Origin of the sequence: Streptomyces flavusporus, assembly GCF_046267975.1 — a bacterium.
GTDB classification, from domain to species: Bacteria; Actinomycetota; Actinomycetes; order Streptomycetales; family Streptomycetaceae; genus Streptomyces; species Streptomyces flavusporus.
In genome coordinates this window covers 1,176,955-1,232,102 of sequence record NZ_CP176503.1, presented here as the reverse complement: position 1 = coordinate 1,232,102, position 55,148 = coordinate 1,176,955, and the positions used below count along the sequence as shown (strand labels likewise).

Sequence of the window (55,148 nt, the reverse complement as noted above, 5' to 3'; positions counted from 1 at the left end):
TGCTGATCGCCCCCGTCACGCTGCTGGTCTGCGAACGCCTGGCGCTGCCCGCCGCGCCCTTCCTGATGGCGGAGGTCTTCGCGTCCGACATCGGCGGCACCGCCACCCTGGTCGGCGACCCGCCCAACATCATCATCGCCAGCCGGGCCGGGCTGACCTTCAACGACTTCATCATCCACCTCGCCCCCGCGTCGGCGGTGCTGATCGTCGTGCTGTTGCTGCTGTGCCGGGTGATGTTCCGCAGGAGCTTCGTGTACGACGAGGAACGCGCCGCCGAGATCATGGCGCTGGAGGAGCGGGAGGCCATCCGGGACCCGCGTCTGCTGGTGCAGGGGCTGGTGGTGCTGGCGCTGGTCGTGGCCGGCTTCGTCCTCCACCCCGTGCTGCACTACGAGCCCGGCATCGTGGCCCTCCTTGGGGCCGGTCTGCTCGTCGCGATCTCCACGGCCGAGGCCGGCGAGGTGCTCGGCGAGGTCGAGTGGCCGACGCTCGCCTTCTTCGCCGGGCTGTTCATCATGATCGGCGGGCTGATCGACACCGGTGTCGTCGACGAGGTGTCCGGGGCCCTGGCCGACGCGATCGGGACCAACGAACTCGGCGGCTCCATGATCATGCTGAGCGCGTCCGCGGCCTTGTCGGGCGTCGTCGACAACATCCCGTACGTCGCCACGATGGCCCCGATCACCGCCGAGCTGGTGGAAAACATGGGCGGTGCCCCGGACCACGTCATGTGGTGGGCTCTGGCGCTCGGCGCCGACCTCGGCGGCAACGCCACCGCGATCGGTGCCTCGGCGAACGTCGTCGTCCTGGGCATCGCCGAACGCAACCGCCAGCCCATCTCCTTCTGGCAGTTCACCCGGTACGGCCTGGTCGTCACCGCGGTCACGGTGGCCCTGTCTCTCGGTTATGTGTGGCTGCGGTACTTCGCCCTGTCCTGACCCGCGGCTGCGCAGCCATGCGTCCCGCTCCGCTGAGCGAAATAGTCCATGACGAATCGTCAGATTTGCCCGCTTCCTGAGAAGTTGGGCGACCAAGTCCCGGCCCGGTGTCGCCGGGCGTTCGGTTGGGCATGGTGACTGGTGCTCCATCGGCCGCTCGGGCCGTGGTACGTCGTTGAGGGGGAGCCATGTCGTCGCCGGTTCCGTCGGCCGATGGCCGGCCGCAGCCGCTGCTCGGCCCGTTGACCAGCGCCGCGGTCTTCCTGGTCGTCACCGTCGAACCAGGCGGGGAGACCGTGGCGCGGGAGCTGCTGGCGGGGCTCGCCGGACAGAAGCGGGCCTTTGGCTTCCTGCATCCCGACGGCGGGCTCTCCTGCGTCGCCGGGGTGGGGGCCCGGGCCTGGGACCGGCTGTTCGGCGCTCCCCGGCCCGCCGCGCTCGAGCCGTTCCGCGAGCTGGCCGGGCCACGGCACCACGCGGTGTCCACGCCGGGAGACCTGCTGTTCCACATCAGGGCGAACCGGCCGGACCTGTGCTTCGCGCTGACCGCCGAGATCATGAAGGGGTTGCGCGGGTCGGCCACGGTCCAGGACGAGGTCCATGCCTTCGCCTACTACGACGCGCGCAACCTCCTCGGCTTCGTCGACGGCACCGAGAACCCGGTCGGGCACGAGGCCGCCGACGCGGCGCTGGTCGGCGACGAGGACCCGGACTTTCGCGGCGGCTCCTACGCGGTCGTGCAGAAGTACCTGCACGACGTGGACGCCTGGGAGCGGCTGCCGGTCGAGACCCAGGAGAAGGTGATCGGCCGCACCAAGGCGACCAACGTCGAACTCGACGCGCCTGGTTCCCACAAGGACGTCAACACCGTCATCGGCCCGGACGGGACCGAGCAGCACATCCTGCGCGCCGCGATGCCGTTCGGCCGGCCGGGACACGGCGAGTTCGGCACGTACTTCATCGCCTACGCCCGTGATCCCCGGGTGACGAACACGATGCTGGAGCGGATGTTCCTCGGCACCCCGATCTCGGGGCCCGATCCGCTGCTGGACTACTCCCGGGCGGTCACCGGAACCCGGTTCTTCGTCCCGTCGGCCGACTTCCTGCGCGCCATACCGGGGGACGGGGGTCAGCCGTCCTCCTCCTTCTTCTCGTCGTCGGAGTGAGGCCTGCGCTCCTTTTTGTCCTTCGTGGCGTCCTGCCGTTCGTCGCCGCCGGTCTCCTCGGGCGTGGGCGTGGGCGTGGGCGTCGGCGTCGGCGAGGTCGGCGAGGGCTGCACGGCCACGGCGGGGGAGGGTGTGGCCTCCGTGGGGGTGGGAGCGGTGGTGCCGGTGACGTCCGTGCCGGAACGCTCCGCCGAACTGTTGTCGGGTGAGAACCACACCATGCCCACCAGCATCGCCGCCACGAAAAGCGCCACTGCGCCGGCGATCGCTGTCACCCGGGGCCGCCGCGTGAGCGTTGCGCGGACGCCCGGCCGGCTCCGGCGTCCTGTCGGGTGGGCCCGGGGCGTGTGCCGGGAGGAGGACGGCAGCATGTACGTCGTCGCCGGGCCGGTCTCCGTGCTCGGGGGCTGCCCCGCGCGCGCCGGTGCCGGCGTGGCCGCGGGCAGCGGCTCGGGACGGCCCTGCCAGGCGCCCGAGGCGAACCAGTCGGCGACTTGCGCCGCACCCGGCCGCTGCTCGGGCTGCTTGGCCAGCAGGCCCAGCAGATAGCTCTCGAAGGCGGGCGGGAGGTCGGCGCCGAGCTGCCGCGGCGGTGTCGGAGTGGCGTCGAGGTGCTGGTGCAGGATGGCGATCGCGGTGTCGGCCTGGAACGGCGGGCGCCCGGTGAGCAGCTGGTAGAGCACACAGCCCAGGGAGTACACGTCACTCGTCGGACCCGCCGGCTGCCCCAGCGCGCGTTCCGGCGCGAGGTAGAGGCTGGTGCCGACGATCTGTCCCGTGGCGGTGAGCGCGGCCGCCGGGTCGTCGAGGAAGCGGGCGATGCCGAAGTCGCCGATCTTCAGGGTGCCGTCGGCGTCGAGGAGCAGATTGGCCGGTTTGATGTCCCGGTGGACGATGCCCTGTTGGTGGGCGGCGTCGAGCCCGGCGGCCGCCTGCGCGGCGATGCGGGCCACCCGGTCGGCGGGCTGCGGCCCGGCGTCGGCGAGCACCCGGGCCAGGCTGTCGCCGTCGACCAGCTCCATCACGAGGAACAGCCGGTCGTCGTGCGCGCCGAAGTCCAGAACGCCCACCACGTACGGGTGATGGAGCCGTCCGGCGGTCTGCGCCTCCAGTCGGAAGCGGGATGCGGCGGTGGGGTCGGAGTCCTGGGGCAGCAGCAGCTTGACGGCGACCGGTCTGCCGAGCGTCTCGTCGTACGCACGCCAGACCTCTCCCATCGCGCCCCGCCCGATCGGATCGTGCAGCTGGTACCGGCCCGCTATGAGCACCTGTGTTTCATCCTCATGCTGTGTGACGTCTCGACGCCGCAGGCCGCAATTCGCCGCTCTGTCGCGGTTGATGGTGGGGGGATGCCGCAGCTGCCACAGCGTACCGGTCGCGGACCGTGCCGATGATCACCCGGTCGGTCAGGACTCCGTGGTTGACGGCCGCGCCTCACGACCGGGTCTGCGCGTGCCCGTGCTGCCAGGCCCGGGCCGCGATCTCGACCCTGTTCCGGGCGGCCAGCTTGAGCTGGACGCTGGACAGGTGCGTTTGACCGTGGACAGGGAGACGTAGAGCTCGGCTGCGATCTCGGCGTTGGTGCGGCCCAGGGCGACCAGGCGGACGACGTCGAGCTCTCGTTCGGTGAGGGGATCGGGCAGCGGTGTGGGGCGCGCGGCCCCGGGAGGCTGCTGCGGGGCCGCCGTCAGGTGCTTGAGCGGGCGGACCGTGACCGAGGGCGAGACCAGCGAGTCGCCGGCCGCGGCGGCCCGGACGGCCTCGGCGAGCAGCGTCGGCCCGGAGTCCTTGAGCAGGAATCCGCAGGCGCCGCCGCGCAGCGCCCCGTACACGTACTCGTCGAGGTCGAACGTCGTCACCACGACCACCCGTAGCGGGTCGGGGACGTCCGGCCCGGCCAGCAGCCGCGTGGCCTGAAGCCCGTCCAGCTTCGGCATCCGGATGTCCAGCAGGCAGACGTCCGGCCGCTCCTGTCGGGCCAGGGCCACGGCCTGCTCGCCGTCGTCGGCCTCCGCGACCACGGTGATGTCGGGCTGGGCGCCGAGGAAGAAGCGGAAGCCGGTGCGGACCATGTCCTGGTCGTCGGCGATCAGCACGCGGATGGGCGGGCCGGGCTGGGCGGGCGTGGTCATGGCTCGATCATGCCTCAAGGGTTCGTCCAGGGGGCCGGCCCGCGTGGACGGCCCCCTTCAGCTGGGGCGGACCGTCAGTCCGCCGACTGCGCCGGGTCCGTCGTGACCGCAGCAGCGGGCGGCTTCCGGCGATCGCGGCGAACATCGCCAGCGTGCCCACGGCCAGGCAGACGGCCAGCTGCAGGGCGCCGGAAGTGCTGATCGTGCTCTCGGCGGCCTTGTTGAACTGGTAAGCGGCGTACACGCCCGTCATCGTCGTGCCGCCCGCGAGGACGACCAGGGGCAGGGCGGTTTCCCGCACCCTGGCCCGGTCCAGCATCCGCAGCGGGGTTCCGGACAGCCGCAGCAGGCCGTACACCCGCCGCCGGTCCTGGACGTTCGCGGCGGCGGTGAGACCGGCGGAGGCGGTGGCGACCAGGAGGCCGGCGCCCAGCGTGGCCGTGCCGAGGTCGGCGAGGAGCCCGCCGGCGGTGATGTCCTGGGCGCCTGCGTAGTCCCCGGTGTACGGGAGCCTGCCGGCGCCCAGGGGCTGCAGGGCGGTCAGGGCGGCGTCGGTCTGCCCCGGGCCGCCGGGGACGCGGACGATCACACCGTCGGCGCCGCCCAGCAGGAAGTCGTCGTCGCCCGCGCTCACCGTGGCGGTGACCCCCGCCTTCCTCGGCAGGGTGCGGGCCTCCGTGACGGCGGTCGCGCCCTTCGCCGCCGGTACGGCCACCCGGTCCCCGAAGTCGATGCCGCCGACGGCGAGATGCCCGACCGTGAAGAACCCGGCCACGAAACCCGCCAGCACCAGACCGCTGACGGTGCGCCAGGCGCCGCGCGGGTCGTCGCTGAGCCGGCGTGCCGCCAGCAGGGTCGCCGGGCGGCGGGCGAAGCGGCCCGCGATCCGGCCCAGTCGGTCCACGACCCACGGCCCGAACAGCCAGAAGGCGCCGTAGAACAGCACCACGTAGCCGACCGTTTGACCAGTGGTGAGGTCCGAGCCGTGCGCGGACTGGCGGATGTAGACGAGGACCACGGCGAAGAGCAGCAGCCGGATCAGGCGGGTGCGGCGGGGACTGGCCTGCTGGGCGACGCCCAGCGGCGTGGCCGCCACCTGGCGCAGCATCGACACCGCGCTCACCGCGCTCACCGCGATCAGCCCGGCCACACCCGCCACGACCGCGGCGAGCCAGGGCAGCCCCACCCACAGCTCACCGGCGTACCAGGTGCCGATGCCGTACGGGATCCGCGTCAGGGCGGGCAGCAGCGCGCAGTACGCCAGCGCGCCCGCCAGCGCGCCGGTCGCGCCGACGGCCGCAGCCTCGGCGGCGGTCATCGCCAGGATCTGCCGCGGGGTCGCTCCGGCCAGCCGCAGCGCGGCGAGCCGCTGCTCGCGCCGGGCCGCACCCAGCCGCCCGGCCGCCGCCGCGAGGACGACGACGGGAACGGCCGGCAGACCCACGCCCAGGAGCACCATCTGCTGGTCGCCGGCGGTGAACACACTGCGCTCGCCGCCCGAGAACCCGGACACCACAGCCCGCGCGGTCAGCCCCTCGTCCCACAGCCCGAACTGGACCCCGTCCTCGCGGGCATCGAGCGCGCCGCGACGGAGGCGCTCGCGTCCATGCGCCGCACCGTCGGCGTGCTGCGTGACTCCGGGGTGGAGGCGGCGGACCGCCGGCCGGTCGGTGACCTGGCCGCGATCGCCGATCTCACGGGCCGCTTCGCGAGTCCCGGCGCCCAGCGTGTCACCCTGCACCGCGATCCCGCCGTGACCGACGACCTCCCGCACGAGGTGCAGGCGGCGGCCTTCCGGGTCGTACAGGAGGCGCTCACCAACGTACGGCGGCACGTGGGCGACGCCACCGAGATCACGGTGCGGCTGCGGCGCGAGGGCGACCGGCTCGTGGTGTCGGTCGCGGACGACGGCCGGGGCGGCAGCCGGCTCCCGGACGCGGCGCGTGGCGGCGGTTTCGGCCTGAAGGAGCGGGTCACCGCGCTGGGCGGCGACATGCATGCGGGACCGCGCGGGTGACGGCTGGGAGGTCCGGGCGGTGTTCCCGGTGGCGATGTCTTAGTGGGTGCCGCCGAACAGTGCCGGGAGCAGCCGCTCCTCCTCGCGGGCGAAGTGGGCCTCCAGGTCCGCTGTCAGGGAGGCGAGCTCGGCCCTCAGCTTGTGTACGTCCCTGTCGGTGCGCGGCGTCGTCAGTTCGGCGACGAGGGTCTCGATGCTCGTGACCGTGCGGGCGACGGTCGCGTGCTCGCGGCGCAACTGCGCGAGGGCCGGGGCGAGTTCGGGAAACTGCCGCTCGAAGTCGGTGAAGGCGCCGTCCTCGTTGGTGTGGTGCCCGTGCAGGGCGGTGCAGAAGGTGAGGCAGTGGGTGGCCAGCCGTGGTCCCAGGGTCGGCGCGGCGACTCCTGGGGCCGCCGGATGGTCGTCGACGTCATCGAGGAGCGTGGCCAGGCCCTCACGCAGTTCGCCGTGGACGCGCAGCAGGAACTCGCCGATCGCGCGGGTGCGGGCCGGATCGGTCAGATCGGTACGGCGTAAGGCGACGACCGGGATGATCCGTGTGGTGGCGGCCTGATAGGCGGTGAACGCCCGGGCGCGCTCGCACTGCTCCTGGTACAGGCGGTCGCGCTCGGTGCCGTGGAGCGACTCGGCCGTGACGACGTACCGCTCGACCCGGCCGTCGTCGGTGCCGACCTCGACTGTGAGCCGGGGGTCGGCCAGCATGTTGTGATACCAGTCGGGGTGCTTCGGGCCGCCCGCGTTGGACGCGAAGACGAGTATCCGGTCGCCGTCGCGCGCGTACACCGCCGGGTCGGTGCGGAGGCGGCCGGTGCGGGCGCCGGTGGTGGTCAGCAGGACGAGGGACACGCCCTCGAACATGCCGCCGACCCGGCCGCCGTTCGCCCGGAATTCGTCGATGACCTGCCGGTTGAACTCGGCCGGTGAGGGGTTCTGTTCGGACATGGCTCAGGACTCTCCGATAGCATCGGGACAGGGACCTGTTTGCTTTGAAAGCAAATAGTCTTTGTGCTCAAAAGTATTGAAGGGTGTGGTCGCCGATGTCAACGGACCCAGACGTCGACGAGTCGGTCCGGGCGCTGCTGTTGCTGATGCCGCGCATGGTCGGTCGCGTGAAACGGATCCCGGTCCCGGAGGCGTTCCAGTCGCTCGCGCTCGCGCCCCGCCACCTGTCGCTGCTCGCCTACCTGCTGTTCGACGGCCCGATGAGCGTCAACGAACTGGCTGCCCGGCTGGAAGTGGCGCCGACGACAGTGAGCCTGATGATCGGCGAGCTCAACCGGAAGGGCATCCTGGAGCGACGCGAGGACGAGACCGACCGCCGCCGCAAGATCGTCAGCATCGCCGACACCCACCGCGACACCATCAACGGCTGGCTCGGGCAGGGCGCCGGAGCCTGGCGCAAGGCCCTCGCGCCGTTGACGGCCGAGCAGCGGAAGATGTTCATCGACACGCTGGCCGCCTACGAGGCGGCCCTCGCGGAGGAGTGAACGCGCCGGGCGCGGCACAGGATGACTGGCGCGGGTCGCAACCGCCCTGCGCGCGCCGGTCCGTGGGTGCGCCGATGTCCGAGGAGAGGGAAGCAGCATGAGCGAACCGACCGCCGTGGTCCGTCTCACCCGGGACATCACCGTCGGGCTGAAATCCGACGACCTGGCCGACTTCTACCGGGACCTGCACCGTCACCCCGAGCTGTCCTTCCAGGAGCACCGGACCGCCGCCAAGCTCGCCGGGCGGCTGCGTGCGGCGGGATTCGAGGTGACCGAAGGGGTCGGCCGTACCGGCGTGGTGGGGGTGCTGGCCAACGGGGACGGGCCGGTCGTGTGGCTGCGCGGCGACATGGACGCGCTGCCGGTGCGGGAGGCGACCGGGCTCGACCACGCCTCCCGCGTCGACGGTGTGATGCACGCCTGCGGACACGACCTGCATGTCACCTGGCTGGTCGGCGCCGCCGAGGCGCTGGCGGCCGGGCGGGAGAGCTGGTCGGGCACGCTCGTGGTGATCGGGCAGCCCGCGGAGGAATCGGGCGGGGGAGCGGCGGCGATGATCGCGGACGGGGTGCACGAGCGTTTCCCGCGGCCCGACGTGCTGTTGGGCCAGCACGCGTCGCCCGGGCTCGCCGGGTTCTATCCGCACACCCCGGGCCTGATCCTGTCGGCCTCCGACGACATCGACGTCGTCGTGCACGGCCGCGGCGGCCACGGCTCGCGCCCCGAGACGACCGTCGACCCGGTGGTGACCGGCGCGTACATCGTCACGCGGCTGCAGACGGTGGTCTCCCGCGAGGTCGCTGCGGCGGAGTCGGCGGTGCTGACGGTGGGGCAGTTCCACGCCGGTACGAAGGCCAACATCATCCCCGCCGAGGCCCGGCTCGCGTTGAACCTGCGGACCCAGGACACCCACGTGCGCGAGCGCATCCTCGCCGCCGTCCGCCGCACCGTGGCCGGCGAGTGCGAGGCCGCCGGCTGTCCGGTGCCGCCCGAGGTCACGGTCAGACGCGGCTATCCCAACACGGTCAACGACGCGGCCCTGGACGCGGAGATCGCGGCCGTGCACCGCGAACTGTTCGGTGCGCACACGGTGCTCGACTTCGGCCCGGCGATGGGCAGCGAGGACTTCTCCCTGCTCGCGCCCGAGGGAGTGCCGTACGACTACTGGTACGTCACCACCACTTCCGCGGACGTCTGGGATGCTGCGCCGGGCGAGCGACTGATGGACAAGCTCGACAACGTGCCGAGCAACCACAGCCCGCTGTTCTCCCCCGACCTCTCGGTGCTCGCGCCGGGAACGCGAACCCTGGTGTCGGCGGCGCTGAGCCGGCTCAGCGGGTGAGGTGACTGAGCCGGCTCGGTGTCCCATGGGGGCCCAGCGGAGTCGGGCAGGGTCATCCGGCGCGTCGGAGACTGTCCTCGGCCACCTCCTTGTCCAGCGACGCCCGCACCAACGCGGCGGCCAGTACGGCCGGTTCGGTGTCGCCGGCGAGCTTCAGCAGACGCTCCGGATCCTTCGGCAGGCCCAGTCGCTCTGCGCCGTCCATGGCCTTGCGGTCCAGGTAGGGCGCGACCTCGGGCCACACGCGCTGCGCCTCGCGCAGGAAGATGTCGGCACCGGCCGGCCCCAGGCCGGGGATCTCCTGGAGCAGCCGGCGCAGTTCGGGGACCTTGCCGTCCGCCTCTTCCCGCAGGCGGCGCAGATCGCCGCCCCACCGCTGGGTCAACAGCTCCGCGCCGTCGCCGAGCTGGGTCGCCGTGCGCTCGTCGTAGCGCCGGTAGCCGCCCCGGCCCAGCGCGTCCACCCGCTGCTGCCAGTCGGCCTCGGCCATACGCCGGGGATCGCGCAGCCCCGCCTCGTGCAGTTCGCGCGCCGCCGCGACGGCGACCGAGGCGCGGATACGGGCGCTGAGCAGCACGGCCAGCACCAGCAGCCGGTACAGCGGCTGCGGGGTGTCCTTCAGCCGGATGCCCGCCTCCTCGGCGTACGTGCGCCCGTGCGCGCCGACGAGTTCTCGTACGACCCGCCGCTCGTCGCTCATGGCTTCAGCGGGTCGTGGCCCAGCGTCATCAACTGGTGGCGCCGGCGCGTCTGTTCGGGTTCGGGCTCGTTCTCGAGGTCCACCTGCTCACTGACCGTCTCCACCACGTCGTGCATCACCTGGATGTCGTCGTCGGTGAGGTCGGTGCGGCGCTTCTGCAGGATCGCGAGCACATGCTGCCCGGTGGGTGTGCCGGCCTGCTCCGGCAGCGGTTCCGTGTCCTCGTCGGCGTCGCGGACCCGCAGCCAGGCGGCCAGCTCCTGCGAGGTCATGTTCACCACGCGGTGGAAGTCCTCCCACAGCGCGTCGAGTTCGAGGGCGTCGGTCATCGGCATCGACCGTCCCTTCCGTGGGTAGCGTGCGGCGGGGAGTCAGTCGCGCGGGAAGTTCTCCGCCTCGAACATCCACCGCTGCTTCTCCAGCTCGGCGGTGATGCCGAGGAACAGGTCCTGCGTCACCGGATCCGGCTTCTCGGTCGCCTCGATGCGCTGACGCAGCCGGCCGATCGCCGCCTCCAGCGCCTCCACCATCGTCTGGACGACCTCCGTGTCGCGCAGCCAGCCGTCCTTGGGGCTGGGCAGCGCGAAGGCCGCGGCGATGGTCTCGGGGCGGCCGTCCGGCGGGACGCCGAGCGCCGCGGCGCGCTCCGCCACCGTGTCGGCGAAACCGCGCGCGGCCGAGACCACCTCGTCGAGCTGGAAGTGGATCGAGCGGAACCGTGGCCCCACGATGTTCCAGTGGGCCTGCTTCCCGGTCAGTGACAGCCCGAGCAGGTCGACCAAGGTCTCCTGAAGCGCGTCGCAGGCGATCCGGCGCGCGTCGTCGGGCAGTGTGCTCTTGACGACGGTCATGGTGCGTCTCTCCCTCCCATGTCGTCTCTGGCTGTCCTGGGTGCACGGAGCAGCGCGGCGCGTTCGTGCTCGCCGGTCCCGCCCCACACGCCGGAGGTCTGCCCGGTGCTCAGTGCGTAGCGCAGACACTGGCTGATCACCGCGCAGCGGGCGCAGACGCGTTTGGCGGCCGCGATGTCCCGGAGCGCGGGGCCCGTCGTGCCCACGGGGAAGAACAGTTCGGGGTCCTCACCCGCGCAGGCCGCTCGCCGCAACCACTCCATGCGGCGGCGGGTGCCCATGGCGAACCGGTGCAAACGCGGCGTGTCTCAGTCTGCGAGCACCCGGTCCACGAAGCGGGTCACCTCGGCGAACGCCTCGGCCCGGTCGGTCTCGTGGAAGACCTCGTGGCGCGCGCCCGGAAAGATCCGCTCGGTCAGCGCGCCGCCGCTCAGCCGCTCGACACCGACGCGGCTCCCAGCGAGCGGGACCAGCCGGTCCTCCGTGCCGTGCAGCCACAGCAGCGGCAGCCCGCCGACGTCGCCGCCCTCGGCGACGTCCTCCAAGGTCCGGGCGAACGCCTCCAGCGTCGGCCGCTTCATCGGCCCGTGCCAGACCAGCGGATCGGCGGCGTAGGCCGCGCCGACGGCCGGATCGCGGGACAGGGCCGCCGGGTTGATCGGGATCTCGGGGATCTCGTCGTGGGCGAGCAGCCGGCCCGGCGTGTCCCAGATGCCGATCACCGGTCCGGACAGGACGAGCGCGGCGAGCTCCGTGCCATGGCGCTGTGCGTAGCGGGCGGCGATCAGGCCGCCCATGGAGTGGCCGATCAGAACGACCGGCGCCACGGGGTGTGTGGACCCGGCCAGCTCGGCCACCGCGTGCAGATCGGTGACGACGTCCTCGAAATCCTCGATCACCACGCGCTCACCCGCCGACTTCCCGTGCCCGATGTGATCGGGCCCGAACACGGCCGCCCGGTGCCGCACCAGGACGCCGGCCAGCTCCTCGTACCGGCCGATGTGCTCGCCGTAGCCGTGCGCCACCAGGGCCACGTACCGCGGCTCCGGGTGGGGCCACTCGCGGACGGTGATCTCGTCGCGGGTTCCGGTGAGGACGTGCTCGCGGGCGTCGGCCATGTCTCCTCCGGGTCTCCTCCGGCTGGGTCGGCGCGGTCCCCGGAGATCTTCCCAGGGTGGCGGTCGGCGGTCTATAGTCAAAAACTAGCAGCGCTAATTAATGTGGGGTCGGTCATCCGGCCGGCTCACCCAGCGAGGTCGGTCAGGAGTCCTCTCGTGCGTCCCGTCCACTTCGCGGCCGCCCGCCGCACCCCCATCGGCAAGCTGCGCGGAGCCCTCTCCTCGGTACGGCCCGACGACCTCGCCGCGACCGTGATCCGCGCACTCGTCGCCGACCTGCCCGCCCTCGACCCGGCCCGCATCGACGACGTCTACTGGGGCGCCGCCAACCAGGCGGGCGAGGACAACCGCAACGTCGCCCGCATGGCCGCACTGCTCGCCGGCCTCCCCGAGTCCGTCCCCGGCGCCACCGTGAATCGGCTGTGCGCCTCCGGCCTCGAGGCCGTCACCGCCGCCGCCCGCACCATCGCCGCCGGCGAGGCCGACATCGTGCTCGCGGGCGGCTCCGAGTCGATGAGCCGCGCCCCCTTCGTCCTGCCCCGCCCCGACGAGGCCCTGCCGCACCGCATCGAGACCGCCGACACCCGGCTCGGCTGGCGCCTGGTCAACCCGGCGATGAAGGACCTGCACGGCCTGCTGTCCATGGGGGAGACCGCGGAGGAGGTCGCCGAGCGGTACGGGATCTCGCGCGAGCGCCAGGACGAGTTCGCGCTCCGCAGTCACCGACTTGCCGCCCTGGCCCGCAAGAACGGCCACTTCGACGACGAACTCCTGCCGGTGGAGCGGCCGGACGGCGTGGTGGTGGACGGCGACGAGTGCATCCGTGAGGACACCTCGTACGAGAAACTCTCCCGTCTGAAGCCGGTCTTCCGCGAGGGCGGCACCGTCACGGCGGGCAACGCGTCCCCGATGAACGACGGTGCCGCCGGACTGCTCCTGGTCGGCGAGGAGGCCCTCGACGAGCTGGGACTGGAGTCGCTGGGCCGCTATGTCGCCGGCGCCTCGGCCGGTGTCCATCCGGACGTGATGGGCATCGGACCGGTCCCTGCCACGCAGAAGGCGCTGGCCCGCGCCCACTGGAGCGTCGCGGACATCGAGGAGGCCGAGTTCAACGAGGCGTTCGCGGCCCAGGCCCTCGCCTGCGTCGACCGGCTGGGCATCGACGCCGACCTGGTCAACCCGAGCGGCGGTGCGATCGCCCTCGGCCACCCGCTGGGCTGCTCGGGCGCACGCATTCTCACGACGCTGCTGCACCGGATGCGGCGCACGGGCGCGGCTCGGGGGCTGGCGACGATGTGCGTCGGGGTGGGGCAGGGGAGCGCGGTGCTCGTCGAACGGGCGTAGCCAGGGCCGGGCCGGCGGCGCCCAGTTCAGCGTCGGGTGCCAAAAGGCGAGACGCTCCTTACGGGCACCGGTTAGTTGCACATAGCATCGGTGTCCGCATGAACACGATGACGTTGTGGCACATCACCGGCTGGGAATTCGCCGCGCTCGCCTTTGCGGCGCTTCTCGTCGGCTTCTCCAAGACCGCCGTGAGCGGGGCCAACACGGTCAGCCTCGCCGTCTTCGCGGCGGTCCTGCCCGCCCGCGCCTCCACCGGAGTGCTCCTGCCGGTCCTCATCGCCGGGGACGTGCTTGCGGTGCTCACCTACCGGCGGCACGCCCACTGGCCCACGCTGTGGCGGCTGTTCCCGGCGGTCGCGGCCGGCGTGGTCGTCGGCACGCTGTTCCTGGTGTGGGCCGACGACGAGATCGTACGGACCTCGATCGGTGCGATCCTGCTGATGATGGCGGGCGTGACGGTGTGGCGTCGGCGTACGGCTCGGGCAGCGGAGGAGGAGCCGGAGTCGGTGACCAGCCGGGCGGGCCGGATCAAGGCCCGTTCGTACGGGGTCCTCGGCGGCTTCACCACCATGGTCGCCAACGCGGGCGGCCCGGTGATGTCCATGTACCTGCTGTCGGCGGGCTTCCGGAAGCTGGGCTTCCTGGGGACGTCGGCGTTCTTCTTCCTGATCGTCAACGTGTCCAAGGTGCCCTTCAGCGCAGGCCTCGGCCTGATCGACGGCCGCTCGCTGCTGCTGGACGCCGCGCTCGTGGTGTTCGTCGTGCCCGGGGCGTTGATCGGCAGATGGGCCGTGAACCGGATCAACCAGCGGCTGTTCGAGCAGCTGGTGATCGCGGCAACGGTGGTCGGTGGCGTGCAGCTGCTACTGCGTTAGACCCAGCAGCGCGGGCAGATCCGCGAAGGAGTCGAGCACATGGTCGGGCCTGCCGCTCGCGGCCTCATGGGTCTCCGGCAGGTACTTGCCCGTCCGTACCAGCACCCCGGTGATCCCGGCCCGCTGGGCCGCGAGGACGTCGGACTCGATGTCGTCCCCCACCAACACCGCCTCCTCCGCCCCGGCCCCCAGGTGTGCCAGAGCCGCCTCGAAGAAGGCGCGCGACGGTTTTCCGGTCACCTCGGCCTCGGTACGGGCCGCCGCCTCCAGCCCCGTGAGAAACGCCCCGGAATCCAGTTGCAGTCCTTCGTCCGTACGCCAGTACAGGTTGCGGTGCATGGCCACCAACCGTGCCCCGCGTTGCAGATGCCCGAAGGCCCGGTTCAGTGCCTCGTACCCGAACTCGGGTCCGGCGCCGCCGACGATGACGACGTCCGGGACGGTGCCGGGGTCGGCGAAGTCGACGACGGTCACCCCGGTGAGGTCCTCCTCGATGTCACCGTGATTCAGCAGCGCACAGCGGGCGCCGGGCAGGTGTTCGGCGAGGTGCGCGGCGGTCACGGCGGGGGCGGTGAGGATGTCCTCGGCGGCCACCGGGAACCCCGCGTCCGCCAGTGTCCCGGCGATCGAGGCGCGGGTACGGGACGTCGTGTTGGTCACCAGGGCGACGGCGAGCCCGGCGTCCCGGATCTCCCGGAGCGCCTCGACCGCACCCGGCAGCGGCTGCCAGGAGACGGTGAGGACGCCGTCGATGTCGATGAGGACGGCATGCACTGAGTCCATGTCCGGACGATAGCCACTCGGGACGGTCCTGCGCGTAGCGGGCGGCGACCTGCCCCGTACGCTCGACGCATGTCCCGTCACGTCCTGGTCCTCGGCGGCACCACCGAGGCCCGCGAACTGGCCGCCGAGCTGGCGGCACGCCCGGGCGTGCGGGTCACGACCTCGCTGGCGGGGCGGGTGACCCGGCCGGGCGCGGTCGCGGGAGAGGTCCGGGTCGGGGGATTCGGCGGCGCGCAGGGGCTGGCCGACTGGCTGCGGGCCCATGACGTGGCCGCCGTCGTCGACGCCACCCACCCCTTCGCCGAGACGATCACGGCGAACACGGCACGGGCCGCGGCCCTGACCGGAGTGCCCGCCGTGGTGCTGCGCCGACCGGGCTGGCGGCCCGGGCCGGGCGACGACTGGCATCCGGCCGCCGCACTGCGCGATGCCGCCGATCTGCTGCCACGGCTCGGCCACCGGGTCTTCCTCACCACCGGACGTCTGGGGCTCGCCGCCTTCGCTCACCTGACGGAGCTGCACTTCGTCGTACGGAGCGTGGAACCGCCCGAGCCGCCGATGCCGCCGGACGTGGAACTGGTGCTGGCCCGCGGCCCGTTCACGCCGGCCGGCGAGTCGGCGTTGCTGCGTGAGCACCGGATCGACGTGCTGGTCACGAAGGACAGCGGAGGAGCGGCCACGGCGGCCAAGCTCACGGCGGCCCGTGAACTCGGCCTGCCCGTGGTGGTCGTACGACGCCCGCCACTGCCGGACGGCGTGACCGTCGTACCCGACGCCCCCGAGGCCATCGCGGCGCTCGGACTCGACTGACCTCGGGTCACAACCCCTTGCGGTGGACCAGGGCGGAGAGCACCAGCGCCCCCGGCAGCAGCGGCACCCACACCGTCACCACGCGGTAGCCGATGATCGTCGCCGTGGCCAGGCCCACAGGCGCGCCGAACGCGGCCATGGTGAACACCAGCGCCGCGTCCACGGGGCCGATCCCGCCGGGCGCCGGTACGGCCCCGACCGCGGTACTCGCGATGAGCAGCGCGAAGACCACCTGCGTCCAGGACAACGGCAGCCCGAGCGAGAACCCCACCGTGGCGATCACGCTCCCCTGCAGCAGCGGAGTGGCGGCCGCCCCGCCCCAGAGGGCGAGGACGCGGCTGGGCCGGGTGTGCAGGATCCGTGCGTCGGTCAGGGCGGTGCGCAGGAAGCCGAGGGCAGGTGTGCGCAGCATGCGTACGGCCGCCAGCAGCGTGGCGGCCACGGCGAGCGCGACCGCCACGCCGAGGGCGACCAGGAGCAGCGTGCGGTCGTCCGGGACCAGCGCGCCGAGATGCAGCATGTCCGGGAAGGCCACCAGGAAGACGAGCAGCACCACCGTCTTCGCGACCGGCTTGACCAGCGAGTACAGGGCGAGCGACGCGGTGCCCCGGGCGAGGGATATCCCCTGGCTCTGCAGGAAACGCAGGGTGACGGCGTGGGCGCCGATGCTGGCGGGGAGAACGTGGTTGGCGGCGCCGGCGGCGAACTGCGAGGCCAGCAGCAGTCCCGGCGGGAGGCGTTCGGGGATGGCGCCTTGCCGGACCAGCGCGGCGGCCACCCAGCCCATACAGGTGAAGAACAGGGCGGCGAGCAGCCATCCGGGGTCGGCGGATGCCAGGCGGGCGGCGCCGTCGCGTACGGTGCGCCAGTCCACCACCGCCCACGCCCCGATCAGCAGGAGCGGGAGCAGGACGAGCGCATGGCGGGCGAGGCGCGAGAGGCGTTCGGCGGCGGGGGAGCGGACGGGGGCGGCGGGGAGCGGCGTGGGGAGCGCGGCCGCGGGCCGGAGCAGGGACACGGCGTACGTCGTCCTTTCGCATCGCGGCCCGTGGGTGCGGGGCGGACGGATGCAGGCGAGGCAGGTGGGGACGGCTGAAACGTGCCCGCCCGGTATGACGCTCCGGTGTCCGGCAACCGACGCGACGCCAGCGGGCAGCGCAAGAAAGACGCCGCGACATCGGCGGGCGCGGTCCGCCGAGGTGCAGACCGCAGGCCCTAGCGGCCCTTCGGGTTGCGCCGCAACAGGTACGTGTCCATGATCCAGCCCTTGCGCTCCCGTGCCTCGGCCCGCAACCGCTCGATGCGCGGTGCCGCCTCGGCGATCGGTCCGGAGGCGAGGATCTCGTCCGGTGTGCCGAGGTACGCGCCCCAGTAGATGTCGATGTCCTGGTCGGCGTACTGCCGGAAGGTCTGCCGGGCGTCCAGCATGACCACCACGTCGTCCACGCCCTCCGGGAAGCCCTCGGCGAGCCGCCGGCCCGTGGTGATCTGCACCGGCCGGGCGACCCGGTTGAGGCCCGTGCGATGACGGGCGACCAGGGCCGAGACACTGCTGATGCCCGGCACGACGTCGTACTCGAAGGCCACCGTGCCGCGCAGGAGGACCTCCTCCAGGATGCCCAGCGTGCTGTCGTACAGCGCGGGATCGCCCCACACCAGGAACGCGCCGCTCTCCTCCTCGCCCAGCTCCTCGACGATGAGCCGCTCGTAGATGTCGGCGCGGGCACTGCGCCAGTCGTCGACGGCCGGTGAGTACGCCGCGCCGCCCGCGCTGCGGTCCCGCTCCGGGTCGCGCGCCTCCACCAGGCGGTACGTCCGCTCCGGTATGTGCGTGTCGAGCATGTCCCGGCGCAGTTGTGTGAGGTCCGACTTCACCTCGCCCTTGTCGAGGAGGAAGAACACGTCCGTGCTCCGCAGCGCCCGGACCGCCTGCAGGGTCAGCTGGTCGGGGTCGCCCGCGCCGATACCGATGACATGAATCTTTCGCACACCCAGAGTCTGCCGCACGCCACTGACAGTGGGTGCACCGCCCGGACGATCACGATCCCCGCAGACGCGGCGCCCGCTCCCCGGCATCCACCGCGGCCCCGCCCTCGACGGCCCCGGCCAGCTCCCGCGCCCAGCCGGCCAGCCCCGCCACATCCATGCCGTACGGCCGCTGCCGCCCGGCCCGCGCCGCCCACTCCTCGACCGCGCCCGCCCCGCGCCGCAGCAGCCGTGCACCGCCCGTCGCGTTGCCCCGGGCCGAGTGGGTGAGCCCCACGGCGAGCTGAGCGAGCCCGCGCCACAGTGTGCGCTCCTGCTCGGGCCCCGACTTCCAGGCGTCCTCGAACACCTCGTGTGCGTGGAACGGCTTCCCCTCGTCCAGCAGCGCCTGCGCCTCGGCGACGGTCTCCTCCGGCGTCCGTACGACCCCCTCCGGCTGCCGTGCCACGCCGTCGGCGCCGTACGGCAACGGGCGCCCGAGCCCGTCCCGCGGCCGCGCGTTGCGCGCCCGGCCCTCGCTGTCCCGGTCCCGTGCCGCGACCGGTCGGCTGCCTTCCGATGTGCTGCCCATACGACGATTGTCCAGCCTCCGGTGCCCCTTCGGCGCGCCCGGGTACGTGAGGTAAAGTACTTCCCGCGCGATCACGCGGTTCACCGCAACGGAGCGCATCGGGACGTGGCGCAGCTTGGTAGCGCACTTGACTGGGGGTCAAGGGGTCGCAGGTTCAAATCCTGTCGTCCCGACGGTGCGAAGGGTCTTCGCAGGCGGGAGCCTGCGGGGGCCCTTTTTCGCGTGGGTCGCATTCGGGCTTCGAGGTTGAGCATGCCGTCATCGGCACGATCTCGTGGCGGCGGGGTGTGGCGGTTTACGCGTAGTGGCGGGACGGGCTGCGCGTCGGGTCTTCCTGTCGGCCTGGCCGGGAGCATGCTGAGTGCGTGGGCGCACATGAGGTGAACCGGGTTCGGGCAAGGTCATCGCATGCACCGCTCGACCACTGTCGCGACCCGTTCGGTGGCCGGTGAGTTCCGGCCTGCTCGGCGTGCGAGTCCCAGTTGGACGGTTTCGGTTTCGGTGAGCGGGGCGTAGGTGACACCGTCGAGGCGGAGGCTCTGGACCGACTCCGGGACCAGGGCGACCCCGTGTCCGGCCGCGACGAAGACGACCAGGGTCGAGGTCTCGCCGACCTCGATCAGGGGTGCGGGCTCGAACCCGGCGCGAGCGCACGCGTCGAGCACCCGGTCGTGCATGGAGGAACGGCTCCGGGACGGGTGGACGACGAACGGTTCGCCGGCGAGTGCCGCCAGGGGGACCGTGCGGCGGCCGGCCAGCGGATGGCCGGTGGGCAGGACGGCAACCAGTCGTTCGGACCGGAGCGCGGTGACCTCGAAGTCGGCGCCCACCGGAGCGTCGGTCCGCAGCAACGCGAGGTCGTAGGTGCCGTCGAGCAGGCCTTCGACGAGTTCGGGGTTCAGCAGCTCACCGTGCAGTTCCAGCGCGATGTCCGGGAGCTGCGCCCGTACCGTACGGGCGATCCGCGGCAGGACGTCATACGTGGCGGTTCCGACGAACCCGATGGACACGCGGCCGGCCTGGCCGGTGGCGAGCAGGGACATCTGATCTTCCGCTCGTGTCACCTCGGCCAGGATCGACCGCGCGTACGTGACCAGGTGCCGGCCGGCCTCGGTGAGTTCGACGCGCCTGGTCGACCGCGTGAACAGCGTCGTCCCGAGCTCCTTCTCCAACTGCTTGATCTGTTGGGAGAGGGCCGACTGCACCACGTGCAGGCGCTCGGCGGCGCGGCTGAAGTGGCGTTCCTCGGCGAGCGCGAGGAAGTAACGGACATGCCGGAGCTCCATGACCGCATCTTATCTGGCTCACTGATTAATTGAGCAGAACTGGGCATTGGACGAGATCAGTCCCGGAATCTACGTTGAGTCCCATGGTTGCCAGCTTCGTTTACGCCGCAGTGCGAACGCCCTTCGGACGGTTCGGCGGTGCCCTCGCCGACGTCCGGCCCGATGACCTTGCCGCCATCGCTGTCTCAGGAGTCCTGGCCAAGACTCCGTCACTCGACCCCGCCCTGATCTCAGACGTGGTCTGGGGCAACGCCAACGGCGCGGGCGAGGACAACCGCAACGTCGGCCGGATGGCCGTCCTCCTGGCGGGGCTGCCGACCTCGGTGCCGGCCACGACCGTCAACCGGCTCTGCGGCTCCTCCCTCGACGCGGCGATCATCGGCTCCCGTGCCGTCGAGACCGGCGACGCCGACATCGTCCTCACCGGTGGTGTGGAGTCGATGACTCGCGCCCCGTGGGTGCTGCCCAAGCCGTCACGCGCTTTCCCCGCCGGCCATGTGACCGCCGTGTCGACCACCCTGGGGTGGCGGCTGGTCAACGATCGCATGCCGAAGGAGTGGACGGTCTCGCTGGGGGAGGCGAACGAGCAGCTGGCCGAGAGGTTCGCCATCCCCCGGGAACGGCAGGACGAGTTCGCGGCCCGCTCGCACAACCTCGCGGACGACGCCTGGAACTCCGGGTTCTACGACGAGCTCGTCGTGCCGGTCGTGGTGGACGGCGAGATCCGGCTCGCTCGTGACGAGGGGATCCGGCCCGGATCCACGCCGCAGAAGCTGGCAGGCCTCAAACCGTCGTTCCGCCCCGACGGCGTCATCACGGCCGGGAACGCCTCTCCGCTGAACGACGGTGCGTCCGCCGTGCTGATCGGCTCCGAGGACGCGGCCTCGCACATCGGCCACGCGCCACTGGCGCGGATCGCCGGCCGCGGGGTGTCGGCGCTGGAGCCGCAGATGTTCGGGTTCGCGCCGGTCGAGGCGGCCGAGCGTGCACTGAGCCGGGCGGGGATCTCCTGGTCGGACGTGTCGGCGGTCGAACTCAACGAGGCCTTCGCCGTGCAGTCGCTGGCCTGCGTGGATGCCTGGAAGATCGATCCGGCGATCGTGAACACGAAGGGCGGTGCGATCGCGATCGGCCACCCGCTCGGCGCCTCCGGCGGCCGCATCCTCGGCACGCTGGCCGCGCGACTGCGTGAGTCGGGGGAGCGGTGGGGTGTCGCCGCGGTCTGCATCGGTGTCGGGCAGGCGCTGGCCGTGGTCCTGGAGAGTGTGGCATGAGCGTTGAGCTGTACGCGCATGCCGATGACGCCGTCGCCGGGATCGAGGACGGGTCGACCGTGCTGGTCGGCGGGTTCGGCATGGCCGGTATGCCGGTCGAACTGATCGACGCGCTCATCCGGCAGGGCGCGACCGATCTGACCGTGGTGTCGAACAACGCCGGCAACGGCGACACGGGGCTGGCGGCGCTGCTGGCCAAGGGACGAGTGCGCAGGATCGTGTGCTCCTTCCCCCGCCAGTCCGACTCGTGGGTCTTCGACCGGCTCTACCGCGAGGGACGGATCGAGTTGGAAGTGGTTCCTCAGGGCACCCTCGCCGAGCGGCTGCGCGCGGCCGGGGCCGGCATCGGCGCGTTCTACTCGCCCACGGGCGTCGGCACGCCGCTCGCCGAAGGCAAGGAGACCCGCGAGATAGCGGGCCGTACCTACCTCCTGGAGTACCCCATCAAGGGCGATGTCGCGCTGATCGGCGCCCACCGGGCCGACCGGATGGGCAACCTCGTCTACCGCAAGACCGCTCGGAACTTCGGGCCGGTCATGGCCACCGCCGCGACCACGGTCGTGGCACAGGTGCGCGAGATCGTCGAGACCGGTGACCTCGATCCGGAGGCAGTCGTCACGCCGGGCATCTACGTCGACCGCGTCGTACAGGTGGTGCCGGCCGCATGAACCCGACGAACGCCTTCGTGGAGAACCTCGACCGGGGGCCACTGACCAAGCACGAGATGGCCGCCCGGGTGGCGCGCGACATCCCGCACGGTTCCTACGTCAACCTGGGCATAGGCCAGCCGACGCTGGTCGCCGACCACCTGCCTGCGGGGTCGGGCGTGGTGCTGCACACCGAGAACGGCATGCTCAACATGGGCCCGGCAGCCCAGGAGGGGCAGGTCGACCCCGATCTCACCAACGCGGGGAAGATTCCGGTCACCGAACTCCCCGGGGCCGCCTACTTCCACCACGCCGACTCCTTCGCGATGATGCGCGGCGGACATCTCGACGTCTGCGTACTCGGCGCCTTCCAGGTGTCCGCGGCCGGCGACCTGGCCAACTGGCACACCGGCGCGGCCGACGCCATCCCGGCCGTCGGAGGCGCGATGGACCTCGCCATCGGCGCCAAGAGGGTGTTCGTGATGATGACGCTCTTCGCCAAGGACGGCACACCGAAGCTGGTGCCTCGGTGCACCTACCCGCTCACCGGACTCGGGTGCGTCGACACCGTCTACACCGAGTTCGCGACGTTCCGCGTCGGTCCCCGGGGCGTGACCGTGCTCGAGACCTTCGGCATCACGTACGACGACCTCGCGCAGCGCCTCGACGTCCCCCTGTCGCTGCCGGACGGCAGCTGACTGTTCCTCGTCGCCGTCGTCGCCCACGACTGAAGCACTCGGTCAGAGGCTCGCCGCGTGATCGGGGACGTAGGTCTGCAGATCGCGCGGCGGGCGCTCGTAGCCGGTCGACGCAGGCCGCTCCGGCAGCTCCAGCACCGGCGGCGGCACCTCGTGGTACGGCACGGAGTCCAGCAGGTGGGCGATCATGTTCAGCCGGGCCCGGCGCTTGTCGTCGCTCTCGACGACGTGCCAGGGTGCCTCGGCGATGTCGGTGTGCACCATCATCTCGTCCTTGGCCCGGGAGTACGCCTCCCAGCGGGTGATCGACTCCAGGTCCATCGGGGACAGCTTCCAGCGCCGCAGGGGATCCTCCAGCCGGCGCCGGAAGCGCTCCTGCTGCTCGGTGTCGCTCACCGAGAACCAGTACTTGCGCAGCAGGATCCCGTCCTCCACCAGCATCCGCTCGAAGATCGGGCATTGCCGCAGGAAGAGCTGGTGCTCCTCCTTCGTACAGAAGCCCATCACGTGCTCGACGCCGGCCCGGTTGTACCAGGACCGGTCGAACAGCACGATCTCCCCGGCGGCCGGCAGATGCACGACGTAGCGCTGGAAGTACCACTGGCTGCGCTCGCGCTCGGTCGGCTTGGGCAGCGCCGCGATGCGCGCGACACGCGGGTTGAGGTGTTCGGCGACCCGCTTGATGGTGCCGCCCTTGCCGGCCGCGTCCCTGCCCTCGAAGATCACGACCAGCCGGGCGCCCTCGACACGCACCCACTCCTGTAGTTTCACCAGCTCCGTCTGCAGGCGCAGCAATTCCTGTTCGTATGCCTTGCGCGGCACCTTCTCCACCTTCTTGCCGGCCATGCCGCCTCCATCGCCCGATGACCCACGTCGATGACTTCAACGTAGTCGCCAGCCTGTCCGCCCGGTCATCATCCCGCGACGGCAGGTACGGAGACGGCCTGCAGCGTACGGACCAGGGCCGCACGCAGGGTGGGGTGCAGCTCGAAGACACCCGACAGGCGGACGATGCGAAGGATCCGCCGGAAGCGCATGCTGTCGGTGACCAGCCGCAACCGGCCGTCCCGGGCCCCGACTCGGTTCCGTGCCCGGCACAGGACTCCAGTTCTCTGGAGGTCGCCGAACCTGAGGCGGACTCTCCAAGAAGTCCTCGCAGCTCAGTGGCTATGAGGCGGCAAGGTACCGAGCGCAACACCTGTGGCGCAAGACGACAGGCCAGAGGTACGTCGCAAGAGATCAGGCACCCGCCAAGCCGATGGGTGCGGCTCCTTTGGAAGGACCTGGCGGGTGCCGCGTCACTCCCTGGCATGATCTCGCCTGTGGGTGTGATGTATGACTACTTCTCCGCGGCATCGGACGAGTCGGCCGCCACGACCATTGACTTGCCCGGCGGGCCGGATGGTGCGGGGGCGAAGCTGCCAATGCCCGTCCCGGAGATCGTGCGGCGTTACGGGCGCGACGGCCTTCGCGAGTTCCTCAGGCCGCAGCTTCGGCTGGCCGAGACGGGGTTCCACGTCGTGGCCACCAAGGGGTTCGACTCGACGACCGATCTCGGAGCGATCGAGAGGATCTTGACCGGGGTCGACTTCGACGAGTTCCTGGCACGGCCTCGGACCTCGCACGCCGTCGCCGAACGCGACGGAGGCGAGCGTCTGGTGCTCACCATCAGCGATGAGCTGCAAGGCGTCCTTGCGAGGGTGGAGGCCGCTGAATTGACTGCGGCGGCGCGGCGTTGGGTCGAAGAGCAGGGGTCTGGTGACACCGACGTCCTCGGCGGCCTACTGCACCAGTTGGCGGAACTCGCCCGCGGGGCTCAGCGGCGCGGGGAACGGCTGTACTGCTGGATCTGTGTCTGATCTGCCCGAGTTCCGCACCACCCCAGGCGACGGACGCGTCGGCATGCTGGTGGGACTGTCTCTCCAAAGGAGCTACCCCCCCAGCCGATAGCAGCCCCATCACCAGGCGCGGTCCCGCCACTCCTCAGTGGGGATGCGGCCTTCGGTGACATCACAGCAGCGCTCGGCCCAGGTGGAGGTGACCAACACCGGCCTGCTCAGGACAACGTCTCCGGCGCGCTGGGCGCGGAGGACGACTCCGAGGGTCTCGGAACCTGGGTCCGCATGCTGGGAGTACCGCAGATCGTGGCCGTTCGTAGACGTGTACTCGGCGAAGGCGTCTTCCAGCTCGGACGGGACGCGGGCGACGAGCCGCAGCCCGTCCAAGGTGACTTGTGGACCGCGAAGTGCGCTGACGGCTACGCAAGCCAGGCGGCCGGCGTCGTAGTAGGCCGTCACAGCCGGCCCGCTTGATGCTCCGATGAGAAAGAACTCCGAACTCGCCACAGGGCTGCCATAGCCGCCACGAGTGGAGAGAGGGCTCAATACGTCTGCGACTGCTGCGGCCGTTTCGTCATGCGACATCCCGAAGCGCAGCGGCCCAACGCACTCACCAGGGAGCATCTCCCACTGAACTCGGTCAGCCTCGTCGACAACCGCCCAGACACCCACCTTCCGCACCGCCTCACCTTGATCACTCAGCCGCCTACAAGGCTGCACAGGTTATCGACCGAAAACACTCTCTTCAGGAGCTTCTCGGCCAGCTCTTCAACACCACCGCCATGACCATCAGCCGTGCAGTGAAAGACATCCGCCCGCTCCTGGAAGCCCACGCCGTCTACATCCCCGCCTCAACAGCCCGTTTCCGCACGCCGGAAGACATCGCCAGATTCCTCGACCCGGACGAAACCAAGATCAAACCAACGTGTTGATTCCCGGCAAGCCCTAAGAACTCCTAACGCAATGCCCCCGTATAGGCCGAGTGTTGATGCGCGTGCATCATGACGGCAGTCGATGCAAGCGTGGGGAGCGGGGATGGCCGAGGGCACCACTGTGGATCTCATCCGCCTGGGCGAGGGGGAGAGCAGTCTTGGGGTTCGGGTTCTGGGCCGCACCATGCCCGGGGTGTTGCCCTGGCACGACTTCCTGGATGCGGAGATTGTCGTCACGAGTGGGTTCGCCCAGGGACGTCTGGAAGTGTGTCTGGCCCCGGATGACTTGGATGGCTGGGCTCAGGCCCTGGGCGCGCTGGCCGCCGGGCGGGATGTCGTCTGGATGGACGACGGGCGCAACCCCGAGATCCGATTCGAACCGTCTGGCCAGAGTGGGGTTGCCTTGGTTGTGGTGACGGACGCAGTGGGATCGGGGACATCGGTGCGGGGCCCGCTGCGCCTGGCCGATGGATGGGCTGATGATCACTATGAACGGCTGCAGCGTGTCCGGGTTTCCTGGCCCCAGAAGGTTGTGGAGACCTCCCCGGCGCCTACGAGTGGCGGCGCTGAACTGTTGTCAGCCGTCGCCAGCAGATGATGCTGCACGCCAGGCTGAGGAACGCTTCGTGGATGTCGTCGCGGATCTCCCAGCGGGTACGCAGGCGGCGGAACCAGTGCAGCAGCGCGAAGCTCTGCTCGACCACCCACCGGTGCACGCCCAGTCCTGACCCGTGTTCGGTGCCGCGGCGGGCGATGACGGGGGTGATTCCCACTGCCCGGACCTGCTTGCGGTACTTGTCATGGTCGTAGCCTCGGTCGGCGTAGAGCGCGTCGGGGCGTCGGCGGGGCCGTCCGCGCCGGCCGCGCACCGGCGGGACGGCCTCGATCAGCGGCATGAGCTGGGTGACGTCGTTGCGGTTGCCGCCGGTCAGCGACGCGGCCAGCGGGATGCCGTGCGCTTCGGTGATCAGATGGTGCTTGGAGCCTGTTCGGGCACGGTCGACCGGGCTCGGTCCGGTTTTGGGCCGCCTTTCATGGCCCCTACGTGGGAGCCGTCGATCACCGCCCTCGACCAGTCCGGAGCGCCGGCGGCGTGCAGTTCGGCCAGCAGCGACTCGTGCAACCGCTGCCAGACTCCGGCCTCGTTCCAGTCACGTAGGCGCCGCCAGCAGGTCATGCCGGAGCCGAAGCCCAGTTCCTGCGGCAGGAACTCCCATGGAATGCCGGTGTAGAGCACGAACAGGATGCCCGACAGCACCTTGCGGTCGTCCAGACGTCTGCGCCCCGGGTCTCGTTGCCTTCGTCGATCGGGGTCGCCGTGCGCCGCCAGTGGGCTTCGTCGAAGTCCTCGACACGTCGGCGAAGCTCACGGAGCCGACACTTGTGTGCCTCGCAGTAGGGCGAGGTCTTCCCCGGCCTCTGCCGAACGCACGCCGCGATCTGGCACAGGCCGTACGACGGCAGAGCCTTCACGTCGGGGTGGAGGAGGAATTCCTCCATCGTCAGCTTCAGCGTGACCGTCCGCTGGTACTCGTGTGCCGAGCACAATCGGATCTGCGCCGTCTTCCACGGCCTCGGACAGTCGGAGATCACACACCGCGCGATGCCCAGATACCGACCGGCCCGGGCCGCCGGCGACACGGTGAACTCCTCGGGGCTGAGGTGCTGCCATTGCCGCTTCCAGCGGCTTCGGCAGCCGGAGCACAGCCCGCAGGCGTAGGTGCTGGCGCGGTAGCAGTCAGGGACGATGCAGGCCTTCACGCCCAGGTAGGGGTGGTCGTGCGGAAAGTGCAGCAGCCGCATCTGGGGGTCCCAGCCCAGCAACGCCAGGAAGTCCGGATCGACAGCCGCCTGCAGATCCGCGGCGATCGTGTCGGACTCGGCGGTCTCGGGGGCCATCGGCGTCGGCAGGCTGATCGTCATCGGCGCACCTCGTCGACCAGCTCGCGCGGCGTGGGCACCCGCTCGATCGCGGCGCGCAAGCGCCCGGGGGAGGGGTGCAGATACGGCTGGGCCGATGCCGGCTGCGACTGCCCCAGCAGATTCTGGATCTCATCGAGTGTGCCCTCGGCGTCCGCGACGTTACTGGCGAAGCCGTGGCGCATTCGGTGCGGCGCCACATGCTCATCCACGCCGGCCCGCCGGGCCAGGGCCTCGATCAGGTCTCCGATCGCATCGGGCGTGACCGGCGACCCCAGCGGCGGGCGGAAGAGGTTGACCAGCAGGAAGTCGCTGCCACCGGCGCCCAGGCGCTCGTGGCGTTCGGCGGCGTACTGGTCGAAGGCTTGGACGACCAGGAAGTCCACCGGCATCACCCAGGAGCGGCGGGACTTCGACCACGCCCCGTTGGGGTTCTGCCGCCGCACCACGTGAAGGTGGGGGCCTTCCACGTCACAGCCCAGCGCGCGGGAATCCATCAGCAGGTGGCAGTCCTCGCGGCGCAGCCCCGCCACCTGGCCCTGGCGCAGCCCGACCGGGCCAGAAGCAGCACGATCAGCCGGTCCCGGGCGTTGCGGCACGCTCGGAACATCGCCACGACCGCTTCATCGCTGGTCCGGTCCACCTGCGACTCCGGCTCCTGCAGCCGGTGACGCGCCTTGAGGCGGTACTCCAGCCCGGCGCCCTCGATGTGGGCCTCCTGCGGCAGATCCCGGGTGTCAGCCAGCTCGTAGATCTGACCGAGCACCCACGGCGGCACCTCGTCCATCCGGATTGCATGGGCCAGCAAGCCGCGCACCCCGGTCAGGACGCGGTTGATCCGCCGTTCGCCACGTACAGGCACCGCTCCGGGCCCAGACACCACGGTGCCCACCGACCCGTCGGCCTGTACCGGCGTGTACTTCAACCACACCATGAACAGGCCAAGGTCCCGGGCCGCCACCCGCCAATCCCGGCTGGTCCGCTTGCACCAGCTCAGGTACAGCGCGACGTCGCCGGCGTACGCCTTCGTGGTCAGCTCCGCGCGGTGCTGCCCGAAGCGAAGGTGACGCAGCCAGTGATCCGCTGGCCGCACCAAATCCATCCCGTCATCGAGGACCGTCCAATATCGCGTTCCGGAGGGCATCCGGACTGGGAAAGCCCGCACTTCTCACCTCTTGCTCTGGGACCTGTGCAACGACCGGCCACAGAGCCGCACCCCCTGAGAACCGGCCTGCGGCTCCCAACGAGGCGGTCTCCCGCAACGTCACGCCACAGGTTCAGCAACCCCGGAGAACCCGAGACCGGTGCAGTCGATGATGGCCATGGAGCGCAGGTCCAGGACCAGATCGGGGTGCTGGTCGGCGGTGAGCGCCTCCAGCCGGGCCGCGAGGGGTGGCGAGTGAGGATGTCGATCTCGCCGCGCAGCTCCACGACGGTGGTTGCACCGACGGTGCGTTCCGTGTGGTGCGGCGCGGACATGGTCTGAGAAAACAGGGCAAGGTGAGGCACGGGTAGGGCGGGTCACTCGTCGGCGGACGCACGCTCCACGGGGTGGACCTCACCGCTTGAACGTGGCATGGGGGTGTGCGGGGCTGAGGAAGTGCACGGTGGTCTTTTCGGCGTGCGGGACGAGCAGACCCTGCAGTTCATCCGCTGCCGTCTTGAGGCGGTGGCCGTCGCGGGTGGCGTGGAGGGTTTCGAGGACGAAGGCGACGTGGGTGGAGTCTTCGGTGACGCGGGTGCGGTGGGCGTCGCGGTGGTTCCAGTGGCGGGTCAGGACGCCGGTGGTGTCCGCGTAGATGATCTCGCCGGGCTTGGGGTTCTCGGTGGTGTCGGGTTCGCCGAGCGGGGTGAACTCCTCGCTGCCGTCCGCATGGCGGATGTCGACGTCGCCGGTGACGTGGTCCAGGTCGAAGGCGCCGGCGGGCAGTCCGTTGCGGACGGAGACGGCGTTGTAGGAGTCGACGGCCGGGTTGATGCGCGGCAGCGTTCCCTTCTTCGCGAAGCGGCGGCCGAGCGCGTCGACGCTGGGGCGGATGCGGCGGGGGTTGGTGCCGAAGGACCGGTAGGCGGTGTGCCACGCCTCGATCCGGGGATCGGTCTCGTCGGCGGGCTGCCAGGTGCCGTCGGCGAGCTGCTGCTCCAGGTCCTCCAGGGCGACGGTGGTCTCGGGCCAGGGTTCTCGGCCGCGCAGGCCGGTGGCGGTGACCAGGGCGATGAGGGTGGCGGGGAAGGCGTCGGCGACGGCGGGGGCGATACGGAGGGCGGTCATGGGCGGGGGCTCCGTTCCTTGGTGCGTGCGGGTGGATTGCGCGCGGTGGATTGTGTGCAGTGGACGGGGTCAGGGCTTCCAGGGGCCGATGCGCTCCGGTCGGCGAAGCTGCCGGCGCATGCTGCTCCTTGTGCGGTCGGTGCTGCGGCGGGTGGCGGCGGGCCGGCGTCAGGTGAGGGCGAGGAGGCTGACGGCGACGGCGGCGGTGCCCAGGCCGACGAGCTGGCCGCGGTGGATGCGTTCGGCGAGCACGCTGCGGGCGAGCAGGACGGTGCCGGCCGGGTAGAGGGCGGTGATGACGGCGACCACGGCGAGGTCGCCGCTGCGGGCGGCGAGCAGGAACAGCAGGTTCGCCACCGAGTCCAGCACACCGGCGGTGGCTGACATCGCGTAGGCGGGCCGCTCGGGGCCGAGCTTGCGGTGCAGCAGTCCGGCTGCGGTCAGGGTGACGGCGGAGGAGACGGCCCGGCCGATGATCAGCGGGCCGACGCCGCTGTCGGACGGCGCCTGGTGCAGGAAGATCAGCTGGAGGGCGATCGCGGCGCCGGCGCCGAAGGCCAGCAGCAGCGCGATGCGCGAGGGACGTGCCGTTCCGGCGCCGTGTCCGGCGCTGACCAGTACCACCGCCATCAGGGCGAGCGGCAGGCCCACCAGTCCGGTCAGGCCGAGGTGCTCGCCCTGCAGCAGGCCCACGCCGACCGGCAGCACCGCGGACACCAGCGCGGTCACCGGCGAGAGCACGTTCATCGGACCGATGGCCAGGGTGCGGTAGAGCAGGGCGAACGCGGCGGCCGACGCGACACCGGACGCGGCGCCCCAACCCAGGGTCTCGGCACTGAACGAGGCGCCGAGGAACGGCCACAGCAGCAGCTCGACCGCGAGAGAGGCCGGGGCGGCGATCATCACGGTGCGCAGCACATGCGCCTTGCGGGCGCCGAGGCCGCCGAGGAAGTCGGCGCAACCGTAGGCCAGGGAACTGCCCAGGGCCAGCAGCAGAGCGATCACGGTGTATCCCTTACTATCTCAGTGGAACGACCAAACCGTACAACGGACCGACCGGGGATAGTCAACCAAACGACCGGACGGTGCATTGAAGTGGTCCACTTACGAGGAGGGTGATCGGATGGCCGAGACCGAGGCCGCCCTGCGGACGCTCGCCCACAACGTCAGGGCAGCCCGCAACCGCGCCGGCCTGTCCCTGGACGAACTCGGCCGACGCGCCAAGGTCAGCAAGGGCGCCCTGGTCGCATTGGAGAAGGCGCAGGGCAACCCGAACTTCGCCACCCTGGTCCGGCTGGCCGACACCCTCGGCATCTCGGTCTCCGCCCTGATGGAAGGGCGGACCGAAGGGCGCGTCCGCGTCGTGTCCGCCGACGCCGTGATGCCGCTGTGGACCGGAGAGCAGGGCAGCGAAGCCCGGCTCATGCTGACGACCTCAGGCCCGGCCCCGACCGAGGTCTGGCGCTGGAAACTGGAACCCGGCGAGGAGTACCCCAGTCACCCCCACCAGGCCGGCGTCGTCGAAACCGTCAGCGTCACCGCCGGACAGATGACGCTGATCGTCGACGGCATCGAGCACCCGGTCGAAGCCGGACAGACCGCCACCTTCGACGGCGACGCCCCCCACACCTACCGCGGCAGCGGCACCAAAACCTGCCACCTGATCATGACCGTCCACCTGCCACCCGGTCCCGCCTCCGCCACCTGACCCGCACTCTCGCCCCTGTCCTCAGGGACAGTGCCCGCCCTGGACACCCCTGCGTGCGCTCGGGGCGCGGCCGCGCTGCGACTCGCAGAGCGTGCTCCGTCACCGGGGCGTCTTGGCCGTACGCCACTGCCGGCCGGGCGGGCCTCACCGCGTGCCGGGCGTTCCCCTGAGCTCGCGTCCGGTGACCATCTCGGACTCGATCCGTACGAACACCGGGTCCCGTAGGGGCATCCAGGAAACGGGGCCGGCTTGGGACAGCCGCTCGTGCTCGGTGGGGTCGGTCACCATGGTGGCCGGACCGGTGACGACCACACTCCAGCCGGACCGGGTCGCCGCCTCGAACTCGTCCACCTCGAAGGCGACCACGACGCCGTCGATGGCGCGGACGAGGCTCGAGTCCGGTGAGGTGCGCAGCAGGACGGAGGCATCCGTGTCGAGGGCGAAGTTGATGGGGAGGACCGTGGGCAGTGCCTGTCGGGTGTAGACCACGCGGCCGACCGGCACCTTGGCGAGCAGGCGCAGGCACTCCTGCCGGTCGAGTGCGCGAAAGGCGTCGTTCTGGAGCATCGGTCCATCGTCCCCGCGGTCGCGGCGAGGGGGTAGGGCCGACCGGCCCTACCCCTTTGGGGCGCGAGAACGGCAGATCGCAGCCGTTGTTCCGCGGGAGCCGCACGGGCAGGCACGCCGTCCTGGAGGCCGAGCAGCGCCGGATCGAGTCGGTCCTGGCCGGACCGGCTGATGGAGGCGATGGCCGTGCTGCGCGACCACATCCTCTGGACATGCGGTTCGAAGCTGCGGGTCCGTCGTAGGCCTTGACCCTGAAGTGCGCTTCAAACTGAAGACTCCCGTTCGTGCCCGGACAAGCGGGCCGAACGGGAGGGACGACTATGAAGTACCGCACCATCGGCACCGATCCGCACCAGCGCCGCGAGGTCAGCGTGCTCGCGCTCGGCGCGATGCTGTTGGCTCGCTCACGGACGAGCAGACCTCCTTCGCCGTTCTCGACCGCTATGTCGAGGCCGGCGGGAACTTCATCGACACCTCGGACAACTATGCGTTCTGGACCGACGGCAGCCAGGGCGGCCACAGCGAGGAACTGCTCGGCATCGGCGACGAGGTCGTCATCGCCACCAAGCTCGGCGCCCGCCCGCTCGCTCCCGGCACCAGCTACACCGACAACGCGGAGGGCCTGTCGGCGAAGGTGATCCGCGAGTCGGCCGAGCGCAGCCGGGAACGGTTCGGCGCGCAGAAACTGGACCTGTTGTACGCGCACATCGACGATCACAGGGTTCCCCTCCAGGAGACCGTCGAGGGGTTCGCCGCGCTGGTCGAGGAGGGCACCGTCGGTCTGCTCGGGGTCAGCAACCAGGCGATCTGGCGGGTGGAGCGGGCCCGTTCCCTGGCTGTCGCGGCCGGGCTGCCCGGCTACGAGGTGCTCCAGTACCAGCACAGCCGTCTGCGGCCCCGCTTCGACATGCCCAGCGACCTCTTCCCCGACGGCAGCCTCGGCCACGCCGGTGCCGAACTCCTCGGCTATCTGCGCTCCGAGCCCACGCTGACGCTGGTCGCCTACTCACCGCTGCTGGGCGGGGCGTACGGACGGGCGGACGAGCCGCTGCCGCCCGACTACGACCACCCCGGAACGCCGGCCCGGCTGGCCGTGCTGCGTGAGGTGGCGCGGGAGACCGGGGCGAGCGTCAACCAGGTGGTGCTGGCCCGGCAGTTGGGCGCTGAGCTGCCCGTCGTTCCGATGTGCTGCCCATACAAGGGGTCGCAGGCTCAAATCCTGTCGTCCCGACGGTGCGAAGGGTCTTCGCGGGCGAGAGCCCGTGAGAGCCCTTTTCGCGTGGTCGGTTCCGATCTTCGTCGCGACACGCAGTCCGGCGGTTGCCGGTAGGGCGGCGCTCCTGCGGTGTAATCCTGGAGCGCTTTGCTCATCACATGACGAGGTGGACATGGGACGGACCGTAGTGATCCTTGCCCTAGGGTCCCGCGGGGACGTCCAGCCGTGTCTGGCGCTGGGTCGAGGACTGAACCGGCAGGGCGATGTCGTGCGGGTGATCGCCAGCCGCCGGTATCACGGCCTGATCACGCAGGCGGGCCTGGAATTCCACTCGCTCACGCTGGATCCCGCAGAGATCATCGCATCGCCCCAGGGTCAGGAACTACTGGCCGGTGGACGCAGCGCGGGAAGGTTCATCCGCGGTATCCACCGGATTCTTCAGCCGCTGATGGCCCGCATGCTCTCAGAGGTCGAGACGGGCGTTGAGGGAGCCGACCTCATCCTGACCCCCAGTTTGGGTTTGCTGGGCCTCCATTTGAGTCAGTACCTGGAGGTCCCGTACGCATTCATCCATTTCCAGCCGAGCCACCCATCCGGGGAATTCCCGCATCCCCTCCTTCCCGCTGCGCGCCTCCTGGGCGCCTTCGGTAATCGTCTGAGCTTCTACGCGGTCGATCTGGCCTGCTGGCTGGTATGCCGCGGGGCCGTCAACACCTGGCGGCGCGAGAAGCTGGGTCTTCCTCCCATGTCCCCCCTCGGCCCTTTTCGGCACGCCCGTAGCGCCCCCGTGCTGTGTGCGTTCAGCCCCGTTGTCGTACCCCGACCGAACGACTGGGGAGCGAACGTCCATCTGACCGGCTACTGGTTCCACGAAGAGCCGTCCTGGACGCCGTCGCCGGACCTCCTCGACTTCCTGGACAGTGGGCCGCCGCCTGTCTACGTGGGCTTCGGCAGCATGAGCACCGGTGATTGCGAGGCCACCGACCGCATCGTGCGCGCGGCACTCAGGCGTGCCGGTCTGCGCGGCGTGCTCACGGGAGAGCCTGCGACGAGTGATGACGACGTCCTGGTGGTCGGGGACGTCCCCCACGGCTGGCTGTTCCCGCGCATGGCGGCGGTGGTTCATCACGGAGGGGCGGGCACCACTGCCGCGGCGCTGCGGGCGGGAGTGGCCTCCCTGGTCTGCCCCTTCTTCGGAGACCAGCCTTACTGGGCCGAGCGTGTGCACCGTCTGGGCGCGGGCCCGAAGCCGCTGCCGGCCCGGCACCTGTCGGTGCCGCTCCTGACCGAACGGCTGCGCGCCGTCGCCGGGAACAACGGGTACGCCGAGACCGCCCGGCGGCTGGGCCGGGCACTGAACGCCGAGGACGGCGTGGCACATGCCTGCCGAGCTCTTGAGCGGCTTGCCATTGCCAGGTGACGGTCGACGTCCGTGGCGACCAGAACCATCAACGGGGCCGTTCCAACGGCCTGTCTAGGCTCTGAGTTCGCGCACCACCGCGGGCCAGATGAGGTGCAGTTCGCGTTTCCAGTAGGGCCAGGAGTGCGTCCCGGGCTTGTAGACGTGCGTCGTGACGTCCACACCTGCCGCGCGCAGTGCCCGGGCGAACCGCTTCTGGCTGGGTGCGAGCATTCCTTCTGACATCGACGGGAGCACCGAGTCGACGTCCCGGCCCTCGTCCAGCGGACCCAGATCGCCAGTCCCGGCGGACAGGTGGATTCTCATGCCGCGGTAGGCCGTCGCCATGGCGGACGGGTTGTGCGAGTCCCAGATGCCCGGATGCTCTTTCGGGTCACCCCAGGCCTTGATCAGCTCGTTGTCATGGGAGGCGTTGTAGAGCCAGAGGAAGGCGCGAAGCCCCGGGTCATCGAGGTCGACGATTGCGCTGAAACTGGCCGCGTAGCGAAACATGCCCGGGTTCCGTCCCGCGTAGTTCAGCGCGCCGAGTCCCCCCATTGAAAGGCCGATGACTGCTCGGGTGGAATTCGCTCGGAGCTTCCGTTTCAGGAGACGTGGCAGCTCGCGGGTGTGAAAGGTCTCCCATCGGGGCCAGCCGACGTGCCAGTCGGAATACTGGCCGTTGCGGCCGCCGTCCGGCATCACGATCAGCGCTTCGGAATCCTTCGCCAGCTCCTCGACGTCCGTCTCACGGGTCCAGGAGGTGTAGTCGTCCTCCCCGCCGTGGAGCATGTAGAGCGTGGGGTAGGTACGCGTCGGCTTGCTCCTCCAGCTCGCGGGAAGGATGACACGGACAGGCACCGTGCCACCCATGGCCGGTGACCGTACGGTCAGATCCAGAATCCGGGCATCAAGTCTCTTTACGCCCACGATCCGGGCCTCAGTGTCCGCCGGGGTCATGCGATCGGAGGCGGATGCGGTGGGCCCGGCGACGAACGGCAACGTGACAAGGATCAGCAATTCAAGGATGGAACAGCTGATCGGCTTTGCTCGGCCGACCCTCTTCTTGAAATGGCATGGCATGGGCTGGAGGACCGCCTCGGAAAGTGACCGACGAAACGAGAGCCCCCATTGCGCGGTCGCGCGGGCTGGATTTCCCTTTACCACGGAGGCCTCGGAGCGCATCGTTGCATGGCATGACGGCAAAGCCCCGTCAGGTCCTGTCGATCATCATAAAATTGACTCGTTCGGCGGCAGTTCGTGTCGCGTCGGAGCCCGGCGACGACCCGCGCCCCCTCAGCGGGCGCTCGCCCCTTCTTCGTGAGGGCGGCGCAGCGCCCAGAGGGCGACGGGGGCTCCCACGCCGACGAGTGTCGCCGCGATGCACAGCCCGGCTTGATACCCGGCCAACGAGGCTTCGGCGTGGGAGATTTGCTGGGCCAAGCACAGGTGCCGCACGAACGTCACCACGGCGCCTACGAGCACGATGCCGAACACGCCGGACAGTTCGCGGGTGGCAGCGAAGAGGCCGGCCGCGAAGCCGGACAGATGGCGGGGCGAGGACGCCAGCGCCCGCGTGGTCAGGGGGATGGCAAGCGAAGATCCCACACCGACTGCCGCCAAGCCGGGAATCAGGTCGGCCAGCCCGCCGTGCGCACTGCCCAGCGCGACCAGCAGCAGCCCCAGGGCGATCAGGAGCAGACCCGTTGCCGAGGTGCGCGCGTCTCCCCACCGCCTGGCCAGGGCGGTGACGAACGGGGCTGTGAGGAAGAGCGCCGAGAAGACAGGAGTGAATGCCAGGCCTGCCTGTGTGGGGTTGAGCCGTAAACCGCTCTGCAGAAACTGACAGGTGTAGAAATACACGCCGCTCACTCCCAGGCCCCACAGGAGCTGGGTGACAAGCCCGCCACAGTAGGCGCGCTCCCTCAGTAGCTGTCCCAGGGCCGGATGACGACCGAGTTTGCCCCGGCACAATGCGGCCATGCTCGCCGTGGCCGCCACCCCGCAAAGGACGACGGGTGGCCTGGTGAATCCGTGATCGGGCCCCTGGATCAGGCAGTAGACGAGGGAAGTCAGAAAAATGCAGGCCAAGACGATCTGGCGGTTCGGCACGGGGGCCGCGGTGCGCAGACCCGGGCGGTTCGGACGACCGGAAGGGCCGGGAACAGCCATGGCGCCGACAACGAAAGCGGACGCCCCCAGGGGGATGTTCATGAGGAAAAGCCATTCCCACCCCAGGTGTTGCGTCACCACACCGGAGAGCACGGGCCCGAAAGCCAGCGCACAGGCCAGAGCAGCAGTTGTCGCACTGAATGAGGCCGTGCGGATCCTGGGTGGCAGGTCGTGCGCCATCAATGCCAGGGACGCCGGCAGGATGAATGCCGCGCCGATGCCCTGCAGACCCCGGAAAACGACCAACATCACCCCGGTGGTCGACACGACACAGCACGCCGACGACGCGGTGAACACGGCCACTCCGGTGAGCAGGGCCCAGCGCCGCCCTTTGCTGTCCGTCAACTGACCGGCCCCCAGGAGAGAGCCGGCCAGTGCCAGCGGGTATGCGGTCCCCACCCATTTGACGTCGGTCTCCGTCAGGCTCAACTGTGCGCGGATCTGAGGCAGGGCGACATTCACCGCAGTGTTGTCCAAAGCCGTCAGGAAAGTGCAGCACATGACGGCAGTAATGACGCTCCACAGACGCAGCCGACGCATGACTGTGAAACCTGCGCCTTTCCACATCCGGGAGGTACGCGCACGGGCTCCGGCATCGGCGTGTCGACATAAGAGGACGACTGCTCCGTGTTTTGCTGCTTCTGCCGCCTGTTTCCGTGACCGCGTCGAGCCGCGGCGCGCACAGCCCATGTGGCCGTCGCAGCGGTTCTTCACATGAAGCCTTTTCCGACGGGTCCACTTCTGCATGCAGCAAAGAAGGTTCGGTGAGCCAGTGCCATCATCGGTGACAGATACACTCAGCCACCATCTCGCTCACATCACTGCTCTCACACCGGACGAAACCGCCTTCACGTTCGTCGACTACAGCGCTCACATCGAGGGAGTGGTCTCCTCGCTGAGCTGGCGGCAGCTGGAGGACAGGGTTCGTGCCGTTGCCACCGGACTGCGTCAAATGGTCGCGCAGGGTGAAAGAGTGGCCGTCGTCGCGCCGCAGAGTCTCGACTATGTCGTGGGCTTCCTCGGCGCCGCTTGTGCCGGAACGATCGCGGTCCCTGTGTTCTCCCCGTCCCTGCCGGGTCACGAGGAGAAGCTCGCGGCAGTCGTCAAGGATGCGGCCCCCAAGGCGCTGCTGACCGTCGAATCCCAATGCCGGCTCCTCGCCGACTTCTGCGCGAGGCACGGTCTGGCCTCCGACAGCCGCATCGTCACCGAGCGGGATGTGCTCCAAGAGGCGGCGCACTCTCAAGCCGGGGTCGTCCGGCTGCGGCCCGACGACGTGGCGTATCTGCAGTACACCTCGGGCTCCACCCGTATTCCGTCCGGTGTGGAGATCACGCATGCCAATGTGTGCGCCAACGCGCGCCAGGCTCTTGAGGCCTACGACCTGCGGCGTGGCCGTAACTGCACCGTGGGGTGGCTGCCGCTCTACCACGACATGGGCCTCGTGCTGGCGATCGCGCTGCCGGTCATCGGCCACATCCCCTCGGTCCTGATGGACCCTCTGGCCTTCATCCAGCAACCGGGGCGCTGGCTGCGTCTGCTGAGCCGGCACCCCGGGGCCCTGACCGCCGCTCCCAATTTCGCCTACGACTACTGCGCCCGGCAGGTGGACGCCGATGAGCGTGCCGGGCTGTCGCTGGGGTCGGTTGCCGCCATGGTCAACGGGAGCGAACCCATCACACCGGACACCCTCGAACGTTTCCAGGCGGCCTTCGCCCCGGCCGGCATGCTGCGCACGATCTTGCGACCGTCCTACGGGCTGGCCGAGGCGACCGTGTTCGTGTCCGCCTCTCCCGCCGGCGAGGAACCGACCGTCATCGCCGTGGACCGGGAGGCGCTCGGCCAAGGTGTGGCTCACACCCTGGAGTTGGCCGACCAGGCGGCGGCGGTCGAACTGGTGTCATGTGGTCGGCCGACCGGTCAGGAGATCGCGATCGTCGATCCGGCGACATGCCGGCGCAGGGAGGACGGTCACATCGGCGAGATCTGGGTGCGCGGCCCCAACATCGGACGCGGTTACTGGGGCCGCCCGGAGCAGGGCGAGGCCACCTTCCGCGCGGTCCTCCACGGCGAGGAGCAGGGCGGACCCTGGCTGCGCACCGGAGATCTGGGGGTGTGGCACGACAAGCAGCTGTATGTGACCGGCCGGTTGAAGGATCTGGTGATCATCGACGGCACCAATCACTATCCGCATGACATCGAAGAGACGGTCCAGGACGCCCACCCGGCCGTCCGACCTCACCACATCGCCGCCTTCGCCGTGGCCACCGGCGATGGCGAGCGCCTCGTCGTCGTGGCCGAGCACCGCCGCGATGCGAACCCCAACGACGTCGCCGTACAGGGGGTGACGAGCGCGGTGCGGTCCGCGGTCGCCGGCAGGCACGGAGTCGCTGTCCACGACTTCGTGCTGGTGCCGCCCGGCAGCGTGCCGCACACCACCAGCGGCAAGGTCGCCCGCAGCGCATGCCGGGAGCAGTACCTGGCGGGCGCCTGGAACACGGACGTCAGAACCTGAAACGCCGGGAGTCGGCACCATCGCAAGGGGCGGGCAGGGAGAGAGCCAGATGGAACCAGACAGGGAATCGGCCACAGCGTCCGGGCAGACGCCGGTCGGCGCCGCCGAGCTACGGGCAACCCTGCGCACACTCATCACCGAGACCTGCGGTATCCCCGAGGAAGAACTCGACGACACCCGTCCCCTGGTCGACCACGGTCTCAGCTCGCGTGCCGCCGTCGCCCTGACCGGACGTCTGGAGCGTGCACTGGGCCGGCCGCTGCCAGCCACGTTGCTGTGGGAGCACCCGACCGTCGAACGACTCGTGCAGCTCCTGAGTACCACCCAACAGCCCGCGCCGGAGGGCGGGCGGGAGAACCAGAAGCATGCCGCGCACTGCGACTCCCGCAGTACCGCGGCTTCCGCCACCGGCGGCGACTGCCGGGGACCCGCCCCGGTGGCGTGCCCCGTCGCCGTGATCGGCATCGGCTGCCGCCTTCCCGGTGGCATCAACGGACCCGAGGAGTTCTTCAGGCGTCTCCTGGCGGGCAGCGACCTCGTCGGCCACGTCCCCGCCAGACGGTGGCGGGACTTCACCAGCGCCGGTGCGCTGCGGGAACGGACCACCCGCCAGGGGGCCTTCCTCGACGATGTCGAGGCGTTCGACGCGGGCCACTTCGGTATCACCCCGCGCGAAGCCGACGTCATGGACCCCCAGCAGCGTCTGCTGCTGGAAGTCACCTGCGAAGCGCTGGACCATGCCGGACGCCCCGCCTACAGTCTCGAAGGCAGCAATACCGGGGTGTTCGTCGGTATCAGCGCGCTTGAATACGGACAGCTGACCACCGCAGACCCCGCGCGCCTGACCCCGTGGACCAGTACCGGGGCCGCCGGCAGCATCGCCGCCAACCGGCTGTCGTACGTGTTCGACCTGCACGGTCCGAGTCTGACCATCGACACGGCCTGCTCCTCGTCCCTGGTGGCGGTGCACCAGGCCTGCCGGAGCCTGGGCAGCGGCGAGTGCGACACCGCGCTGGCGGCGGGCGTCAACACCCTTCTCTCACCCGTGGTCATGGCATCGATGGGGCAGATGGGGGCGCTCGCGGCGGACGGACGCTGCAAGCCGTTCGACGCGTCCGCGAACGGCATCGCCCGGGGTGAGGGCTGCGGCGTCGTCGTACTGAAACGACTCATCGACGCCCAGCGCGACGGCGACCGGATCCTGGCCGTCATCAAAGGCACAGCCGTCAACTCCGACGGCCGCTCGGCGGGACTGATGGCCCCCAACCCCGCTGCTCAGGAGAGCCTGTTGCGCAGCGCGCTCAGCAACGCGCAGGTCGACGCCGCCGACATCGACTACGTCGAGACACACGGGACCGGCACACTGCTGGGAGACCCTATGGAGGCATCTTCCCTGGGAGCCGTCGTCGGCCGTGACAGGCCGGCCGACCAGCCACTGCTCATCGGCTCCGTGAAGAGCAACCTGGGCCATCTGGAAGGCGCCGCGGGCATCGTCGGCCTGATCAAAACAGTCCTGGCACTGCACCATCGGCACATCCCGCACAGCCTTCACTTCCACACGCCCAACCCGCACATCGACTTCGAAGCGCTACGCCTGCGCGTCGTCACCGCGCCCACTGCCTGGCCCGAGCGAGGCCACCCACCCCGGGCCGGGGTGTCCGCCTTCGGCTTCGGCGGCACCAACGCACACGTCGTCCTCGAACAGGTACCCGCGAGCCCACCCGGCGACAGTGTGTCCCACAGCGGCGACGGCCAGGCAGCACGCCCGCATGCGCTGGTCGTCTCGGCCCGCTCCCGGCAGCGCATCGGCGATGTCGCGGCCGGCCTGGCCCGGCAGACGGTGGCCGACGACGCGCCGGCGCTGAAAGACCTCGCGCACACCCTGGCCGGTCACCGCAGGGGCCCGGTATGTGCCGCCGTCGTCGCACGCACCCGCCAGGAGGCGGCCGACCGGCTCGCCGCGCTGGCGAGCGACCAGGAAGGCCCCGGCATCGTCGCGCCCTGCACCGACGACCCCGCTGCCCGCTCGTCCGGCACCCGCCGCCCCGTGTTCGTCTTCTCCGGCCACGGCTCGCAGTGGCAGGGCATGGGCGTGCGCCTCCTCGAGGACAACCCCTTCTTCGTCGCCGCGGTGGACGAGCTGGACCCCGTCTATCAGGAGCAGGCGGGCGTGACGCTACGGCAGATGCTCACCCGGCCGGCCCCCGGCAGCCGCTTCGAGCACCTCCAGCCTGCGCTGTTCGGGATGTAGATCGCCCTGGCCCGGACCCTGCAGTCCTACGGAGTGCACCCGGCCGCCGTCATCGGCCACTCGGTGGGAGAAGCCGCCGCCGCGGTCATCGCCGGAGGCCTCGACCTGGCCGACGGCCTGCACGTCGTCCTCAGCCGGTCGGCGCAACTGGCCGGCCTCGACACCGAGGGCGCCGGAGCGATGGCCGCCGTGGAGCTGGCCGTCGAGGACCGTGCGGAGGTTCTGTCCCGCTTTCCCGGCGTGGAGATCGCCGTGGATTCCTCCCCGCGCCGATGCACCGTGACCGGCCCCGGACCCACCGTGCGCCGGCTCGTCGACGAACTCGCCGCCGAGGGCCGTCTCGCGCGGCTTCTGGACATCGGGGCAGCCGGCCATTCCCCCGCGGTCGACCCCGTCCTGCCCGAGGTACGGCAGTGCCTGGGCACGCTGAGTACCCGTCCGGCCGGCATCCCCTGGTACACCACCGTGCTCGACGACCCACGGGCCGACGTGATGGCCGACGCCGCCTACTGGTGCGCCAATCTGCGCCGTCCCGTACGCCTGCACCAGGCGGTCGCCGCCGCCGCGGCCGACGGCCATGATCTCTTCCTCGAGGTCTCGCCCCACCCCATCGCCCTCATGCCCGTCGGCGAGACCCTGCAGACGGCAGCGAACGGCTCTGCGGCGGTCGCCGTGTCCACCCTGCGCAAGCAGGGCGACGAAGCCGTCGACCTGTGCGCGGCACTGACCCGGCTGCACTTCGCCGGGGTGCGGGTGGCGGAGGACCGGCTGTGGCCCCGGGGCACCCGGATCCCGCTGCCCAGCCCCCTCTGGCGCCACGAACGCCACTGGTTCGGCCGCCGCGGCCCGACAACCGGCGCCATCGGCCAGTCCCACGCCGTGCTGGGTCGGCGTATCGACGATCCCCGCTCGGGCGCCGTCCTGTGGCAGACGGACCTCGGCACGGGCGATGCACAGGCCGCCGGACGCCGTCTGCACGGTCGGCCCGTCCTGGACCTGCCCGCGGCCGCCGCACTCATCATCACAGCGGCGCAGGAGATCCACGGGCCGGACGGCATCGAGGCCTGCGCATCGAGGAGCTCGCCGTTCACCGGTGGCTGCCGCTGTCCCGCAGCACACCCGTCACCATCACGTGGGAGCCCATGGACGCCCATGCGGCCGTCGCCGTCAACGCCCGGGCCGCGGACGGCACATGGCACAGCTACGCATCGGCACGGGTGTACACCGACCTCGAACCGATCAAGGACGACACCCCCGACACCCCGCCCGCCGTCGTGACGCGCTGGGCCCCTGCCACATCGGAGGAACCGGGCCCGCGTTCGTACGAGGAACTCCTCGCCGCCGTGCTGCACGCACCCGCCGAAACCGGCAGGGCCGCCTCCGACGATTCCTGTACCGAGGTCATCCCCGCCTTCGTGCAGAGCCTGCAGCTCGAGGACCCCTCACCACACTCGGCGCGGAGTGCACCATTCGGGCCTTTCCCACCCCGCTCGCGGTCCACGTACTCGCGTCCGGCGCAGACACCCCAAGCGATGGCCAGGGCCTGAGCTGGACCGTTGTGGCCGACGGGGAACAGTCGAGGATCACCGCAACAGGCCTGCAGCCGGGTCCGGCCTCGCGTAGCGATGTGCCCAAGCCTCTGGAGGCACTCACCTACGAGATCGAGTGGCAGAAGTCGCCCGTTCCGCTGCCCGGTCGGCTCGGCAGCGCTCTGCTCCTCGTCGACGAGCCCACAGCCGGGACAGGCAGCACCCTGGCCACCGCCCTCGGTGCGGCGCTTGAGGCGAGGAATGTGTCCACCACCACCGAGGCCGCCGCGGCAGCCCGCGCCGGGCAGTCGGTCGACGACTGGCTGCGGAACACCGCGCCGGACGATCCCAGGGCTGTCGTGCTGCTGCTGACCCGGCCGGCCGAGACCCACGACCTCCAGGCTCTGTACACCGCCACACAGATCGCGCGTCGCCTCGCCTCCCGCCCCGGCGGAGTGCAGCCGCCCCGACTGTGGCTGGTGACCGAGCGTTCCCGCTGCGCCGCACCGGGCGAACCCGGCCGGCCGGACCTGGCCTGTCTGCGCGGTCTGGTACGCACACTCGCCATCGAGGAGCCCGCTCTGCGGGCCTGCCTGGTCGACATCGACACCCAACCCGAAGCCGTCGAGAACCTCCTGCAGGAACTGCTCGGCGACAGCACCGAGGACGAAGTCGTCTGGCGAGCCGGAACCCGCCTCGTCGCCCGTCTGACCTCCGCCGACCTGTCGGGCCAGCAGTACGAGGCGCCGTTCGTCCGCGGCAGCGGCGCCTACGTCATCACCGGCGGCCTGACCGGTCTCGGCCTGGAAACGGCCCGCCGCCTCGCCGAACAGGGAGCCGGCCGCCTCGTCCTCAACGGCAGGCGGCCCCCCACCCCTGAAGCCGAGGCGGTCATCTCCCGGCTCGGCGCCGGCGGAACCTCCATCGCCGTGCTGCAAGGTGACATCGCCGACCCCGGCGTGGCAGAGCGCCTGGTGCAGGCCGCGCTCAGCGAGGGACACACCTTGCGCGGCGTCGCCCACTGCGCGGGCGTCCTGCGCGACCATATGATCACCGATCTCGACACCGCCGACCTCGACACCGTGCTGCGGCCCAAGGTCACCGGCGCGCTCAACCTCGAGGCCGCCCTGGCCCACCACGACATCGACTGGTGGGTGCTCTACAGCTCGGCAGCGGCTCTGCTCGGGTCACCCGGGCAGGCCGCGCACGCGGTCGCCAACGCCTGGCTGGACGCGATGGCGCAGCTGCGCAGGGCGGAAGGCAAGCCCGCCACGTCCATCGCCTGGGGTCCCTGGCGTGACGCCGGTGCCGTCGCCGACGATCGCGTCCTGGCCTTGGACTCCCTCACCGTGGACGAGGGACTGGATGCCCTGCAGACTCTCGTCGTCCACAACCGCACGCACACCGGCGTCCTCCATCTGGACCCGCCGCGCCTGTTGGAGGCGTTCCCCGGCTTTTCCGGCATCCCCTTCTTCGCCAACAGCCTCCGCCCCGACGACCTGTCCCCGGAGGAGGACTGGAGAGGCCCCGCCGGCATCGACGCTCTCGGTGACGGCGCGGCGGACAAGGTGCTCCAGCGCCTGGCCAAACGCACTGCCGCCATCATGGGCTTCAGCGCATCGGGCCTTGACGAAGCCGTGCCGCTGCCGCAGTTCGGCCTGGACTCACTGATGGCCGTGCGCATCCGGAACGCAGCCCAGCAGGACTTCGCCGTCGACCTGCCCCCGGACCTCATGCTGCGCGGCGCGACCCTGCGCGACCTCGGCGACACCGTCCTGCGAGCACTCGGACTCCGACGGGAGACGGCCGACCCGGCCGCGTCGCCCGCACCGCTTGACGCATCCGACGACACCACGCCAGACGGCCCACCCGTCGTGACAATGCCGTCCACCATCCAGCCGCGCGATGCCGCCGAGCGTGTGGTGGCCGGCGCCTGGGCCGAGGTCCTGCGGCAGCCCCCCACCGACGTCCGCGCCGACTTCGTCTCGGCCGGTGGCGACCAGCGCGCGGCCGAAGAGCTCGTGGGCGTCATCCGCCGGCGGCTGGGCTGCGCCCAGCTGGACCTCACCGCCCAGGCCGTGCTCGAGCAGGGCACCGTCGCCGCCATCGCCGAACTGATCCGCCCGATCGTCAACCACTCCGGTGACTGCGTGGTGAACGTCCTGCGTCCACCTCGAGCAGGTTCCTCCAGGCTCCCGCTGTTCACCTTCCATCCGGGCGGCGGTCCCACGTCCGTCTACCAGCCCCTGACCCAACTCCTGCCGTCGGACCAGGCCGTGTACGGAATGGAACGGCTGGACGCGCTGGGCGCCATGGAGGAAAAGGCCGCCCACTACATCACCCTCATGAAGGGCCTTCAGCCGCAAGGGCCCTATCGGCTCCTGGGCTGGTCCTTCGGCGGCTTCCTCGCCTACGAGACGGCGCAGCAGCTGACGGATGCCGGGGAGACCGTCGACTTCCTCGGTCTCATCGACACCATCCTGCCCGCGCCCCGACCGGACCTGGATTCGTCGCAGGTGCTGCTCGAACGCTTCGGCCGCTTCCTCGAGTACATCGAGAAGACCTACGGCCACCACGTGCAACTTCCCTACGAGGACCTGGCGGCCACCCCCGAGGACAAGCAGATCGACGTCGTCATGGGCCTGGTCGCCGACGCCGGCCTCGACATGAGCCCCGGGATCATGGAGCACCAGCGGACGTCCTACATCGACGCCCGTGTCGGTGAGCGTTACCGGCCGCGCCCCTACCACGGGCACGTGGTGCTCTACCGCGCTCGGCAGCACCACAGACTCATCAGCGCGCTCGACCCGCGCTACCTGAGGACGGAAGCCGACCTGGGCTGGGCGTCCTTGTGCCCGCGCCTCGAAGTGGTGTCCGTCGAGGGCGACCACCTCTCCCTCATCGACCCACCCCACGTCGCCACGATCGCCCACCACCTCGAGCAGTCCTTCGGGGCGTGACCCAGCCGCGGCTGCGCCCGCACGGCCCTCACGGTCGTACGAGGAGCTGGAAGTCGAACGCGTACCGGGACGCGCGGTAGATGTGCGTCCCGTACTCGACGGCGCGGCCGGTGTCGTCGTACGCCGTGCGCTGCATGGTCAGCAGTGCGGCGCCCTCCTTCTCGTCGAGGCGGAGCGCCTCCTCGGGGGCGGCGGAGCGGGCGCCGATGATCTGGCGGGCGCTGTGCAGGGTGATGCCGGCGGAGCGCAGCATGCGGTACAGGCCGGTGGTTTCGAGGTGGGCGTTGCCGAGGGGCACGAGGTCTGCGGGGAGGTAGTTGCAGAGGAAGGCCACCGGGCGGTCGTGGGTGAAGCGGAGACGTTCCAGGACGGTGACCTCGGACCCCTCGGCGATGCCGAGGGCGGCGGCGACGTCGGCGGAGGCGGGGACGGTTTCGTTGCGCAGTACCCGGGTGGTGGGTCTCTGGCCGTCGGCCTCCAGGTCGTCGTAGAGGCTGCTGAGTTCCAGCGGGCGTTTGACCTGGCGGTGCACCACCTGAGTGCCGACGCCCCGGCGCCGGACCAGCAGACCCTTGTCGACCAGGGACTGGATGGCCTGGCGGACGGTGGGCCGGGACAGGCCCAGGCGTACGGACAGGTCGACCTCGTTGCCGAGGCGGTTGCCCGGCGTGAGCACGCCGCGCTCGATCGCCGCCTCCAGCTGCTGTGCGAGCTGGTGGTACAGGGGTATCGGACTGGTGCGGTCCAGGGTGAAGGTGATGGCGGAGAGCCCGGCGGGGGTACGGGTCATGGGTCAGGTGTAGGGGTGGGGACCCCGCACTGTCAATGGTTTGTGCTTACATTCGGACCTGCTTGTGAAATGATGTCTTAACAAAGTATTGACAGCGGGCGCCCCAGGGGATTGGATCCGGTCCCAACGCAAGAGCCGTGCTTCCCCCGTCGCACAGTGAGGTGCAGGAAAGATGGACCGCACTCCTCGGGACCGCTCGTCCCGCTCCCGCTCCCGCAGAATCATCCCCGCCCTGGCCGTGGCAGCGGCAGCGGCTCTGGTCCTCGCGGGCTGCTCCAGCAGCTCCGGAGGCAAGAAGGCCGAGGAGTCGGCAGAGGGCGCCGCCGCGGGCAAGGCCTCCACGCCCCGTATGACGGTCGCCCTGGTCACCCACCAGTCGCCCGGCGACACCTTCTGGGACATCGTCCGCAAGGGCGCCGAGGCGGCAGCGGCCAAGGACAACATCAAGCTGGTCTACTCCGCCGACCCGAACGCGGCCAACCAGGCCAACTTCGTGCAGAACGCGATCGACCAGAACGTCGACGGCATCGCGATCACGCTCGCCAAGCCGGACGCCCTGAAGGACGTCGCCGCCAAGGCGAAGGCGGCCGGGATACCCGTGGTCGGCCTCAACTCGGGCGTGAGCGAATGGCAGAAGCTCGGCCTGCTGGAGTTCTTCGGCCAGGACGAGACGGTGGCCGGCGAGGCGCTGGGCAAGCGGCTGAACGAGGCCGGCGCCAAGAAGGCCGTCTGTGTGATCCAGGAGCAGGGCAACATCGGCCTCACCCAGCGCTGCGACGGTGTGAAGAAGACCTTCTCGGGCACGACTGAGACGCTGTACGTGAACGGCACCGACATGCCGTCGGTGAAGTCGACGATCACTGCCAAACTCAAGCAGGACAGCGCCATCGACTACGTCGTCACCCTCGGCGCCCCCTTCGCGCTGACCGCCGTGCAGTCGGTGGGCGACGCCGGCAGCGAGGCGAAGATCGCCACCTTCGACCTCAACAAGGACCTGACCGGAGCCATCAGCGAGGGCACCATCGAGTTCGCCGTCGACCAGCAGCCCTACCTGCAGGGCTACCTGGCGATCGACTCGCTGTGGCTCTACAAGAACAACGGCAACTACATGGGCGGCGGCGAGGCACCGGTGCTGACCGGCCCGGCCTTCGTCGACAAGTCCAACGTCGAGACCGTCGACAAGTTCGCCGCGAAGGGCACCCGGTGATGAGCATGACCCAACAGGCTGAGCCGGCGGTGACCACACCGCCGGCCCCCGGCCCCGGCAAGGAAACCGACGGGCGGACCGCCGAACGCCCCCTGGCGCTCAGGCTGCTCGCCCGCCCCGAGGTCGGCGTCTTCCTCGGCGCCGCCGCGGTGCTCGTGTTCTTCCTGTTCACGGCGCCGCCGGTGCGCGACGGCAGCTCGATGGCGAACATCCTGTACCAGTCGTCGACGATCGGGATCATGGCGCTGCCCGTGGCGCTGCTGATGATCGGCGGCGAGTTCGACCTGTCGGCCGGCGTCGCGGTGATCACCTCGGCGCTGACCGCGAGCATGATCAGCTACCAGCTCACCATGAACGTCTGGGTGGGCGTCATCGTCGCCCTGATCGTGTCGCTGGCAATCGGTCTGTTCAACGGCTGGATGCTGGTCAAGACCGGTCTGCCGAGCTTCCTGGTCACCCTCGGCACGTTCCTGATCCTGCAGGGCGTGAACCTCGCGGTGACCAAGCTGGTCACCGGCAACGTGGCGACCGACGACATCAGTGACATGGACGGTTTCGACCAGGCCAAGGCGATCTTCGCCTCGTCCTTCGAGGTCGGCGGCGTCAACGTGAAGATCACCGTGGTGTGGTGGCTGGTCTTCGCCGCGCTGGCCACCTGGGTGCTGCTGCGCACCAAGTACGGCAACTGGATCTTCGCGGTCGGCGGTAACAAGGACAGCGCGCGGGCCGTCGGTGTTCCGGTGACCTTCACCAAGATCTCGCTGTTCATGCTGGTCGGCTTCGGCGCCTGGTTCGTCGGTATGCATCAGCTGTTCTCGTTCAACACCGTGCAGTCCGGCGAGGGCGTGGGCCAGGAGCTGATCTACATCGCCGCGGCCGTCATCGGCGGCTGTCTGCTGACCGGTGGTTACGGATCGGCGATCGGCCCGGTCTTCGGTGCCTTCATGTTCGGCATGGTGCAGCAGGGCATCGTCTACGCCGGCTGGAACCCCGACTGGTTCATGGCCTTCCTCGGTGTGATGCTGCTCGGTGCCACCCTGATCAATCTGTGGGTCCGCAAGACGGCGACCCGGAGGTGACCGAAATGACCTCGAACGCAACCGGCACCCACGGAGCTGTCCTCGCGGACTCCGTACCCGAAAAGGACCGGCCCATCGTCGAACTCCGCGGCGCCGGGAAGTCCTACGGCAACATCCGCGCCCTGCACGGCGTCGACCTCGCCGTCCACCCGGGCAAGGTGACCTGCGTCCTCGGCGACAACGGCGCCGGCAAGTCCACCCTCATCAAGATCATCTCCGGGCTGCACCAGCACACCGAGGGCGAGTTCCTCGTCGACGGAGAACCGGTCCGCTTCACCACCCCGCGCGAGGCCCTCGACCGGGGCATCGCCACCGTCTACCAGGACCTGGCGACCGTGCCCCTGATGCCGGTGTGGCGCAACTTCTTCCTCGGCTCCGAGATGACCAAGGGCCCCTGGCCGATCCGCCGCCTCGACATCGAGCGGATGAAGAAGACCGCCGACGAGGAACTGCGCAACATGGGCATCGTCCTCGACGACCTCGAACAGCCCATCGGCACCCTCTCCGGCGGCCAGCGCCAGTGCGTGGCCATCGCCCGCGCCGTCTACTTCGGCGCCCGCGTCCTCATCCTGGACGAGCCCACCGCCGCCCTGGGTGTCAAGCAGTCCGGCGTGGTGCTGAAGTACATCGCCGCCGCCCGCGACCGCGGACTCGGCGTCATCTTCATCACCCACAACCCGCACCACGCCTACATGGTCGGCGACCACTTCAGCGTCCTGCGCCTCGGCACCCTGGAACTGAGCGCCGACCGCAGCGAGATCGGCCTCGAGGAACTGACCAACCACATGGCCGGCGGCGCCGAACTCGCCGCCCTCAAGCACGAGCTGGCCCAGGTGCGCGGCGTCGACGTCGAGGAGCTTCCGGAAGAGGAAGACCTCACCGCGCCCGTGAAGGCATCACCCGCTTCTCCCGAAGGGACCTCCTGACATGGCAACCGCCCCTTCCCTCGACCGTATCCGAGTGGGCTCGGCGCCGGACTCCTGGGGCGTCTGGTTCCCCGACGACCCTCAGCAGGTGCCCTGGGAACGCTTCCTGGACGAGGTCGCCGAGGCGGGCTACTCCTGGATCGAGCTGGGCCCGTACGGCTATCTGCCGACCGACCCGGCCCGGCTCACCGACGAGGTCGACAAGCGCGGCCTGAAGGTGTCGGCGGGCACGGTCTTCACCGGCCTGCACCGCGGGCCCTCGGTGTGGGAGTCCACCTGGGAGCACGTCAGCCAGGTCGCCGCGCTCACCCGGGCCATGGGCGCGCGGCACCTCGTGGTCATCCCGTCGTTCTGGCGCGACGACAAGACCGCCGAGATCCTGGAGCCGCCGGAGCTCACGGCCGAGCAGTGGGCCCACCTGACCAAGGGCATGGAACGCCTCGGCCACGAGGTGAAGGAGACGTACGGCCTCGACATCGTCGTCCACCCGCACGCCGACACCCACATCGACACCGAGGCGCACGTCGAGCGCTTCCTCGACTCCACCGACTCGGCGCTGGTCAACCTCTGCCTGGACACCGGGCACTACGCCTACTGCGGCGGCGACAGCGTCAAGCTGATCGAGACGTACGGCGAACGCATCGGCTACCTGCACCTCAAGCAGGTCGACCCGGAGATCCTCGCCGACGTCGTCGCGGGCGGGGTGCCGTTCGGGCCGGCCGTGCAGCGCGGGGTGATGTGCGAACCTCCCTCCGGTGTACCGGAGTTGGAGCCGGTGCTGGTTGCGGCGCAGGGACTGGGCGTCGAGCTGTTCGCGATCGTCGAGCAGGACATGTACCCGTGCGAACCGGACAAGCCCCTGCCGATCGCGGTCCGCACCCGGAAGTTCCTGCGCTCCTGCGGCGCCTGACCACGTCGACGACTCCCACACGACGCTCTCGGGGTCCTCTGCGACGCGCGCGTCACCCGTCCTCGGGCCGCGCCCGCCCGCGTACCAGCAGCACACCCCCCGCGGCCGCGAGGACGAACCCCGCCGCGGCCGCACCGATCGGCACGGTCCGCCCGACCGCGCGCAGCCGCACGCTGTCCTCCTCGGCCTTGCCGACCGCGAACTCCTGCGTGGCCGGGGTGTGGCTCAGCTTCGGCACGTCCAGGAGCACCACGGCGTCCTTGGTGCCGCCCGGGGCGCGCAGGGTCTGGCGGGGGCCCAGCTGGGCGGAGAGGACACGGCCGGTGGCCTGGTCGACGACCAGCTTGATGCCGCGGTTGGAGTACCACTCCTCGGCGAACACCTGCGCCGCCTCGGGCCGGCCGACCAGGGCCCCCGGGACCTGACGGGTACCGATCTTTGTCGGCGGAACGGTGCCCGTGAAGACGTACCCCTGGTAGCCGCGGATCTTCTCGGTGCCCCGGTAGGAGAGGGTGACCGCCCCGCCGAGCTGGCTGTCCCACCAGCGGTACGAGCGTTTCTGCACGTCGAAGGGGAACTTCAGGTAGGCCTCGCCCTCGTGGTACGGCTGCTCCCGGCAGCAGTGCGCCGGCCGGTTGGTCCGGCGGTCGGTGACCCAGCGGGCGGTGGAGAAGTCCAGCGCGTCATGCGGATCGGCGGCCGGCAGCGACTTGTCCGTGTCGACCGTGGTGACCACGTCCCACACCGCCCGGCCGCTGCGGTCGCTGTCACCGACGTCGCCGCGTACCCGCTGCGTGACCGTGATCCGCTTCTCGCGCAGCGTCTCGGCCTCGTCGACGTCGAAGTAGCTGCCCATGCCCGTGTAGACCGCGGTCACATCGATGTCGACCGGGTTCACGGCCGCGCGCGGCTTGACGTACCACGCGAGCATGGGCGCGAGGACCAGCAGGAAGACACCCGGGCCCAGCAGGAGCAGGGCGAGGGGCGAGGAGCTACGGCGCATCCGGTACTCCAGGGCTTGGCTGCCCGGAGACCGTAGGTGCTTGCCGTACGGTGCGTCTACGCATCCGCGTGACAAAACCGGGCTGTTCGTCGGGCCGGTCGGCGCCCGCCGGCTACCGGCTCGCGGCGAGGGCCGCCAGCACGGCGTGGGTGAGGCGGGTGACGTAGGCGTCGTCGGTGGGGCCGCCGACCGCCAGCATCCTGAAGTACAGCGGGGCGCCGAAGAGGTCGACGGCCAGGCCCATGTCGATGTCCGCCGGCAGCTCACCGCGGTCCACCGCCTGCCGCAGGATGGTCGCCACCGCGGCACGCCGGGGCGCGAGGACCGCCTCGTGCAGCGCGTCGCGCAGGGACGGGTTGCGGGCCGACTCGGCGACGAGGTCCGGGACGATCCGGCCGACCAAGGGATGGCGCAGGTCGGCCATCGTGTCGCGGACGAAACGCTCGACGTCGGCGGGCAGTGAACCTGAGTCGGCCGTCGCCGGCAGGTGGGCGGCGGCGGCCTCGGAGACCAGCTCCACCACCATGGCCTCCTTCGTGGGCCAGCGGCGGTAGAGGGCGGCCTTGCCGACGCGGGCCCGGCGGGTGACGGCCTCCATCGACATCCGGGCGTACCCGGTCTCGGCCAGCTCCTCGAACACCGCCCGCCGGATCGTCTCCGTCACCGACTCCCGGAGCGCCGCGGAGCCGGTGGGCCTGCGGGGGTCCAGTGCGCTTCTGCCGGTCGAGTCCCTGGTCGAGTCCACTGCGGGAGGTTAACACCGGACGGAACGGTTGCGTTCCGTTCCGGGCGGGTGTACGTTCCCGGCCAGACGGAACGGACCTGTTCCGTTCCGCCGAGCTCTGTTCGGAGCATGGGGGTCTGTTCGGGGCAAAGGGGGCCCGGATGAAGTTCCTCTTCGACCGGCACGACGAACGGCCGGCCCCGGCATGACCGTCGAGGCCCGCACCGAGCCCGCCGCGTCCGACGGCACCGGGCCCCGCGCCCGGACCGTCCTCGTCCTGCTGGCCCTGTTCATCGTGATCAACGCCGCCGACAAGGCCGTCCTCGGGCTGACCGCGGGGCCCATCAAGGACGATCTCGGGCTCACCGCCACCGAGTTCGGCACCATCGCCAGCAGCTTCTATCTGCTCTTCAGCCTCTCCGCAGTCTCGGTCGGCTTCCTGGGCGACCGCATCCACCCCCGGCCCCTGCTCGCCGTGCTCGCCCTCGTGTGGGCGGCGGCTCAGCTGCCGATCCTCCTCCCCGCCGCCGGATTCGGCGCGCTCGTCGCCACCCGGGTGGTGCTCGGGGCGGGTGAGGGGCCGGGCTATCCGCTCGCCAACTACACCGCGTTCACCTGGTTCCCGGAGAAACGGCGCGCCCTTCCCTCGGCAGTCGTCGTCGCCGGCGGCGCGGGCGGCACCGTGCTGGCGGCGCCGCTGGTCATCCTGGTCAGCGACACCGTCGGCTGGCGCGCCGTGTTCGGACTGCTCGGGGCCGTGGGGGTGATGTGGACGGCCGCGTGGCTGCGACTGGGTGGCGGCGGCCCGTACACAGCACGGCTCGGCCCGGCAGCCACGGACGACGATCCGCCGGCCGCCGGCCGCGGCTGTGCGCCGACGGAGGGCGATCCGCCCGCCGTCGCCGGCGGCTGTGCGCCCGCGGACGCTGATCCGCGCACCGTCGCCCGCGGCTCCGCACCGCCCACCGTGCCCGCCCAACGCGCCGCCGATCTCCGGCCCGCACCACTCGCCGACGCCCCGCCGTCCGCCCCCACACCACCACCCGACGCACCACACATCCCACCCCCACCCCCACGCTCCGTTGGCGCCCCGTCAGAAACCCCCCGCGTCCCCTTCTGGCGCATCGTCACCACCGGTACCTGGCTCGGCGCCACCCTCTCCACCTTTGCCGTCATGTGGACGCTCGCCCTGGGCTTCGCCTGGCTGCCGCTCTATCTGGAGGAGCAGGCGGGGTTCAGTGACGCGGAGGTCGGTGCGATCGTCGGGCTGCCCGCCTTGTCGATGGCTGTCCTGGTCCTCACCGCCGGCGCCGTCGCGCACCGGCTGCTGCGGAGGGGGGTGACCGCCCGGGTCGCGCAGGGACTGCTCGGCGCGCTGCTGCCGCTGCTGGCCGGGCTCTGTCTGCTGCTCGCGACCCGGGCCGGTCCCACCGCCCTCCTGCTGCCGCTGCTCGTGCTGGCGTTCTCCGCGGGCAATGGTCAGACCCCGCTCACCAACGCGGCGATCGCCGACATCTGCCCGCCCGCCCGGCGCAGCGCCGCCCTCGGACTGTCGTACGCCCTCGCCGCCCTCTCCAGCCTGCTCGCCCCCTACGTCACCGGCCGGATCATCGACGCCGCGCCGAACGAGACCGTCGGCTACGGCCGGGCCTTCGACCTGGCCGCCTGCCTGCTGATCGGCGGCGCCCTGCTCGCCGCGCTGCTGATTCGCCCCGACCGGGACGCCCGGACCCTGCGCCCGGCGCTCACCCGCACGAGTCCCGAGGAGTGAAACCGATGTCCCCGATGCCTTTAGACATCGCCGTCGTCAACGGGGCCCGCACCCCGATCGGCCGGTACCAGGGCGCGCTGAGCTCGGCCCCCGCCCACCGGCTCGGCGCCCTTGTCATCCGCGAGGCCGTCGTCCGTGCCGGGCTGCAGCTCGGCGCCGTCGACGAGGTCGTCCTCGGCTGTGTGGGCCAGGTCGGCCCCGAGGCGTTCAACGCCCGGCGTGCCGCGCTGAGCGCGGGCCTGCCCGTGCGGGTCACCGCCCACAATGTCAACCGGCTGTGCGGATCCGGACTCCAGGCGGTCTGGTCGGCCGCGCAGAGCCTCGCCCTCGGTGTCGCCGATGTGATCGTGGCGGGCGGCAACGAGTCGATGACCCGTCAGCCGCGGCTCGACTACAGCGAACGCGCCCGCGACGAACTGCCCGGAGAGCCGGCCATCGACGGCACCGTCTCCCTGGTCACCGACCCCTTCGGCCACTACCCGATGGGCATGACCGGCGAGGTGGTCGCGGGCCGGTACGGCATCTCCCGCGAACGCCAGGACCGCTGGGCCGCCGAGAGCCAGCGCCGGGCGGCCGCGGCCGTGGCGGCGGGGCGGTTCGACGCGCAGATCGTGCCCGTCGCCACTCCGGACGGCATCGTCGAGCGCGACGAACACCCCCGGCCCCGCACGACGGTGGAGAAACTCGCCGCCCTGCCCACCGTCTTCGCACAGGACGGCACGATCACCGCCGGCAACTCCGCGGGCATCAACGACGGCGCCGCCGCCGTGCTGCTGATGCGCGCCGGCGACCTGGAGCGCGGCGCCGCCCCGCTGTGCCGGCTGCTCGACGCGGTCGTCACCGCGCTGGAGCCGGAGATCATGGGTGTCGCCCCCGCCGACGCGATCCGCGCCCTGCTCCAGCGCAACGACCTCACCCTCGACGACATCGACGTGATCGAGCTCAACGAGGCGTTCGCGGCCCAGGTACTGGCCGTGACGGACACCCTCAAACTCGACCCGGACCGGGTCAACCCCAACGGCGGGGCCATCGCCCTCGGCCATCCCATCGGCGCCACCGGCACGGTGCTGCTGCTCAAGGCGGCCCACGAACTGCGCCGCACCGGCGGCCGGTTCGGCGTGATCGCCCTGTGCATCGGCGGCGGGCAGGCCATCGCCGCGCTGATCGAGAACGGGGCCCGATGAACGCGTACGCCTGGTACCCGACACCGGAGTTCACCGAGCACGGCAACATCGCCGCCTTCTGCCGCCGGCACGGCGTCGACGGCGGCTACCGCACACTCCAGACCCGGTCCGCGGCCGACCCCGAGTGGTTCTGGGAGCGGGCCCTGCCGGACATCGGCATCGTCTGGCATGTGCGCCCGCAGCGTATGTACGACGACTCGGGCGGCATCGCGTTCACCCGGTGGTTCCCGGGCGGGCGCACCAACCTCGT

At 70.7% G+C, this 55,148-nt stretch carries 50 protein-coding genes, 1 tRNA gene and 5 pseudogenes (2 of these 56 only partly in view); 28 read left to right on the top strand and 28 right to left on the bottom strand.

The window, feature by feature from the left end; translation table 11 throughout:
• Together ACKTSN_RS06215 and ACKTSN_RS06210 are read left to right on the top strand one after the other, a co-directional pair.
• Positions 1 to 938 carry the 3' portion of an ArsB/NhaD family transporter gene (locus ACKTSN_RS06215; RefSeq protein ID WP_409474752.1) on the top strand. The gene continues 112 nt to the left of window position 1, outside the view, so only the last 938 of its 1,050 coding nucleotides appear in the window; the start codon falls outside the window, past its left edge; the stop codon is at positions 936 to 938.
• A 188-nt stretch (positions 939 to 1,126) separates the two neighbouring features.
• Positions 1,127 to 2,104 carry a Dyp-type peroxidase gene (locus tag ACKTSN_RS06210; protein WP_409468158.1) on the top strand — a complete coding sequence of 326 codons (978 nt, stop codon included), beginning with the start codon at positions 1,127 to 1,129 and terminating at the stop codon, positions 2,102 to 2,104.
• On the opposite strand, the gene ACKTSN_RS06205 is transcribed toward ACKTSN_RS06210, so the two are convergent.
• From ACKTSN_RS06205 to ACKTSN_RS06195, 3 genes and pseudogenes are all read right to left on the bottom strand, one after another.
• The gene (locus ACKTSN_RS06205) at positions 2,068 to 3,372 is read right to left on the bottom strand and encodes a serine/threonine-protein kinase (RefSeq protein WP_409468157.1); all 1,305 of its coding nucleotides are present in this window, start codon (positions 3,370 to 3,372) and stop codon (positions 2,068 to 2,070) included. The genes ACKTSN_RS06210 and ACKTSN_RS06205 overlap by 37 nt on opposite strands.
• Before the next feature lie 166 nt (positions 3,373 to 3,538).
• Positions 3,539 to 4,236 (bottom strand): annotated as a pseudogene (locus ACKTSN_RS06200) (response regulator).
• A gap of 7 nt (positions 4,237 to 4,243) precedes the next feature.
• The gene (locus tag ACKTSN_RS06195) at positions 4,244 to 5,752 is read right to left on the bottom strand and encodes an FtsX-like permease family protein (RefSeq protein ID WP_409474751.1); all 1,509 of its coding nucleotides are present in this window, start codon (positions 5,750 to 5,752) and stop codon (positions 4,244 to 4,246) included.
• Positions 5,753 to 5,785: 33 nt separating this feature from the next.
• Between ACKTSN_RS06195 and ACKTSN_RS06190 the strand changes: the two are divergent.
• Positions 5,786 to 6,296, top strand: a pseudogene (locus ACKTSN_RS06190) (sensor histidine kinase); the annotation flags it as partial.
• Here ACKTSN_RS06190 and ACKTSN_RS06185 read toward each other — a convergent pair.
• Positions 6,293 to 7,195, bottom strand: coding sequence for a nitroreductase/quinone reductase family protein (locus ACKTSN_RS06185; RefSeq protein WP_409468156.1), 903 nt, complete (start codon positions 7,193 to 7,195; stop codon positions 6,293 to 6,295). The pseudogene ACKTSN_RS06190 and the gene ACKTSN_RS06185 overlap by 4 nt on opposite strands.
• A 95-nt stretch (positions 7,196 to 7,290) precedes the next feature.
• Between ACKTSN_RS06185 and ACKTSN_RS06180 the strand changes: the two genes are divergently transcribed.
• The gene (locus ACKTSN_RS06180; protein WP_409468155.1) at positions 7,291 to 7,740 is read left to right on the top strand and encodes a MarR family transcriptional regulator; all 450 of its coding nucleotides are present in this window, start codon (positions 7,291 to 7,293) and stop codon (positions 7,738 to 7,740) included.
• Positions 7,741 to 7,837: 97 nt separating this feature from the next.
• Positions 7,838 to 9,082, top strand: coding sequence for an amidohydrolase (locus ACKTSN_RS06175; RefSeq protein WP_409468154.1), 1,245 nt, complete (start codon positions 7,838 to 7,840; stop codon positions 9,080 to 9,082).
• Positions 9,083 to 9,134: 52 nt separating this feature from the next.
• On the opposite strand, the gene ACKTSN_RS06170 is transcribed toward ACKTSN_RS06175, so the two are convergent.
• Genes ACKTSN_RS06170 through ACKTSN_RS06150 form a run of 5 tightly spaced genes read right to left on the bottom strand, consistent with a single transcriptional unit; the run spans position 9,135 to position 11,751 of the window.
• Positions 9,135 to 9,782: an endonuclease gene (locus tag ACKTSN_RS06170; protein WP_409468153.1), complete on the bottom strand. Its 648-nt coding sequence runs from the start codon at positions 9,780 to 9,782 to the stop codon at positions 9,135 to 9,137.
• Positions 9,779 to 10,111 (bottom strand): DUF3140 domain-containing protein, encoded by a 333-nt coding sequence (locus ACKTSN_RS06165; RefSeq protein WP_409468152.1) that lies wholly within the window; start codon positions 10,109 to 10,111, stop codon positions 9,779 to 9,781. Before ACKTSN_RS06165 ends, ACKTSN_RS06170 begins: the two co-directional genes overlap by 4 nt.
• A 42-nt stretch (positions 10,112 to 10,153) precedes the next feature.
• Positions 10,154 to 10,633, bottom strand: coding sequence for a Dps family protein (locus ACKTSN_RS06160; protein ID WP_409468151.1), 480 nt, complete (start codon positions 10,631 to 10,633; stop codon positions 10,154 to 10,156).
• Positions 10,630 to 10,914, bottom strand: a complete 285-nt coding sequence (locus ACKTSN_RS06155) for a WhiB family transcriptional regulator (protein WP_409468150.1) — start codon at positions 10,912 to 10,914, stop codon at positions 10,630 to 10,632. Before ACKTSN_RS06155 ends, ACKTSN_RS06160 begins: the two co-directional genes overlap by 4 nt.
• A gap of 27 nt (positions 10,915 to 10,941) precedes the next feature.
• Positions 10,942 to 11,751: an alpha/beta hydrolase gene (locus ACKTSN_RS06150; protein WP_409468149.1), complete on the bottom strand. Its 810-nt coding sequence runs from the start codon at positions 11,749 to 11,751 to the stop codon at positions 10,942 to 10,944.
• A gap of 156 nt (positions 11,752 to 11,907) precedes the next feature.
• Between ACKTSN_RS06150 and ACKTSN_RS06145 the strand changes: the two genes are divergently transcribed.
• Together ACKTSN_RS06145 and ACKTSN_RS06140 are read left to right on the top strand one after the other, a co-directional pair.
• Positions 11,908 to 13,095: a thiolase family protein gene (locus ACKTSN_RS06145; RefSeq protein ID WP_409468148.1), complete on the top strand. Its 1,188-nt coding sequence runs from the start codon at positions 11,908 to 11,910 to the stop codon at positions 13,093 to 13,095.
• Between the two features lie 98 nt (positions 13,096 to 13,193).
• Positions 13,194 to 13,970 carry a sulfite exporter TauE/SafE family protein gene (locus ACKTSN_RS06140; protein ID WP_409468147.1) on the top strand — a complete coding sequence of 259 codons (777 nt, stop codon included), beginning with the start codon at positions 13,194 to 13,196 and terminating at the stop codon, positions 13,968 to 13,970.
• Here the strand turns inward: ACKTSN_RS06140 and ACKTSN_RS06135 are convergent.
• On the bottom strand, positions 13,959 to 14,753 hold the full coding sequence (locus ACKTSN_RS06135; protein ID WP_409468146.1) for a TIGR01458 family HAD-type hydrolase: 795 nt from the start codon (positions 14,751 to 14,753) through the stop codon (positions 13,959 to 13,961). The two genes, ACKTSN_RS06140 and ACKTSN_RS06135, sit on opposite strands and share 12 nt — an antisense overlap.
• 69 nt (positions 14,754 to 14,822) lie before the next feature.
• On the opposite strand from ACKTSN_RS06135, the gene ACKTSN_RS06130 reads away from it, so the two are divergent.
• Positions 14,823 to 15,563: a cobalt-precorrin-6A reductase gene (locus ACKTSN_RS06130; RefSeq protein ID WP_409468145.1), complete on the top strand. Its 741-nt coding sequence runs from the start codon at positions 14,823 to 14,825 to the stop codon at positions 15,561 to 15,563.
• A 7-nt stretch (positions 15,564 to 15,570) separates the two neighbouring features.
• Here ACKTSN_RS06130 and ACKTSN_RS06125 read toward each other — a convergent pair whose 3' ends face one another.
• The 3 genes from ACKTSN_RS06125 to ACKTSN_RS06115 form a co-directional block, all read right to left on the bottom strand.
• The gene (locus ACKTSN_RS06125) at positions 15,571 to 16,581 is read right to left on the bottom strand and encodes a lysylphosphatidylglycerol synthase transmembrane domain-containing protein (protein WP_409468144.1); all 1,011 of its coding nucleotides are present in this window, start codon (positions 16,579 to 16,581) and stop codon (positions 15,571 to 15,573) included.
• Positions 16,582 to 16,778: 197 nt separating this feature from the next.
• A complete protein-coding gene (cobF, locus tag ACKTSN_RS06120) occupies positions 16,779 to 17,552 on the bottom strand; it encodes a precorrin-6A synthase (deacetylating) (RefSeq protein WP_409468143.1) in 774 nt (257 codons plus the stop codon).
• 49 nt (positions 17,553 to 17,601) lie between these two features.
• Positions 17,602 to 18,120: a DUF309 domain-containing protein gene (locus ACKTSN_RS06115; RefSeq protein ID WP_409468142.1), complete on the bottom strand. Its 519-nt coding sequence runs from the start codon at positions 18,118 to 18,120 to the stop codon at positions 17,602 to 17,604.
• 99 nt (positions 18,121 to 18,219) lie between these two features.
• On the opposite strand from ACKTSN_RS06115, the gene ACKTSN_RS06110 reads away from it, so the two are divergent.
• A tRNA-Pro gene (locus tag ACKTSN_RS06110) sits at positions 18,220 to 18,293 on the top strand.
• Between the two features lie 228 nt (positions 18,294 to 18,521).
• On the opposite strand, the gene ACKTSN_RS06105 is transcribed toward ACKTSN_RS06110, so the two are convergent.
• A complete protein-coding gene (locus tag ACKTSN_RS06105; protein ID WP_409468141.1) occupies positions 18,522 to 19,406 on the bottom strand; it encodes a LysR family transcriptional regulator in 885 nt (294 codons plus the stop codon).
• A gap of 83 nt (positions 19,407 to 19,489) precedes the next feature.
• On the opposite strand from ACKTSN_RS06105, the gene ACKTSN_RS06100 reads away from it, so the two are divergent.
• The 3 genes from ACKTSN_RS06100 to ACKTSN_RS06090 are packed head-to-tail and all read left to right on the top strand — an operon-like array spanning position 19,490 to position 22,025.
• Entirely contained in the window at positions 19,490 to 20,680 is a 1,191-nt protein-coding gene (locus ACKTSN_RS06100; RefSeq protein WP_409468140.1) for a thiolase family protein, read from the top strand.
• Positions 20,677 to 21,348, top strand: coding sequence for a 3-oxoacid CoA-transferase subunit A (locus ACKTSN_RS06095; RefSeq protein ID WP_224734868.1), 672 nt, complete (start codon positions 20,677 to 20,679; stop codon positions 21,346 to 21,348). Before ACKTSN_RS06100 ends, ACKTSN_RS06095 begins: the two co-directional genes overlap by 4 nt.
• Positions 21,345 to 22,025, top strand: a complete 681-nt coding sequence (locus ACKTSN_RS06090; protein WP_409468139.1) for a 3-oxoacid CoA-transferase subunit B — start codon at positions 21,345 to 21,347, stop codon at positions 22,023 to 22,025. The genes ACKTSN_RS06095 and ACKTSN_RS06090 overlap by 4 nt, the downstream gene beginning before the upstream one ends.
• Before the next feature lie 42 nt (positions 22,026 to 22,067).
• Here ACKTSN_RS06090 and ppk2 read toward each other — a convergent pair whose 3' ends face one another.
• Together ppk2 and ACKTSN_RS06080 are read right to left on the bottom strand one after the other, a co-directional pair.
• Positions 22,068 to 22,871, bottom strand: coding sequence for a polyphosphate kinase 2 (ppk2, locus tag ACKTSN_RS06085; RefSeq protein ID WP_409468138.1), 804 nt, complete (start codon positions 22,869 to 22,871; stop codon positions 22,068 to 22,070).
• A 68-nt stretch (positions 22,872 to 22,939) separates the two neighbouring features.
• Positions 22,940 to 23,083 carry a hypothetical protein gene (locus tag ACKTSN_RS06080; RefSeq protein ID WP_409468137.1) on the bottom strand — a complete coding sequence of 48 codons (144 nt, stop codon included), beginning with the start codon at positions 23,081 to 23,083 and terminating at the stop codon, positions 22,940 to 22,942.
• Positions 23,084 to 23,347: 264 nt separating this feature from the next.
• On the opposite strand from ACKTSN_RS06080, the gene ACKTSN_RS06075 reads away from it, so the two are divergent.
• The gene (locus ACKTSN_RS06075; protein ID WP_409468136.1) at positions 23,348 to 23,884 is read left to right on the top strand and encodes a hypothetical protein; all 537 of its coding nucleotides are present in this window, start codon (positions 23,348 to 23,350) and stop codon (positions 23,882 to 23,884) included.
• 99 nt (positions 23,885 to 23,983) lie between these two features.
• Here ACKTSN_RS06075 and ACKTSN_RS06070 read toward each other — a convergent pair whose 3' ends face one another.
• The gene (locus ACKTSN_RS06070) at positions 23,984 to 24,250 is read right to left on the bottom strand and encodes a hypothetical protein (protein WP_409468135.1); all 267 of its coding nucleotides are present in this window, start codon (positions 24,248 to 24,250) and stop codon (positions 23,984 to 23,986) included.
• Between the two features lie 362 nt (positions 24,251 to 24,612).
• On the opposite strand from ACKTSN_RS06070, the pseudogene ACKTSN_RS06065 reads away from it, so the two are divergent.
• Both ACKTSN_RS06065 and ACKTSN_RS06060 read left to right on the top strand, forming a co-directional pair.
• Positions 24,613 to 24,795, top strand: a pseudogene (locus ACKTSN_RS06065) (ISAzo13 family transposase); the annotation flags it as partial.
• A gap of 103 nt (positions 24,796 to 24,898) precedes the next feature.
• Positions 24,899 to 25,393, top strand: coding sequence for a DUF5959 family protein (locus tag ACKTSN_RS06060; protein ID WP_409468133.1), 495 nt, complete (start codon positions 24,899 to 24,901; stop codon positions 25,391 to 25,393).
• Here ACKTSN_RS06060 and ACKTSN_RS06055 read toward each other — a convergent pair.
• The 5 genes from ACKTSN_RS06055 to ACKTSN_RS06035 all read right to left on the bottom strand — a co-directional run bounded on the left by ACKTSN_RS06055 (position 25,347) and on the right by ACKTSN_RS06035 (position 29,992).
• Positions 25,347 to 26,125, bottom strand: a protein-coding gene (locus ACKTSN_RS06055; RefSeq protein ID WP_409474750.1) for an IS5 family transposase whose coding sequence is annotated in 2 segments (ribosomal slippage) — positions 25,347 to 25,819 and positions 25,819 to 26,125 — 780 coding nt in all. Because the reading frame shifts where the segments join, the coding sequence is not laid out codon by codon here. The two genes, ACKTSN_RS06060 and ACKTSN_RS06055, sit on opposite strands and share 47 nt — an antisense overlap.
• 589 nt (positions 26,126 to 26,714) lie before the next feature.
• On the bottom strand, positions 26,715 to 27,212 hold the full coding sequence (locus tag ACKTSN_RS06050) for a tyrosine-type recombinase/integrase (protein WP_409468132.1): 498 nt from the start codon (positions 27,210 to 27,212) through the stop codon (positions 26,715 to 26,717).
• Positions 27,212 to 27,808 (bottom strand): hypothetical protein, encoded by a 597-nt coding sequence (locus ACKTSN_RS06045; protein ID WP_409468131.1) that lies wholly within the window; start codon positions 27,806 to 27,808, stop codon positions 27,212 to 27,214. Before ACKTSN_RS06045 ends, ACKTSN_RS06050 begins: the two co-directional genes overlap by 1 nt.
• A 465-nt stretch (positions 27,809 to 28,273) precedes the next feature.
• Positions 28,274 to 28,987 carry a B3/B4 domain-containing protein gene (locus ACKTSN_RS06040; RefSeq protein ID WP_409468130.1) on the bottom strand — a complete coding sequence of 238 codons (714 nt, stop codon included), beginning with the start codon at positions 28,985 to 28,987 and terminating at the stop codon, positions 28,274 to 28,276.
• Between the two features lie 168 nt (positions 28,988 to 29,155).
• The gene (locus tag ACKTSN_RS06035) at positions 29,156 to 29,992 is read right to left on the bottom strand and encodes an EamA family transporter (RefSeq protein ID WP_409468129.1); all 837 of its coding nucleotides are present in this window, start codon (positions 29,990 to 29,992) and stop codon (positions 29,156 to 29,158) included.
• 118 nt (positions 29,993 to 30,110) lie between these two features.
• On the opposite strand from ACKTSN_RS06035, the gene ACKTSN_RS06030 reads away from it, so the two are divergent.
• Complete coding sequence (locus ACKTSN_RS06030) at positions 30,111 to 30,695, top strand: helix-turn-helix domain-containing protein (protein ID WP_409468128.1); 585 nt, start codon at positions 30,111 to 30,113, stop codon at positions 30,693 to 30,695.
• A 144-nt stretch (positions 30,696 to 30,839) separates the two neighbouring features.
• Here the strand turns inward: ACKTSN_RS06030 and ACKTSN_RS06025 are convergent, their stop codons facing one another.
• The gene (locus tag ACKTSN_RS06025; protein WP_409468127.1) at positions 30,840 to 31,262 is read right to left on the bottom strand and encodes a pyridoxamine 5'-phosphate oxidase family protein; all 423 of its coding nucleotides are present in this window, start codon (positions 31,260 to 31,262) and stop codon (positions 30,840 to 30,842) included.
• 320 nt (positions 31,263 to 31,582) lie between these two features.
• Here ACKTSN_RS06025 and ACKTSN_RS06020 point away from each other — a divergent pair.
• A pseudogene (locus ACKTSN_RS06020) lies at positions 31,583 to 32,448 on the top strand (aldo/keto reductase); the annotation flags it as partial.
• Positions 32,449 to 32,650: 202 nt separating this feature from the next.
• The gene (locus tag ACKTSN_RS06015; RefSeq protein WP_409468126.1) at positions 32,651 to 33,898 is read left to right on the top strand and encodes a glycosyltransferase; all 1,248 of its coding nucleotides are present in this window, start codon (positions 32,651 to 32,653) and stop codon (positions 33,896 to 33,898) included.
• Between the two features lie 54 nt (positions 33,899 to 33,952).
• Here the strand turns inward: ACKTSN_RS06015 and ACKTSN_RS06010 are convergent, their stop codons facing one another.
• Positions 33,953 to 35,062, bottom strand: coding sequence for an alpha/beta hydrolase (locus ACKTSN_RS06010; protein ID WP_409468125.1), 1,110 nt, complete (start codon positions 35,060 to 35,062; stop codon positions 33,953 to 33,955).
• A gap of 111 nt (positions 35,063 to 35,173) precedes the next feature.
• Positions 35,174 to 36,589, bottom strand: coding sequence for an MFS transporter (locus tag ACKTSN_RS06005; protein WP_409468124.1), 1,416 nt, complete (start codon positions 36,587 to 36,589; stop codon positions 35,174 to 35,176).
• Positions 36,590 to 36,833: 244 nt separating this feature from the next.
• Between ACKTSN_RS06005 and ACKTSN_RS06000 the strand changes: the two genes are divergently transcribed.
• From ACKTSN_RS06000 to ACKTSN_RS05990, 3 genes and pseudogenes are all read left to right on the top strand, one after another.
• Positions 36,834 to 38,564, top strand: coding sequence for a fatty acyl-AMP ligase (locus ACKTSN_RS06000; RefSeq protein WP_409468123.1), 1,731 nt, complete (start codon positions 36,834 to 36,836; stop codon positions 38,562 to 38,564).
• 49 nt (positions 38,565 to 38,613) lie between these two features.
• Positions 38,614 to 42,093, top strand: a pseudogene (locus ACKTSN_RS05995) (beta-ketoacyl synthase N-terminal-like domain-containing protein).
• Between the two features lie 349 nt (positions 42,094 to 42,442).
• The gene (locus ACKTSN_RS05990) at positions 42,443 to 45,304 is read left to right on the top strand and encodes an SDR family NAD(P)-dependent oxidoreductase (RefSeq protein WP_409468122.1); all 2,862 of its coding nucleotides are present in this window, start codon (positions 42,443 to 42,445) and stop codon (positions 45,302 to 45,304) included.
• A 28-nt stretch (positions 45,305 to 45,332) separates the two neighbouring features.
• Here the strand turns inward: ACKTSN_RS05990 and ACKTSN_RS05985 are convergent, their stop codons facing one another.
• Positions 45,333 to 46,094: a GntR family transcriptional regulator gene (locus ACKTSN_RS05985; RefSeq protein WP_409468121.1), complete on the bottom strand. Its 762-nt coding sequence runs from the start codon at positions 46,092 to 46,094 to the stop codon at positions 45,333 to 45,335.
• A 172-nt stretch (positions 46,095 to 46,266) separates the two neighbouring features.
• Here ACKTSN_RS05985 and ACKTSN_RS05980 point away from each other — a divergent pair, with 172 nt between their 5' ends.
• Genes ACKTSN_RS05980 through ACKTSN_RS05965 form a run of 4 tightly spaced genes read left to right on the top strand, consistent with a single transcriptional unit; the run spans position 46,267 to position 50,216 of the window.
• Positions 46,267 to 47,301, top strand: a complete 1,035-nt coding sequence (locus ACKTSN_RS05980; protein WP_409468120.1) for a sugar ABC transporter substrate-binding protein — start codon at positions 46,267 to 46,269, stop codon at positions 47,299 to 47,301.
• Positions 47,301 to 48,380, top strand: coding sequence for an ABC transporter permease (locus ACKTSN_RS05975; protein WP_409468119.1), 1,080 nt, complete (start codon positions 47,301 to 47,303; stop codon positions 48,378 to 48,380). Before ACKTSN_RS05980 ends, ACKTSN_RS05975 begins: the two co-directional genes overlap by 1 nt.
• A 5-nt stretch (positions 48,381 to 48,385) precedes the next feature.
• Complete coding sequence (locus ACKTSN_RS05970; RefSeq protein ID WP_409468118.1) at positions 48,386 to 49,306, top strand: ATP-binding cassette domain-containing protein; 921 nt, start codon at positions 48,386 to 48,388, stop codon at positions 49,304 to 49,306.
• 1 nt (position 49,307) lies between these two features.
• Positions 49,308 to 50,216 (top strand): sugar phosphate isomerase/epimerase family protein, encoded by a 909-nt coding sequence (locus tag ACKTSN_RS05965; RefSeq protein WP_409468117.1) that lies wholly within the window; start codon positions 49,308 to 49,310, stop codon positions 50,214 to 50,216.
• A gap of 52 nt (positions 50,217 to 50,268) precedes the next feature.
• Here the strand turns inward: ACKTSN_RS05965 and ACKTSN_RS05960 are convergent, their stop codons facing one another.
• Positions 50,269 to 51,219, bottom strand: a complete 951-nt coding sequence (locus tag ACKTSN_RS05960; RefSeq protein ID WP_409468116.1) for a DUF3068 domain-containing protein — start codon at positions 51,217 to 51,219, stop codon at positions 50,269 to 50,271.
• A 112-nt stretch (positions 51,220 to 51,331) separates the two neighbouring features.
• Positions 51,332 to 51,964 carry a TetR/AcrR family transcriptional regulator gene (locus tag ACKTSN_RS05955; protein WP_409468115.1) on the bottom strand — a complete coding sequence of 211 codons (633 nt, stop codon included), beginning with the start codon at positions 51,962 to 51,964 and terminating at the stop codon, positions 51,332 to 51,334.
• A gap of 184 nt (positions 51,965 to 52,148) precedes the next feature.
• Here ACKTSN_RS05955 and ACKTSN_RS05950 point away from each other — a divergent pair, with 184 nt between their 5' ends.
• The 3 genes in view from ACKTSN_RS05950 to ACKTSN_RS05940 are tightly spaced (at most 5 nt apart) and all read left to right on the top strand, a layout consistent with a single transcriptional unit that may run on beyond the window.
• The gene (locus ACKTSN_RS05950; protein WP_409468114.1) at positions 52,149 to 53,714 is read left to right on the top strand and encodes an MFS transporter; all 1,566 of its coding nucleotides are present in this window, start codon (positions 52,149 to 52,151) and stop codon (positions 53,712 to 53,714) included.
• 5 nt (positions 53,715 to 53,719) lie between these two features.
• Positions 53,720 to 54,898 carry a thiolase family protein gene (locus ACKTSN_RS05945; RefSeq protein WP_409468113.1) on the top strand — a complete coding sequence of 393 codons (1,179 nt, stop codon included), beginning with the start codon at positions 53,720 to 53,722 and terminating at the stop codon, positions 54,896 to 54,898.
• Positions 54,895 to 55,148, top strand: the 5' end (the start) of a protein-coding gene (locus ACKTSN_RS05940) for an AMP-binding protein (RefSeq protein WP_409468112.1). 1,666 nt of this gene lie beyond the right edge of the window; 254 of the gene's 1,920 nt are visible here — the first part of the coding sequence; its start codon is at positions 54,895 to 54,897; the stop codon falls past the right edge of the window. Before ACKTSN_RS05945 ends, ACKTSN_RS05940 begins: the two co-directional genes overlap by 4 nt.

Bases quoted from the DNA above. Each gene is read 5' to 3' on its own strand.
- ACKTSN_RS06135 (WP_409468146.1), bottom strand. From the start codon at position 14,753: ATGGACTCAGTGCATGCCGTCCTCATCGACATCGACGGCGTCCTCACC.
- ACKTSN_RS05980 (WP_409468120.1), top strand. From the start codon at position 46,267: ATGGACCGCACTCCTCGGGACCGCTCGTCCCGCTCCCGCTCCCGCAGA.
- ACKTSN_RS05945 (WP_409468113.1), top strand. From the start codon at position 53,720: ATGTCCCCGATGCCTTTAGACATCGCCGTCGTCAACGGGGCCCGCACC.
- ACKTSN_RS06025 (WP_409468127.1), bottom strand. From the start codon at position 31,262: ATGCTCCAGAACGACGCCTTTCGCGCACTCGACCGGCAGGAGTGCCTG.
- ACKTSN_RS05950 (WP_409468114.1), top strand. From the start codon at position 52,149: ATGACCGTCGAGGCCCGCACCGAGCCCGCCGCGTCCGACGGCACCGGG.
- ACKTSN_RS06050 (WP_409468132.1), bottom strand. From the start codon at position 27,212: ATGGATTCCCGCGCGCTGGGCTGTGACGTGGAAGGCCCCCACCTTCAC.
- ACKTSN_RS06105 (WP_409468141.1), bottom strand. From the start codon at position 19,406: ATGGAGCTCCGGCATGTCCGTTACTTCCTCGCGCTCGCCGAGGAACGC.
- ACKTSN_RS06160 (WP_409468151.1), bottom strand. From the start codon at position 10,633: ATGACCGTCGTCAAGAGCACACTGCCCGACGACGCGCGCCGGATCGCC.
- ACKTSN_RS06175 (WP_409468154.1), top strand. From the start codon at position 7,838: ATGAGCGAACCGACCGCCGTGGTCCGTCTCACCCGGGACATCACCGTC.
- ACKTSN_RS05975 (WP_409468119.1), top strand. From the start codon at position 47,301: ATGAGCATGACCCAACAGGCTGAGCCGGCGGTGACCACACCGCCGGCC.
- ACKTSN_RS06150 (WP_409468149.1), bottom strand. From the start codon at position 11,751: ATGGCCGACGCCCGCGAGCACGTCCTCACCGGAACCCGCGACGAGATC.
- ACKTSN_RS06130 (WP_409468145.1), top strand. From the start codon at position 14,823: ATGTCCCGTCACGTCCTGGTCCTCGGCGGCACCACCGAGGCCCGCGAA.
- ACKTSN_RS06040 (WP_409468130.1), bottom strand. From the start codon at position 28,987: ATGACCGCCCTCCGTATCGCCCCCGCCGTCGCCGACGCCTTCCCCGCC.
- ACKTSN_RS06010 (WP_409468125.1), bottom strand. From the start codon at position 35,062: ATGCGCTCCGAGGCCTCCGTGGTAAAGGGAAATCCAGCCCGCGCGACC.
- ACKTSN_RS06100 (WP_409468140.1), top strand. From the start codon at position 19,490: ATGGTTGCCAGCTTCGTTTACGCCGCAGTGCGAACGCCCTTCGGACGG.
- ACKTSN_RS06155 (WP_409468150.1), bottom strand. From the start codon at position 10,914: ATGGGCACCCGCCGCCGCATGGAGTGGTTGCGGCGAGCGGCCTGCGCG.
- ACKTSN_RS05960 (WP_409468116.1), bottom strand. From the start codon at position 51,219: ATGCGCCGTAGCTCCTCGCCCCTCGCCCTGCTCCTGCTGGGCCCGGGT.
- ACKTSN_RS05965 (WP_409468117.1), top strand. From the start codon at position 49,308: ATGGCAACCGCCCCTTCCCTCGACCGTATCCGAGTGGGCTCGGCGCCG.
- ACKTSN_RS06210 (WP_409468158.1), top strand. From the start codon at position 1,127: ATGTCGTCGCCGGTTCCGTCGGCCGATGGCCGGCCGCAGCCGCTGCTC.
- ACKTSN_RS06140 (WP_409468147.1), top strand. From the start codon at position 13,194: ATGAACACGATGACGTTGTGGCACATCACCGGCTGGGAATTCGCCGCG.
- ACKTSN_RS06095 (WP_224734868.1), top strand. From the start codon at position 20,677: ATGAGCGTTGAGCTGTACGCGCATGCCGATGACGCCGTCGCCGGGATC.
- ACKTSN_RS05985 (WP_409468121.1), bottom strand. From the start codon at position 46,094: ATGACCCGTACCCCCGCCGGGCTCTCCGCCATCACCTTCACCCTGGAC.
- ACKTSN_RS06015 (WP_409468126.1), top strand. From the start codon at position 32,651: ATGGGACGGACCGTAGTGATCCTTGCCCTAGGGTCCCGCGGGGACGTC.
- ACKTSN_RS06060 (WP_409468133.1), top strand. From the start codon at position 24,899: ATGGCCGAGGGCACCACTGTGGATCTCATCCGCCTGGGCGAGGGGGAG.
- ACKTSN_RS06030 (WP_409468128.1), top strand. From the start codon at position 30,111: ATGGCCGAGACCGAGGCCGCCCTGCGGACGCTCGCCCACAACGTCAGG.
- ACKTSN_RS06115 (WP_409468142.1), bottom strand. From the start codon at position 18,120: ATGGGCAGCACATCGGAAGGCAGCCGACCGGTCGCGGCACGGGACCGG.
- ACKTSN_RS06165 (WP_409468152.1), bottom strand. From the start codon at position 10,111: ATGACCGACGCCCTCGAACTCGACGCGCTGTGGGAGGACTTCCACCGC.
- ACKTSN_RS06185 (WP_409468156.1), bottom strand. From the start codon at position 7,195: ATGTCCGAACAGAACCCCTCACCGGCCGAGTTCAACCGGCAGGTCATC.
- ACKTSN_RS06180 (WP_409468155.1), top strand. From the start codon at position 7,291: ATGTCAACGGACCCAGACGTCGACGAGTCGGTCCGGGCGCTGCTGTTG.
- ACKTSN_RS06170 (WP_409468153.1), bottom strand. From the start codon at position 9,782: ATGAGCGACGAGCGGCGGGTCGTACGAGAACTCGTCGGCGCGCACGGG.
- ACKTSN_RS05970 (WP_409468118.1), top strand. From the start codon at position 48,386: ATGACCTCGAACGCAACCGGCACCCACGGAGCTGTCCTCGCGGACTCC.
- ACKTSN_RS06090 (WP_409468139.1), top strand. From the start codon at position 21,345: ATGAACCCGACGAACGCCTTCGTGGAGAACCTCGACCGGGGGCCACTG.
- ppk2 (WP_409468138.1), bottom strand. From the start codon at position 22,871: ATGGCCGGCAAGAAGGTGGAGAAGGTGCCGCGCAAGGCATACGAACAG.
- ACKTSN_RS06005 (WP_409468124.1), bottom strand. From the start codon at position 36,589: ATGCGTCGGCTGCGTCTGTGGAGCGTCATTACTGCCGTCATGTGCTGC.